Source organism: Neorhizobium sp. DAR64862/K0K3 (assembly GCF_050500185.1).
GTDB lineage: Bacteria > Pseudomonadota > Alphaproteobacteria > Rhizobiales > Rhizobiaceae > Neorhizobium > Neorhizobium soli.
The window spans coordinates 1,085,001-1,140,845 of sequence record NZ_CP191450.1; the positions used below are offsets into that span (position 1 = coordinate 1,085,001).

At 60.1% G+C, this 55,845-nt stretch carries 55 protein-coding genes (2 of these 55 running past the window's edge); 27 read left to right on the plus strand and 28 right to left on the minus strand.

What is annotated here, in order from left to right:
• Positions 1–981, minus strand: partial view of an aldo/keto reductase gene (locus tag ACQY1L_RS21855; RefSeq protein ID WP_062463303.1) — the 5' portion only. It extends 123 nt beyond the left edge of the window; 981 of the gene's 1,104 nt are visible here — the first part of the coding sequence; it begins with the start codon at positions 979–981; its stop codon lies beyond the left edge, outside the window.
• Positions 982–1,079: 98 nt separating this feature from the next.
• Here ACQY1L_RS21855 and ACQY1L_RS21860 point away from each other — a divergent pair, with 98 nt between their 5' ends.
• From ACQY1L_RS21860 to ACQY1L_RS21940, 17 genes are all read left to right on the plus strand, one after another.
• Positions 1,080–1,970 carry a LysR family transcriptional regulator gene (locus ACQY1L_RS21860; RefSeq protein WP_430244470.1) on the plus strand — a complete coding sequence of 297 codons (891 nt, stop codon included), beginning with the start codon at positions 1,080–1,082 and terminating at the stop codon, positions 1,968–1,970.
• Between the two features lie 91 nt (positions 1,971–2,061).
• Complete coding sequence (locus ACQY1L_RS21865; protein ID WP_062463298.1) at positions 2,062–2,850, plus strand: potassium channel family protein; 789 nt, start codon at positions 2,062–2,064, stop codon at positions 2,848–2,850.
• A 161-nt stretch (positions 2,851–3,011) separates the two neighbouring features.
• The gene (locus ACQY1L_RS21870) at positions 3,012–4,157 is read left to right on the plus strand and encodes an ABC transporter ATP-binding protein (RefSeq protein ID WP_430244472.1); all 1,146 of its coding nucleotides are present in this window, start codon (positions 3,012–3,014) and stop codon (positions 4,155–4,157) included.
• A 2-nt stretch (positions 4,158–4,159) separates the two neighbouring features.
• Complete coding sequence (locus tag ACQY1L_RS21875) at positions 4,160–5,080, plus strand: carbohydrate ABC transporter permease (protein WP_192078587.1); 921 nt, start codon at positions 4,160–4,162, stop codon at positions 5,078–5,080.
• A complete protein-coding gene (locus ACQY1L_RS21880; RefSeq protein ID WP_062576395.1) occupies positions 5,080–5,901 on the plus strand; it encodes a carbohydrate ABC transporter permease in 822 nt (273 codons plus the stop codon). The genes ACQY1L_RS21875 and ACQY1L_RS21880 overlap by 1 nt, the downstream gene beginning before the upstream one ends.
• Positions 5,902–5,960: 59 nt before the next feature.
• Positions 5,961–7,253: an ABC transporter substrate-binding protein gene (locus ACQY1L_RS21885; protein WP_430244474.1), complete on the plus strand. Its 1,293-nt coding sequence runs from the start codon at positions 5,961–5,963 to the stop codon at positions 7,251–7,253.
• A gap of 66 nt (positions 7,254–7,319) precedes the next feature.
• Positions 7,320–8,120 (plus strand): phosphodiesterase, encoded by an 801-nt coding sequence (locus ACQY1L_RS21890; protein WP_430244476.1) that lies wholly within the window; start codon positions 7,320–7,322, stop codon positions 8,118–8,120.
• A gap of 239 nt (positions 8,121–8,359) precedes the next feature.
• Positions 8,360–9,364: a TRAP transporter substrate-binding protein gene (locus ACQY1L_RS21895; RefSeq protein WP_244508887.1), complete on the plus strand. Its 1,005-nt coding sequence runs from the start codon at positions 8,360–8,362 to the stop codon at positions 9,362–9,364.
• 90 nt (positions 9,365–9,454) lie between these two features.
• Positions 9,455–9,964, plus strand: coding sequence for a TRAP transporter small permease (locus ACQY1L_RS21900; RefSeq protein WP_430244479.1), 510 nt, complete (start codon positions 9,455–9,457; stop codon positions 9,962–9,964).
• Between the two features lie 2 nt (positions 9,965–9,966).
• Entirely contained in the window at positions 9,967–11,253 is a 1,287-nt protein-coding gene (locus ACQY1L_RS21905) for a TRAP transporter large permease (protein ID WP_430244481.1), read from the plus strand.
• A 151-nt stretch (positions 11,254–11,404) separates the two neighbouring features.
• A complete protein-coding gene (locus tag ACQY1L_RS21910) occupies positions 11,405–12,013 on the plus strand; it encodes a J domain-containing protein (RefSeq protein WP_113110025.1) in 609 nt (202 codons plus the stop codon).
• Positions 12,014–12,250: 237 nt separating this feature from the next.
• Positions 12,251–12,730, plus strand: a complete 480-nt coding sequence (locus ACQY1L_RS21915; RefSeq protein WP_430244483.1) for a formate dehydrogenase subunit gamma — start codon at positions 12,251–12,253, stop codon at positions 12,728–12,730.
• Complete coding sequence (locus ACQY1L_RS21920; protein ID WP_430244485.1) at positions 12,727–14,283, plus strand: formate dehydrogenase beta subunit; 1,557 nt, start codon at positions 12,727–12,729, stop codon at positions 14,281–14,283. Before ACQY1L_RS21915 ends, ACQY1L_RS21920 begins: the two co-directional genes overlap by 4 nt.
• 288 nt (positions 14,284–14,571) lie before the next feature.
• Positions 14,572–17,451, plus strand: a complete 2,880-nt coding sequence (fdhF, locus tag ACQY1L_RS21925; RefSeq protein WP_430244487.1) for a formate dehydrogenase subunit alpha — start codon at positions 14,572–14,574, stop codon at positions 17,449–17,451.
• 103 nt (positions 17,452–17,554) lie between these two features.
• Positions 17,555–17,767 carry a hypothetical protein gene (locus tag ACQY1L_RS21930; RefSeq protein ID WP_156461707.1) on the plus strand — a complete coding sequence of 71 codons (213 nt, stop codon included), beginning with the start codon at positions 17,555–17,557 and terminating at the stop codon, positions 17,765–17,767.
• Positions 17,757–18,074, plus strand: coding sequence for a formate dehydrogenase subunit delta (locus tag ACQY1L_RS21935; RefSeq protein WP_062459053.1), 318 nt, complete (start codon positions 17,757–17,759; stop codon positions 18,072–18,074). The genes ACQY1L_RS21930 and ACQY1L_RS21935 overlap by 11 nt, the downstream gene beginning before the upstream one ends.
• A gap of 127 nt (positions 18,075–18,201) precedes the next feature.
• Positions 18,202–19,857, plus strand: coding sequence for an OFA family MFS transporter (locus ACQY1L_RS21940; RefSeq protein WP_192078598.1), 1,656 nt, complete (start codon positions 18,202–18,204; stop codon positions 19,855–19,857).
• Between the two features lie 65 nt (positions 19,858–19,922).
• Here the strand turns inward: ACQY1L_RS21940 and ACQY1L_RS21945 are convergent, their stop codons facing one another.
• From ACQY1L_RS21945 to ACQY1L_RS21985, 9 genes are all read right to left on the minus strand, one after another.
• Positions 19,923–21,812 carry a bifunctional sugar phosphate isomerase/epimerase/4-hydroxyphenylpyruvate dioxygenase family protein gene (locus tag ACQY1L_RS21945; protein ID WP_430244490.1) on the minus strand — a complete coding sequence of 630 codons (1,890 nt, stop codon included), beginning with the start codon at positions 21,810–21,812 and terminating at the stop codon, positions 19,923–19,925.
• Positions 21,813–21,893: 81 nt separating this feature from the next.
• Entirely contained in the window at positions 21,894–22,613 is a 720-nt protein-coding gene (locus ACQY1L_RS21950) for an amino acid ABC transporter ATP-binding protein (protein ID WP_430246025.1), read from the minus strand.
• Positions 22,614–22,686: 73 nt separating this feature from the next.
• Positions 22,687–23,331, minus strand: a complete 645-nt coding sequence (locus ACQY1L_RS21955; RefSeq protein WP_062459043.1) for an amino acid ABC transporter permease — start codon at positions 23,329–23,331, stop codon at positions 22,687–22,689.
• A 13-nt stretch (positions 23,332–23,344) separates the two neighbouring features.
• Positions 23,345–24,007, minus strand: a complete 663-nt coding sequence (locus tag ACQY1L_RS21960; protein WP_092664176.1) for an amino acid ABC transporter permease — start codon at positions 24,005–24,007, stop codon at positions 23,345–23,347.
• Positions 24,008–24,044: 37 nt separating this feature from the next.
• Positions 24,045–24,872 carry an aldo/keto reductase gene (locus ACQY1L_RS21965; RefSeq protein ID WP_430244493.1) on the minus strand — a complete coding sequence of 276 codons (828 nt, stop codon included), beginning with the start codon at positions 24,870–24,872 and terminating at the stop codon, positions 24,045–24,047.
• Complete coding sequence (locus tag ACQY1L_RS21970; protein ID WP_430244495.1) at positions 24,869–25,693, minus strand: sugar phosphate isomerase/epimerase family protein; 825 nt, start codon at positions 25,691–25,693, stop codon at positions 24,869–24,871. Before ACQY1L_RS21970 ends, ACQY1L_RS21965 begins: the two co-directional genes overlap by 4 nt.
• Positions 25,690–26,751: a Gfo/Idh/MocA family protein gene (locus ACQY1L_RS21975; protein ID WP_430244497.1), complete on the minus strand. Its 1,062-nt coding sequence runs from the start codon at positions 26,749–26,751 to the stop codon at positions 25,690–25,692. Before ACQY1L_RS21975 ends, ACQY1L_RS21970 begins: the two co-directional genes overlap by 4 nt.
• Positions 26,748–27,188 carry a type II 3-dehydroquinate dehydratase gene (gene aroQ, locus ACQY1L_RS21980; protein ID WP_430244499.1) on the minus strand — a complete coding sequence of 147 codons (441 nt, stop codon included), beginning with the start codon at positions 27,186–27,188 and terminating at the stop codon, positions 26,748–26,750. The genes ACQY1L_RS21975 and aroQ overlap by 4 nt, the downstream gene beginning before the upstream one ends.
• 86 nt (positions 27,189–27,274) lie before the next feature.
• Positions 27,275–28,108: a transporter substrate-binding domain-containing protein gene (locus ACQY1L_RS21985; protein WP_430244503.1), complete on the minus strand. Its 834-nt coding sequence runs from the start codon at positions 28,106–28,108 to the stop codon at positions 27,275–27,277.
• Between the two features lie 288 nt (positions 28,109–28,396).
• Between ACQY1L_RS21985 and ACQY1L_RS21990 the strand changes: the two genes are divergently transcribed.
• The gene (locus ACQY1L_RS21990) at positions 28,397–29,008 is read left to right on the plus strand and encodes a TetR family transcriptional regulator (protein WP_162734756.1); all 612 of its coding nucleotides are present in this window, start codon (positions 28,397–28,399) and stop codon (positions 29,006–29,008) included.
• Here ACQY1L_RS21990 and ACQY1L_RS21995 read toward each other — a convergent pair.
• On the minus strand, positions 28,981–29,886 hold the full coding sequence (locus ACQY1L_RS21995; protein ID WP_430244506.1) for an NAD-dependent epimerase/dehydratase family protein: 906 nt from the start codon (positions 29,884–29,886) through the stop codon (positions 28,981–28,983). The two genes, ACQY1L_RS21990 and ACQY1L_RS21995, sit on opposite strands and share 28 nt — an antisense overlap.
• A complete protein-coding gene (locus tag ACQY1L_RS22000; protein WP_430244509.1) occupies positions 29,883–30,581 on the minus strand; it encodes a hypothetical protein in 699 nt (232 codons plus the stop codon). The genes ACQY1L_RS21995 and ACQY1L_RS22000 overlap by 4 nt, the downstream gene beginning before the upstream one ends.
• 198 nt (positions 30,582–30,779) lie before the next feature.
• On the opposite strand from ACQY1L_RS22000, the gene ACQY1L_RS22005 reads away from it, so the two are divergent.
• The 3 genes from ACQY1L_RS22005 (at position 30,780) to ACQY1L_RS22015 (ending at position 33,168) form a co-directional block, all read left to right on the plus strand.
• Positions 30,780–31,520, plus strand: a complete 741-nt coding sequence (locus ACQY1L_RS22005) for an SDR family NAD(P)-dependent oxidoreductase (protein WP_174197515.1) — start codon at positions 30,780–30,782, stop codon at positions 31,518–31,520.
• 9 nt (positions 31,521–31,529) lie between these two features.
• The gene (locus tag ACQY1L_RS22010; RefSeq protein ID WP_430244512.1) at positions 31,530–32,348 is read left to right on the plus strand and encodes a sugar phosphate isomerase/epimerase family protein; all 819 of its coding nucleotides are present in this window, start codon (positions 31,530–31,532) and stop codon (positions 32,346–32,348) included.
• Between the two features lie 106 nt (positions 32,349–32,454).
• Positions 32,455–33,168, plus strand: coding sequence for a GntR family transcriptional regulator (locus ACQY1L_RS22015; protein WP_062576427.1), 714 nt, complete (start codon positions 32,455–32,457; stop codon positions 33,166–33,168).
• 36 nt (positions 33,169–33,204) lie between these two features.
• On the opposite strand, the gene mnhG is transcribed toward ACQY1L_RS22015, so the two are convergent.
• Genes mnhG through ACQY1L_RS22045 form a run of 6 tightly spaced genes read right to left on the minus strand, consistent with a single transcriptional unit; the run spans position 33,205 to position 39,205 of the window.
• Positions 33,205–33,573: a monovalent cation/H(+) antiporter subunit G gene (gene mnhG, locus ACQY1L_RS22020; protein ID WP_192088045.1), complete on the minus strand. Its 369-nt coding sequence runs from the start codon at positions 33,571–33,573 to the stop codon at positions 33,205–33,207.
• A complete protein-coding gene (locus ACQY1L_RS22025) occupies positions 33,570–33,851 on the minus strand; it encodes a K+/H+ antiporter subunit F (protein WP_062459005.1) in 282 nt (93 codons plus the stop codon). The genes mnhG and ACQY1L_RS22025 overlap by 4 nt, the downstream gene beginning before the upstream one ends.
• Positions 33,848–34,324 carry a Na+/H+ antiporter subunit E gene (locus tag ACQY1L_RS22030; protein WP_062459002.1) on the minus strand — a complete coding sequence of 159 codons (477 nt, stop codon included), beginning with the start codon at positions 34,322–34,324 and terminating at the stop codon, positions 33,848–33,850. The genes ACQY1L_RS22025 and ACQY1L_RS22030 overlap by 4 nt, the downstream gene beginning before the upstream one ends.
• A complete protein-coding gene (locus ACQY1L_RS22035) occupies positions 34,324–35,949 on the minus strand; it encodes a monovalent cation/H+ antiporter subunit D (protein WP_430244517.1) in 1,626 nt (541 codons plus the stop codon). The genes ACQY1L_RS22030 and ACQY1L_RS22035 overlap by 1 nt, the downstream gene beginning before the upstream one ends.
• A complete protein-coding gene (locus ACQY1L_RS22040; RefSeq protein ID WP_062458996.1) occupies positions 35,946–36,284 on the minus strand; it encodes a Na+/H+ antiporter subunit C in 339 nt (112 codons plus the stop codon). The genes ACQY1L_RS22035 and ACQY1L_RS22040 overlap by 4 nt, the downstream gene beginning before the upstream one ends.
• Complete coding sequence (locus ACQY1L_RS22045) at positions 36,284–39,205, minus strand: monovalent cation/H+ antiporter subunit A (RefSeq protein ID WP_062576836.1); 2,922 nt, start codon at positions 39,203–39,205, stop codon at positions 36,284–36,286. The genes ACQY1L_RS22040 and ACQY1L_RS22045 overlap by 1 nt, the downstream gene beginning before the upstream one ends.
• A 75-nt stretch (positions 39,206–39,280) precedes the next feature.
• On the opposite strand from ACQY1L_RS22045, the gene ACQY1L_RS22050 reads away from it, so the two are divergent.
• Together ACQY1L_RS22050 and ACQY1L_RS22055 are read left to right on the plus strand one after the other, a co-directional pair.
• On the plus strand, positions 39,281–39,589 hold the full coding sequence (locus ACQY1L_RS22050) for a helix-turn-helix domain-containing protein (RefSeq protein WP_430244520.1): 309 nt from the start codon (positions 39,281–39,283) through the stop codon (positions 39,587–39,589).
• A gap of 91 nt (positions 39,590–39,680) precedes the next feature.
• Positions 39,681–39,806, plus strand: coding sequence for a hypothetical protein (locus ACQY1L_RS22055; protein WP_256413830.1), 126 nt, complete (start codon positions 39,681–39,683; stop codon positions 39,804–39,806).
• A gap of 106 nt (positions 39,807–39,912) precedes the next feature.
• Here ACQY1L_RS22055 and ACQY1L_RS22060 read toward each other — a convergent pair whose 3' ends face one another.
• The 5 genes from ACQY1L_RS22060 to ACQY1L_RS22080 form a co-directional block, all read right to left on the minus strand.
• Positions 39,913–40,950 carry a dipeptidase gene (locus ACQY1L_RS22060; RefSeq protein ID WP_430244523.1) on the minus strand — a complete coding sequence of 346 codons (1,038 nt, stop codon included), beginning with the start codon at positions 40,948–40,950 and terminating at the stop codon, positions 39,913–39,915.
• Between the two features lie 109 nt (positions 40,951–41,059).
• Complete coding sequence (locus ACQY1L_RS22065; RefSeq protein ID WP_430244526.1) at positions 41,060–42,418, minus strand: lipopolysaccharide biosynthesis protein; 1,359 nt, start codon at positions 42,416–42,418, stop codon at positions 41,060–41,062.
• Entirely contained in the window at positions 42,408–43,487 is a 1,080-nt protein-coding gene (locus tag ACQY1L_RS22070; protein WP_430244529.1) for a GNAT family N-acetyltransferase, read from the minus strand. The genes ACQY1L_RS22065 and ACQY1L_RS22070 overlap by 11 nt, the downstream gene beginning before the upstream one ends.
• Before the next feature lie 64 nt (positions 43,488–43,551).
• On the minus strand, positions 43,552–44,487 hold the full coding sequence (locus ACQY1L_RS22075) for a hypothetical protein (RefSeq protein ID WP_430244531.1): 936 nt from the start codon (positions 44,485–44,487) through the stop codon (positions 43,552–43,554).
• 229 nt (positions 44,488–44,716) lie between these two features.
• A complete protein-coding gene (locus tag ACQY1L_RS22080) occupies positions 44,717–46,252 on the minus strand; it encodes a GumC family protein (protein WP_113165122.1) in 1,536 nt (511 codons plus the stop codon).
• Positions 46,253–46,460: 208 nt separating this feature from the next.
• Here ACQY1L_RS22080 and ACQY1L_RS22085 point away from each other — a divergent pair, with 208 nt between their 5' ends.
• From ACQY1L_RS22085 to ACQY1L_RS22100, 4 genes are all read left to right on the plus strand, one after another.
• Positions 46,461–47,756 carry an O-antigen ligase family protein gene (locus ACQY1L_RS22085; RefSeq protein ID WP_209898286.1) on the plus strand — a complete coding sequence of 432 codons (1,296 nt, stop codon included), beginning with the start codon at positions 46,461–46,463 and terminating at the stop codon, positions 47,754–47,756.
• 148 nt (positions 47,757–47,904) lie between these two features.
• Positions 47,905–49,059, plus strand: coding sequence for a glycosyltransferase family 4 protein (locus ACQY1L_RS22090; RefSeq protein ID WP_430244534.1), 1,155 nt, complete (start codon positions 47,905–47,907; stop codon positions 49,057–49,059).
• Between the two features lie 149 nt (positions 49,060–49,208).
• The gene (locus tag ACQY1L_RS22095) at positions 49,209–50,393 is read left to right on the plus strand and encodes a glycosyltransferase family 4 protein (RefSeq protein WP_430244536.1); all 1,185 of its coding nucleotides are present in this window, start codon (positions 49,209–49,211) and stop codon (positions 50,391–50,393) included.
• 6 nt (positions 50,394–50,399) lie between these two features.
• Positions 50,400–51,983, plus strand: a complete 1,584-nt coding sequence (locus ACQY1L_RS22100) for a glucosamine inositolphosphorylceramide transferase family protein (protein WP_430244538.1) — start codon at positions 50,400–50,402, stop codon at positions 51,981–51,983.
• 55 nt (positions 51,984–52,038) lie between these two features.
• Here ACQY1L_RS22100 and ACQY1L_RS22105 read toward each other — a convergent pair whose 3' ends face one another.
• The 5 genes from ACQY1L_RS22105 to rutB form a co-directional block, all read right to left on the minus strand.
• Positions 52,039–52,797, minus strand: coding sequence for a WecB/TagA/CpsF family glycosyltransferase (locus ACQY1L_RS22105; RefSeq protein WP_430244539.1), 759 nt, complete (start codon positions 52,795–52,797; stop codon positions 52,039–52,041).
• A gap of 686 nt (positions 52,798–53,483) precedes the next feature.
• On the minus strand, positions 53,484–54,005 hold the full coding sequence (locus tag ACQY1L_RS22110) for a flavin reductase (protein ID WP_430244541.1): 522 nt from the start codon (positions 54,003–54,005) through the stop codon (positions 53,484–53,486).
• A 39-nt stretch (positions 54,006–54,044) separates the two neighbouring features.
• Entirely contained in the window at positions 54,045–54,824 is a 780-nt protein-coding gene (rutD, locus tag ACQY1L_RS22115; protein WP_430244544.1) for a pyrimidine utilization protein D, read from the minus strand.
• A 4-nt stretch (positions 54,825–54,828) separates the two neighbouring features.
• Positions 54,829–55,215 carry a pyrimidine utilization protein C gene (gene rutC / locus ACQY1L_RS22120; protein WP_062458958.1) on the minus strand — a complete coding sequence of 129 codons (387 nt, stop codon included), beginning with the start codon at positions 55,213–55,215 and terminating at the stop codon, positions 54,829–54,831.
• Between the two features lie 26 nt (positions 55,216–55,241).
• Positions 55,242–55,845: the 3' portion of a pyrimidine utilization protein B gene (gene rutB, locus ACQY1L_RS22125; protein ID WP_184655227.1), read on the minus strand. It continues 131 nt past the right edge of the window; the window shows 604 of its 735 coding nt (coding positions 132–735); its start codon lies beyond the right edge, outside the window — the gene reads right to left on this strand; its stop codon occupies positions 55,242–55,244.

Sequence of the window (55,845 nt, forward strand, 5' to 3'; positions counted from 1 at the left end):
ATCACTCAGTGTGATTGCGAGCGACGCGACGTTCTCCGTGAGTTGGGCGACTCGGCTCGCACCGATCAGAACCGAGGACACGCCGGGTCGGTTGACAACCCAGGCAAGCGCAACTTCCGCCGGGGAACGGCCGATCTCGTCTGCGACCGTCTTCACCACATCGACCACGTCGAAGTTGCGCTCGGTAAACAACATGCCCCCAAACGGATTGTCCCCGTTCAACCGGCCGTCGCTGTCTCCCTCGCTCGTCGGTGCACCGCTATCGGGCATCGCTGTGGCGCGCCCCGCATCGGCAATCTTGTCGCGACCATACTTGCCGGACAGCAAGCCGGCAGCGAGCGGGCTCCAGGGAACGAGCCCCAAGCCGAACTCGGCACCTGCCGGGATAACATCGAGCTCGACGCCTCTGTCGATGAGCGAATAACTGTACTGCAGGCCGATCGGCTTCGGAAGGCCGTGCGCTTCCGCAAGTGTTGCGATCTTGGCGACATACCAGGCCGGCGTGTTGGAAAAGCCGTAATGCAGGATCTTTCCGGCGTGCACCGCGTCCGCCAGGGTCTGCAGCACCTCCTCGGCGGGCGTCGTACGATCCCAGACATGGATCCAGTACATGTCGATATAATCGGTTTTCATCCGCCGCAGCGAACCCTCCATCCCGAGCCGGATGTTTTTCGCGCCATTCCCACCCCAGAGCGGCGTGCCCCGCGCGCGGGAAAAACCGGACTTGGTGGCGATCACCAGACGATCCCGGTTGCCTTTGTCCTTCATGAAAGTGCCGAGCATGGTTTCGCTTTCGCCGCCCGAATAGATGTCGGCGGTATCGACGAAGTTGCCGCCAGCGTCGGTATAGGTATCGAACAAATCACGCGACGTCTTTTCACCGGCGCCCCACCGACCGGCGCCGAACGTCATCGTTCCGAGCGCGAGCGGGCTGACGATCAGTCCGGATTTGCCGAGTGTGCGGTAATGCGTGAGATCCATGCGTCTTCTCCATGCTGGTGATGACGAAGAACCTAGCAACACCTGCTCCTGCCGATTAGAGGTTGCGGGCGGCATGAACTTGTGAGCAGCTTGCAGCAATGGAGCGCAACCACCTCAATGATCTCGTGGCGTTCGCGACGGTCGCACGAGAGTGCAGCTTTACCCGTGCGGCCGCGATCCTCGCCATGTCGCCATCGGCACTCAGCCATGCGATGCGCGGGTTGGAAGAGAGGCTGGGCGTTCGGCTTCTGGCGCGCACGACACGCAGCGTGTCTCCGACGGAAGCGGGCGAGCGGCTGCTTCGATCACTGAACCCGGCGCTGGCGGAGATAGAAGACGGCCTGCAGGCAATGGCTGAATGGCGTGACAACCCGTCTGGCACAGTGCGGATCACCACCTTTGCCTATGCGGCCAGGATCGTGCTTCTCCCGAAACTGCCGGGTTTCCTGCTTGCAAACCCGGATGTGCGCGTGGAGGTCAACATTGACGACGGTTTGACCGACATCGTCGCGGCTGGTTTCGATGCGGGCATCCGGCTGGGAGAAACGGTCGACAAGGACATGATCGCAGTCAAGATCGGCCCGGACCTGAGGACGGTGGTCGTCGGCACGCCCTCCTATTTCGAGAGATACCCGCCTCCCCTGACACCCTATGATCTCGACCGTCATGCCTGCATCGGTTATCGGCTGAAGACATCGGGCGGACTTCTTCCCTGGGAATTCCAGAGGGGTGACAAGGACATCAAGATCCGCACCCGCGGGCCTCTGGTCGCCAACGACGGCGATCTTCCGGCTGCAGCCGTACGAGCGGGCGCCGGACTCGGTTACATTATGGAGCATGACGTGGCGGAGGATATTGCGTCGGGCAAGCTCATCCAGGTCCTCGCCGAGTGGTGCCCAAGATTCCCGGGTTTTCATCTTTATCACCCGAGCCGGCGACAATCCCCGCCGGCGTTGCGGGCGCTGATCGCCGCCTTGAAAACCAGTTGAGCAAGGGCTCCGCAATTTGCTACTGGCGCGGTCAGCAACGTGTTTTTGTGCGTACGCTTGATGACATCTCCTTTCGATCTATCTGGAACTCATGAAAATTGTCGAAAAAAGAAGCGACCGGATCAAGTTCAGGGACTGCGTGCGGTTGCTCGAGCGCCCTACGGGTCGGAACGCCATCGCCATGCAGGCAGCATTTGCGGTCGTCGATCTGGCGATCCTGGCATTCTTCCTGCTCGGCCCGTATCTTCGGTCCAGCCCGTCCTATCTGATCGTCGATTACATCATCGCAGCCTGGATCGGCTTGGAGCTCATGGTCCGCGCCGTCGCAGCGCCGTCACTGCGACACTGGCTCGCAAGGCCGTTGACCTGGATCGATCTCGTCCTCCTGGTGACGCTGCTTTTCCCCGACGCGCTGTTCAACTTTGCCTTTCTTCGCGTCATGCGCCTTTGGGCCATCGGACAAAGCCCCTTGCTGAAGGAGGTTCTGCGGCGTGCAGGCTGCGTGTCCTATCTGGACGTCGTGCGCGCCGTGCTGAACTTCCTGGTGTTCCTGTTTCTGATGACCGGGTTCGTTTACACCACGTTCTTCTACAATCGTGACGGAAGCGAAGGTTTCATCGACGCGCTCTACTTCACGGTGGCAACGGTCACCACGACCGGTTTCGGCGATATCACGCTTCCGGGAACGGTCGGCAAGCTGACATCCGTCTTCACCATGATCATCGGCATCTCGCTGTTTGTCCGGCTGGCGCAGGCGATCGTCAGGCCGCACAAGGTCACGTTTCCCTGCCCGCGCTGCGCTCTGCAACGCCATGACGCAGACGCGGTGCATTGCAAGGCCTGTGGAGAGGTGTTGAACATTCCGGATGAGGGCAGCTGAACGAATGACCGGCGAGGTCTCTAACCGCCGTCGACCCTGAGGGGCAGGCGTAGCACCCAACAGTCCACGTCCCACCCTCCTCCTCCGTTACATAACCTTCTCAAAACTGTCGCAACACCGTCATGTCGCGGCTGCATAGCCCCTTCGAAAAGGAGCTCAGAATGCAGCCTCAATCGCTTAACATTGCCAGCATCGGGAAAGGCTTCGGGGCCGACGACGTCCTGAAGGGCATCGACCTATCCATCCGTCCTGGCGAGTTTCTATCGCTCGTGGGCATGTCCGGCTGCGGCAAATCCACGTTGCTCCGGATCATCGCAGGCCTTGAGACCGCGGATCGCGGAACGGTGTCGATCGGCAGCCGCGATGTCACCGATGTGGATCCGTCCGACCGCAATCTGGCAATGGTGTTCCAGTCCTACGCGCTCTATCCTCATATGACCGTGCGCGACAATATCGCGACGCCGCTGCGCATGCGCCGCCTTTCGGTCTGGTCGAGGTTGCCGCTGATCGGGCGCATGATCGCGAATGCCGAAATGCTCCGCGAGATCGACGCTTCGGTGAAAGAAGCCGCCGACGTGCTGCAGATCGGCCATCTGCTCGATCGAAGGCCGGCACAGCTTTCCGGCGGTCAGCGCCAGCGTGTGGCGCTTGCCCGCGCCCTGGTCCGTTCGCCCTCTGCCTTCCTGATGGATGAGCCGCTGTCCAATCTCGACGCAAAATTGCGCGCTCATATGCGTGGCGAACTGACCAACCTGCACAGCCGCCTCGGCGCCACCTTCATCTATGTCACCCATGACCAGATCGAAGCGATGACCATGTCGGACCGCATTGCCCTGATGTCGGAAGGCCGCATCGAGCAGCTCGGCACGCCGGACGAACTTTATCGGCGGCCGTCGACCCTGACAGTGGCGCGTTTCATCGGAACGCCATCGATCAACCTCCTGCCCGTCGAATTGGACGCATCGGGAGAGATCGTTCTGTTCGGACAAAAGCTCGGTATCACCGCGCGCAACGCATGGCCGGGACCTGCGACACTCGGCATTCGCGCTGAAGATGTCTTTCCCGCAGAAGACGGCATCGAGGCACGCCTAGTACGCACCGAAACTCAGGGCGCAGACCGTTTTGTCACCTTCAATCTCAACTGCGATCCTTCCATTTCCATCGTCATGCGGCAGCGGGTCGGTGACGATCTTGGCGCGGATGCGGATGGAAATGTTCGGCTGGCGTTTTCAAAGGAAGGCGTCCATCTTTTCGGGTCCGACGAGAAGCGCCGCGAGATCACCGTTCACGAACAGGTGCCGGCGTGAGTATGGCGGCTTCAACGGTAGAGGCAATTTCAGAGGCCCGGCCACGCAAATCCTCGACAGCACGCCGCATGGCACGCCGGGGGCTTTTCTTCGTTGCTCCGGCTGTGCTGCTGATGCTCGCCATCTACATCATTCCGATGCTTGTTCTCGCCGTCTTCTCGGTCACGGACTATCAGCTCGGCGCCATGTCCACCAGCTTCGTTGGCCTCGACAACTTTCGCAAGGCGTTCAGCGATCCGGTATTCTTGCGGGCATTGTGGAACACGGTGCTTTACGCGCTCATCGTTATTCCGGCGGGCGTCATCCTGGCGCTCGGGGTGGCCCTTCTCGTCTATAACAGAAAGCGCAGCCGCGGCTTCTGGGAGATCGCCTATTTCCTGCCGGTGACGGCAACGCTCGTTGCGATGGCAACCGTGTTCCAGTTTCTGCTGCACCCCTCGCTCGGACCGGTCAATGCGGCAATCAAGTGGTTCGGCTTCGAGCCGGTCGGCTTTCTGTCCAACCCGTCGCTGCTCATCCCGACCATGGCGATCATCGGCATCTGGCAGGTGCTGGGCTTTAACATGGTGCTCTTTCTGGCCGGCCTGACCGCGATCCCGAAGGATCTGCATGAGGCCGTCCGGCTCGACGGCGCGAAGAATCCGATCGACCGCTTCCTGACGGTCACATTGCCGATGCTGGGGCCGACGATGATGTTCGTCATCGTCACCACGTCGATATCCGCATTCAAGGTTTTCGAAACCGTCGCGGTTCTGACCAAGGGTCGCTCGGGCTCGGAAGTGCTTCTGTTCGCGCTCTACCTTGAAGGCTTCGAATATTCCAACACCGGCTATGCGGCCGCCCTCACCCTGATTTTCCTTGCCATCGTCCTGGTGCTCTCGATCGGCCAGACGGTGCATATGGACCGGAAGGTACATTACTGATGGCCGCGCTCCGCAGATATTTGCCGCATGTCGTTCTGGCCGCCGGGGCCTTCGTGATGCTGCTGCCGTTCTACTGGATGTTTCTGACCTCCATCCGTTCGCCCGCCGAGATCTTCAGCGTCTCGCTTTGGCCGATCCCGGAGAAATTTGCAGCCGTCGACAACTATTCACGCGCGGCCAGTCAGGTACCGATGCTCCGCTTCATGCTGAACGGTGTGATCGTCTGCTTCGGCATCCTGTTCGTGCAGGTGCTGACAGCTGTGCCTGCAGCCTACGCGCTCGCAAAGCTTCGCTTTCCGGGCCGCAAACTGCTGCTGACGCTGGTCATTGCCGCACTCACCGTGCCGATCCAGGCGCTGGCATTGCCCCTCTTCGTGGGGCTCGCAAAAGCGCAGCTGCTGAACACCTATTTCGCGATGATGATGCCGTTTCTTCTCTCGGTCTTTGCGATTTTCCTCTTCAATCAGTCGTTCCGCAGCTATCCCGACGAGATCATCGAAGCCGCACGCATGGACGGTTTTTCGGAACTGGAAATCTGCTTCCGGCTGGTGCTGCGCGGCTCGCTGCCTTCGCTTGCGGCCTTCTCGGTGTTCTCGCTGGTTGCCCACTGGAACGACCTCTACTGGCCGATGATCGTTGTCACCGACACCAATCTGGCGCCGCCGCCGCTCGGCATGCTGTTCTTCGCGGACGTCGAATCCGGAGCGAACTACGGCGCACTCATGGCGGGCGCGACGATCATCACCGCCCCCATGGTTGTCTGCTTTCTTCTTGCCAGAAAACATTTCATCGCCGGCATCACCATGACCGGCGTGAAGTAACTGCTCTAGCCTTACTAGCCTTAGCCTTCCTCCCTCAACCGAACCCTTCGGAGACGACAATGAACATCAAACGACGGACCGCTCTCGGCGGCCTGGCCCTTGGCCTTGCTCTGACGGGATTCTCCGCGCAGAGCTTTGCAGCGGATGTCACCCTCAACATTCTCTACAACCTGCCGGGCTTCACCAAATTTCATCAGCCGCTGGCCGATGAGTTCATGAAGAACAATCCGGACGTCAAGATCAACTTCCTGGCGCCAGCGCCCGGCTATAACGATGGCCAGCAGCAGGTTCTGCGCGCAGCCGTCACCGGCAACCTGCCGGACGTCTATTTCTCGGGCTACAATCTGACGGCAGAACTGGTCCACACACTCGCACCGCGCAAGCAGATCACCGATCTCGCGCCGTTCATCGAAAAGGAGGGCGGCCAGGCCTTCCTCGACAAGAACTATTCGCCGAAGATGTCAGCGCTCGGCATGGTTGACGGCAAGCAGTACGGCCTGCCCGTCAACGCCTCTTCGCCGATCATCTATGTCAACGCCGAACTGGTGCGCAAAGCCGGCGGCGACCCGGACAACATGCCGAAGACATTCGACGGCCTGATCCAGCTTGCGAACAAGATCCATGCGCAGGACGCCAAGGTGTCCGGCATGGGCTACGATATCAACCTGTGGCCGGATGACTGGTTGTGGCAGGCGCTCATCACCAATCAGGGCGGCAAACTGGTTGATGAGACCACCAAGACCGTCGGCTTCGACAACGAGATCGGCCTCAACGCTCTAAAGCTCGCCCGACGTTTCGTCACCGAAGGCGGCCAGAACCTGCTTGACTGGGACCAGTCTCGTCAGCAGTTCGGTGCAGGCCTGACCGGCTTCATCTTCTCGACGCCTGCCCATGTGCAGACGATCGAAGCCTTGGTCGGTGACCGCTTCAAGCTGGTGACCTCGACCTTCCCGCTGGATAACCCTGAAAAGGGCGGCGTGCCGACCGGCGGAAACTCAGCCGTGATGCTGACCCAGGACAAGGAAAAGCAGGACGCAGCCTGGAAGTATATGAAGTGGGTGACGGGCCCGGAAGCGCAGAACGTCATCGTTCGCATCACCGGCTACCTGCCAACCAACAAGCTCGCCACCGGTCCGGAATTCCTGGCGCCTTACTATGCCGAGCATCCGAACGTCAAAACCGCTTCGCTCCAGGCTGAGCGCTCACTGCCATGGGCCGGTTATCCGGGTGGTGATTCCGTGCGCATCTGGCGCACCCAGCGCGACATCATCGGCACCGTCATGCGCGGCGAAGTCACGCCCGAGGCCGGTCTGAAACAGATCGTCGAGCAGACCAACGCGTTGATGAAGTAATCACTGACCAATGCCTACGGCCGCGGGGAGCCTCTCCGCGGCCTCTTCATTCTTGAGAGAACGACGATGAAAATTCTGCAGATCACCGATACGCACCTGATGCTGTCAGGCCAGTCCGTGAACGGTGTCGACCCCGAGAAACAGCTGCGCGCAGCCGTGGCTGATGTCCTCGAGAAGCACGCCGATGCGGACCTGTTGGTGATGACCGGCGACCTCTGCAATCACGGTGATCCCGAAGCCTATGACATCCTCAAGGATATTCTGGCGCCCGTACCGTTCGAAGTGCGCCTGATGCTCGGCAACCATGACGACCGGCCGAATTTCAGGGCGGCCTTCCCTGCCCATCCGATTGATGCAAACGGATATGTCCAGTCCTTCCTCGACACGGAGTTCGGACGGCTTGTCTTTCTCGATAGCCATGAGGGCGGTGTCATTGGTGGCGTCTTCGGCGAAGACCGCATGGCGTTTCTGGACGAGGCGCTCGAAGGTGCCGGCAAGCACCCGGTCACAGTCTTTATCCATCACCCGCCGATCGACTGCGGCATTGCCCATTTCGATCACATCGGCATGCATGACGACGGGCGGATCATGCGCCGGCTTGCCGGCCACAAAGCGGGCATCCGTCATATCGTGTTCGGCCATATCCATGTTCCGATGTCGGGAACGAGCGCCGAGGGCATCGCCTACAGCTCCGGTCAGGCCTGCGCCCATCGATTCGTGACAGACCTTGCCAATCCGATGCCGTTCTGGACGGGCGGCAATCCCTGCTACCGGATCATCAACCTCGATGGACATGGCCTGCGCGCCTACGCCGTGGAAGTGGGTGAGACGATCACCGGCCAGGCGCCGATCTGCGAAGGGCCTTGATTTCGGACGGTCGAGGCGAAGTCGTGCGCCTCGACCAAAGCCTGCGTCTTGCAGAGCCTGAAAGCAGGCGATGCGTCTTTTCCACCACAGACATCAGCCGTCGATCAGACTGCAACCGAAATACCCCCGGCGAGGCTCTTCTATCGGCCTTGGATGAACTTGACGTCTATCAGGTTTTCGCGGATGGAGGTCGTCCACATGCGCGGATGAGGACGACGCGCTCTACGGGAGGAAAACACGTGTTTCATGCGTTGAACAGACGGACTTTTGCTGGCGCCGTTGCGGCTGCCACCCTTGCAGCGACCTGGGCAACCGGTGCCTTGGCACAGGCAACCGAGGTGAAGATCGCCTACGCGCTGGCGCGCGATTCCCATTACGGTGCCGCCGCCGATGGCTGGGACAAATACGTTACCGAAACCAGCCAGGGCAAATTCAAGTTCACGCATTTCCCGTCCTCCGCACAGGGTGGCGAGCGCGAAGTCATCGAAGGCCTGCAGCTTGGAACCGGCGTCCAGGCCGTCGTGGTCTCCTCCGGGGCACTTTCCAACTTCGTACCCGAGATTGGCGTCACTGATATTCCGTTCCTGTTTCGCGACCTGACGCATGCGCGCGCCGTGCTGGACGGACCGATCGGTGAAGGCATCCTTGAAAAGTTCCGCGATCGCGAGCTGATCGCCCTTGCCTGGGGCGAGCAGGGCTTTCGCCACATCACCAACAACCGCCAGCCGATCGAAAAGCCGGAGGATCTGGCCGGGCTGAAGATCCGCACCATGGAAAATCCGGTCCATATCGCGGCCTTCAAGACGGCTGGTGCCGCACCGACGCCAATGTCCTGGCCGGAAGTCATTCCAGCCCTGCAGCAGGGCGCGATCGACGGACAGGAAAACCCGCTTTCGGTCATCGTCTCCGCCAAGCTCTGGGAAGTTCAGAAGTATCTGACGGTGTCCGGACACGTCTATTCGCCGGCAATGCTGATCGTGGCGCCATCGTTCTGGGAAAGCCTTTCCGAGGACGAACAGAAGATCTTCGCGGACGGTGCGCTGAAGGGCAAAGAAGCCATGCGCGCCTTTGTCGACGCCTCCGAAAAGAACGGCGTGGAAAAGGCGAAGGCTTCAGGCATGCAGGTCAACGTGCTCAGTGACGAGCAGAAGGCCGCGTTCCAGAAGTCGATCCAGTCCGCCTATGACGGTTACTACAAGACCTATACCAAGGAACTTGTCGACCAGATCATCGCCACGAAATAAGCGCGTCAACACTTCGACGGGCGCCCTCTTCAGGTGGACGCCCGTCAGCGGATCGATCCGAGGGGCGGCGCTTCGAGCGCCGGGGGTGCAATGCAGAAATTCGAACGTATTTTCGTCGATCTCAATCGCTGGCTGCTGATCGCCATACTGTCGGCGATGGCGATCCTGGTGTTTCTCAACGTCTGCCTTCGGTTTCTCACCAATCAGTCGATCACCTGGTCGGACGAAGTGGCCCGACACCTGATGATCTGGCTGACATTCATCGGCGCCGGCATCACGCTTAGGCACGGTTCGTTGACGGCGATCGACAACGTCCAGATCGCGGTCGGAGATCGCAAAGCCCGCATCCTTCGGATCATCTCGGCGCTCATCATGTTCGCGTTCTTTGCGGTGATGATCTGGGCGGGCAAGACCTACGTTGGCCGCACGATGCTGCAGACGACGCCGTCCACGCAAATCCCTTTCGGCTATATCTATCTCGCAATCCCGATCGGCTTCACCCTTTTGACAATCCATCTTCTCCTGGTTCTGCGCACCTACGTGGTCGGCGGCATGAGTGCGCTGCAGGGCGAAGACGACCTCCCGCCGGTTGCTGCCTGACCATGATGATTTCCATTCTCTTCGTTTCGTTTTTCATCCTGATGGCCGTCGGCGTGCCGATTGCCTTCACTCTGGCGATCTCGACCTGGCTCGCCGTCATCCTGGGAAGCCGCTATCCGCAGATCGTCGTGATCAAGGAAATGTTCTCCGGCGTCGACAGCTTTCCGCTGCTTGCCGTCCCGTTCTTTATCCTGGCGGCAGAACTGATGACGGGCGGCGCCCTGACGCACCACCTTCTGCGCCTGGCGGCGCAATTCGTCGGCCGCGCCCGCGGCGGGCTCGGCTATGCCAGCATCATCTCGACGACGCTGTTTGCCGGCATTTCCGGCTCGGCACTTGCAGCAGCGGCCGGACCGGGCGCGATGACGATCCGGATGATGGAGAAAAGCGGTTACGAGAAGCGCTACGCATCCGCTTTGGCTGCGGCTGTGGCGATCGTCGATCCGATCATCCCGCCGTCGATCACCATGATCATCTATGCCCTGCAGGACAATCGCGTTTCGGTCGGCGGCCTGTTCGTTGCGGGCGTCATTCCTGGTCTCCTGATCTCCGCCGCGATGTGCCTGGTGAACTTCTACATTTCCCGCAAGCGCAACTACCGCTCGATGGATCTGCGGCCGACGCTTGCCGAGATGGTAAGGACGACGGTCTACGCGATGCCGGCAGTTGCCCTGATTGTCATCGTCGTCGGCGGCATCCGCGCCGGGTATTTCACCCCGACCGAGGCATCCGTCATCGCGGTATTCTACTCGCTGTTCTGCGGCATGTTCATCTACCGCTCCCTGCACATGCGGGATCTGCCTGATATCATCTTCCGCTCGGCGATGATCACCGTCGGCATTCTGCTCATCCTCGCTGCCGCACGCGCCTTTGCCTGGGTGCTGATCATTGAAGGCGTGCCGCAATATATGGCGGACCTGATCATATCGTGGAACCTCAGCCCGATCATGTTCCTTCTCGCCGTCAACGTGCTGTTGCTGCTTTTCGGTACATTCATGGATCCGCTTCCCGGCGTCATGATCCTGGTGCCGATCCTTGCGCCCATCGCCTTCAGCCTGGGGATCGATCCGATCCATTTTGCGATGATCGTCATTCTCAACCTGACGATCGGCCTCATAACGCCGCCAGTCGGCCAGCTTCTCTATGTCGTTTCGGCCGCGGTCAGGATCAGGGTCAGCGAGATCTCGAGGGAGATGACACCGTTCCTCGTCGCCTACGTCGTGATCCTGCTGGTGATCACCTTCATTCCGGCGCTGTCGACCTGGCTGCCGCGTCTCACCGGATTTTGATCCGGTACTCCCAAGATAGCCGCGGCGACACTCGGTAACGAAGGCCGGATATCGCCGCCAAAAGCACAGTTGTTTTCCGAAAAACACGGATAAATGTGGAACGCAGGTTCGCCGCTTGCCGAGATCGCAGCTTGCCGCCATATAGACGCCTATGACAGTCGATTCGAAGATATTTGTGGGCCTGAAGTCCATCCGCAAAAAGCCTGCGCCGCAAAGCGACACATCCGGGCCGAGATGCCAGTGGGATGGCTGCGAAAAAAAGGGTTCACACCGCGCGCCAGTCGGCCAGGGCGGCGAAGGCCTGTATCTTCTATTCTGTCTCGAGCACATCAAGGATTATAACAAGGGCTATAACTTTTCGCCCGCCCAGTCGGATCCCGTGGTCGCCCGCTACCAGAAGGAAGCGGTCGCTGGCCAGCGCTCAACGATGGGAACCGGTGTAAAGCAGCCAACCGAAATCCCGATGCCGCTGACGACCCGCTCCGGGTCGGCAAAGGCGCTCAACGCGCGAAAGAGCGCGGAGCAGCGTAAGGCGCAAAAGGCGGAACAGCAGGCAAGAAAGCTCAAGGTTCTCGAAGCAAAGGCGTTCGAGACACTCGGACTTCCGCAAGACGCAACGCCCGCGCAGATCAGGCTCCGCTACAAGGAGCGCCTCAAGATGCACCATCCCGATGCAAACCAGGGCAGCCGAACATCGGAAGACGAGCTTCGCGCATCGATCGAGGCGCACAAGATCCTCAAGCTGAACGGCTTCTGCTGAGACTTCGTGCATCGCTATAGTTGCGGGTCTTACAGTTAAGACTCGGACGCGTCCGAATGGCGGCAGGTTGTGCGATAGCTTTGTTCTATTGCGTAACCGTTCTGCACTATTGACCAAAAATCATGAGATGAGACACTTTCCTGCATCGTGAAGCTGGGTTCGCCCACCTTGCACGTGTTTTGACCCCGTTGGCTGTCGTGGAGGGCGGCTTGCGGGATCAGCGGGGAGGCCGCTCATATGAACATGCATATTTCCGCCGGTGAGTTCACCGCGCGGTCGCTGAGCATTATCGCAAGCCTGAAGCATCTCGAAGGGCCGATGCTGCCCATCCTGCATGCCATTCAGGCGGAGTTCGGTTACGTGCCGGATGAGGTCAAGCAGGTGATCGCGACCGAACTCAACCTGTCTCGCGCCGAGGTGCACGGCGTCGTCACCTTCTATCACGAATTCCGCGATCATCCGGCGGGCCGTCATGTGCTGAAGCTCTGTCGGGCCGAGGCCTGCCAGTCGATGGGCGGCGACCATATCGCGGATCGCGCCCGGCAGGTTCTCGGGATCGACTTCCACCAGACGACGCTCGATGGCGCGGTGACGCTGGAGCCGGTCTACTGCCTCGGCCTCTGCGCCTGCGCACCGGCCGCAATGATGGACGGCGAACTCTATGGTCGGGTCGACGAGCAGTGTCTCGGCGACATGGTGCGGGAGGCAAGGCGATGACGGTTACGATCTTCGTTCCGCGCGATGCCGCAGCTCTGGCGCTTGGCGCAGACAGGGTGGCAAAGGCCATCGCGCAGGAAATCGACAGCCGCGGGCTGGATGCAAGACTGGTGCGCAACGGCTCGCGCGGCATGGTCTGGCTGGAGCCGCTGGTCGAAGTGGAGACGGAACGCGGGCGCATCGCCTACGGGCCCGTCAAGGCCGGCGACGTGGCCGGGTTGTTCGATGCCGGGCTGCTGCATGGCGGAGGTCACGACCTCTGTCTCGGGCTGACGGAGGAAATTCCTTTCCTTCGTCAGCAGACCCGGCTGACCTTTGCCCGCTGCGGCATCACCGATCCCCTGTCGCTCGAGGATTACCAGCGGCACAACGGACTTGTGGGTCTTCGGAACGCCATCGCGATGTCGCAGGCGGAGATCGTCGCAAAGGTTACCGACAGCGGTCTTCGCGGCCGCGGCGGTGCCGGTTTTCCGACCGGCATCAAGTGGAAGACGGTGATGGACGCGCCGGGCGACCAGAAATACATCGTCTGCAATGCCGACGAGGGCGACAGCGGCACGTTTGCCGACCGAATGATCATGGAGGGCGACCCCTTCGTTTTGATCGAGGGGATGGCGATCTCAGGCATCGCGACCGGCGCCACGAAGGGTTACGTCTATACCCGCTCGGAATATCCGCATGCCATTGCCACGATGAGCGAGGCGGTCGAGATCGCCCGCGCGGCTGGCATCCTCGGGCGTTCAGTGATGGGCTCGGCGCATGCCTTCGACATCGAGATCCGCTCCGGCGCCGGCGCCTACGCCTGCGGGGAGGAGACGTCGCTCTTGAACTCGCTGGAAGGCAAGCGCGGTACCGTGCGCGCAAAACCGCCGCTACCGGCTTTGCAGGGATTTCTCGGCCGGCCGACGGTGGTCAACAACGTCATCTCTCTCGCCTCTGTGCCTGTGATCATGGAGCGCGGCGCAGAATTCTACCGGGATTTCGGCATGGGCCGTTCGCGCGGCACGATCCCGATCCAGATCGCCGGCAACGTCAAGCACGGCGGCCTGTTCGAGACGGCTTTCGGGCTCACGCTAGGCCAGGTCATCGATGATATCGGCGGCGGCACGGCAACCGGGCGACCGGTCAAGGCGGTGCAGGTCGGCGGTCCACTCGGCGCTTACTTCCCTAGGCAACTGTTCGATACGCCCTTCGACTACGAGGCATTTGCCGAAAGAGGCGGGCTGATCGGCCATGCCGGCATCTCGGTGTTCGATGATAGCGCCGACATGCTGAAACAGGCCCGTTTCGCGATGGAGTTCTGCGCCATCGAAAGCTGCGGCAAGTGCACCCCCTGCCGGATCGGCTCCACCCGCGGCGTCGAGACGGTCGACAAGATCCGCGCCGGCATCGAGCCTGACAAGAACAAGGTGCTGCTGGAGGATCTTTGCAACACGATGAAGTTCGGCTCGCTCTGCGCGCTCGGCGGCTTCACGCCCTATCCTGTGATGAGCGCGATGAACCATTTTCCTGAGGACTTTGCGCCGGCACCGATGGTGGAGGCCGCGGAATGATGAGGAGTGCTCTGCATAGCAGACGAAAAGCCAACGATTTGGCTTTTCGAATGACGAATGCCCGCAGCTATAGCGAAGGGCGGGCAGCAAGACCCCTCCCGCTCGCTGTGCTCGCCGCCCTCCCCACAGGTGGGAGGGCTCAGATCGCTGCACTCGCTCGTTTCCGATTGGGTGAAGTCGGTGCGGCATCTGTTCGCCCCCCTTTTGGGGGAGATGGCCGGCAGGCCAGAGCGGGTCTTTCTCCGCGCCGCCCAATCCGCACCAACATGTTCAAACAGGAGACGCATCATGTCCCTCGTTCATGAAATCGACCACGGCACACCAGTTTCGAAATCCACCGAGACGGTGACGCTGACCATCGACGGGCGCCAGATCACCGTTCCCGCCGGCACCTCGATCATGCGCGCCTCGATGGAGGCCGGCATTCAGGTGCCCAAGCTCTGTGCCACGGATATGGTCGACGCCTTCGGGTCCTGCCGGCTCTGTCTCATCGAGGTCGAGGGCCGCAACGGCACGCCGGCCTCCTGCACCACGCCGGTGGCGCCCGGGATCGTCGTCCACACGCAGACGGAGCGGCTGAAACAGATCCGCAAGGGCGTGATGGAGCTCTATATCTCCGACCACCCGCTCGATTGCCTCACCTGCGCCGCCAACGGAGACTGCGAGCTGCAGGATATGGCGGGTGCCGTCGGGCTTCGCGACGTTCGCTATGGCTACGAGGGCGACAACCATGTGAGGGCCCGGACCGACGGCGCCATCAATGCCAAGTGGATGCCGAAGGACGAGTCGAACCCTTACTTCACCTACGACCCTTCCAAATGCATCGTCTGTTCGCGCTGCGTGCGCGCCTGCGAGGAAGTGCAGGGAACGTTTGCGCTGACGATCGAGGGCCGCGGTTTTGAAAGCCGTGTCTCGCCCGGTGCGCACGAACATTTCCTCGATTCCGAATGCGTCTCCTGCGGTGCCTGCGTGCAGGCCTGTCCGACGGCGACGCTAACCGAGAAATCGGTAATCGCCATCGGCCAGCCCGAGCATTCGACGGTCACGACCTGCGCCTATTGCGGTGTCGGCTGTTCGTTCAAGGCTGAAATGCGCGGCGAAGAACTGGTACGGATGGTACCGTGGAAGGACGGCCAGGCCAATCGCGGCCATTCCTGCGTCAAGGGACGGTTCGCCTATGGCTATGCGAGCCACAAGGACCGCATCCTCAACCCGATGATCCGCGAGAAGATTTCCGATCCGTGGCGGGAAGTCAGCTGGGAAGAAGCGTTCAGCCATGTCGCCTCCGAGTTCCGGCGCATCCAGTATCAGTATGGCCGCGAATCGATCGGCGGCATCACCTCGTCGCGCTGCACCAACGAAGAGACATTCCTCGTCCAGAAGCTGATCCGGGCCGGTTTCGGCAACAACAATGTCGATACCTGTGCCCGCGTCTGCCATTCGCCGACTGGTTACGGGCTCGGCCAGGCTTTCGGCACGTCGGCCGGAACGCAGAATTTCGACAGCGTCGAGCACACCGACGTGGTCGTGATCATCGGCGCAAACCCGACCGACGGGCATCCGGTGTTCGGGTCGCGGCTGAAGAAGCGGTTGCGGCAGGGTGCGAAACTCATCGTCATCGATCCGCGCCGCACCGATATCGTCCGCTCGCCCCATGTCGAGGCAGCGTTTCACCTCCCCTTAAAGCCAGGCACCAATGTGGCTGTCCTGACCGCGCTGGCGCATGTCATCGTCACCGAGGGACTGTTTGCCGAAGCCTTTATCCGCGAGCGTTGCGACTGGTCGGAATTCGAGGATTGGGCAGCGTTTGTTTCGGAAGACGCGCACAGCCCGGAAGCGACGGAGGCCTATACCGGCGTGCCGGCAGATCTGCTGCGCGGTGCGGCCCGGCTGTTTGCGACCGGCGGCAATGGTTCGATCTATTACGGTCTCGGCGTCACCGAGCACAGCCAGGGCTCGACGACGGTGATGGCGATCGCCAACCTTGCCATGGTCACCGGCAATCTCGGTCGGCCCGGCGTCGGCGTCAATCCGCTGCGGGGACAGAACAATGTCCAGGGCGCCTGCGACATGGGCTCCTTCCCGCACGAACTGCCGGGCTATCGCCACATCTCCGACGATGCCACCCGCGAGACATTCGAGAAACTGTGGGGTGTAACGCTCAACAACGAGCCGGGCCTGCGCATCCCTAACATGCTGGATGCCGCGGTCGAGGGCACGTTCAGGGGCATCTACATCCAGGGCGAGGATATCCTGCAGTCCGACCCGGATACCAAGCATGTCTCCGCCGGTCTCGAAGCGATGGAATGCGTCGTCGTGCACGACCTGTTTCTCAACGAAACCGCAAATTACGCGCATGTCTTCCTGCCCGGCTCGACCTTCCTCGAAAAGGACGGCACGTTCACCAATGCGGAGCGGCGCATCAACCGGGTTCGCCGGGTGATGAGCCCGAAGAACGGCCTTGCCGACTGGGAAGTGACGCAGAAACTGGCGCAGGCCATGGGACTGCCGTGGAACTACACCCATCCGTCGCAGGTGATGGACGAGATCGCCGCAACGACCCCAAGCTTTGCCAAGGTGTCCTACGATTATCTCGAGGAGATGGGCTCGGTGCAGTGGCCCTGCAACGAAGCGCATCCGCTCGGTTCGCCGATCATGCATGTCGATGGCTTCGTGCGCGGCAAGGGCAAGTTCATCCGCACCGAGTATGTCGCGACCGACGAACGCACCGGGCCACGTTTCCCGCTGCTGCTCACCACCGGCCGTATCCTGTCGCAGTATAATGTCGGAGCGCAGACGCGGCGGACAGACAATGTCGTCTGGCATGCGGAGGACCGTCTCGAGATCCACCCGCACGACGCCGAGCAGCGCGGGATCAAGGACGGCGACTGGATCAAGCTCGCGAGCCGAGCCGGCGATACGACGCTGCGGACTCTGATCACCGACCGCGTGGCGCCGGGTGTCGTCTACACCACGTTCCACCATCCCGATACGCAGGCGAACGTGATCACGACCGACTATTCCGACTGGGCCACCAACTGCCCGGAATACAAGGTCACGGCGGTGCAGGTTTCGCCGTCGAATGGCCCGACGGAGTGGCAGCAGGACTACGGCGACCTGTCGCGCAGATCGCGACGCATCGCAGGTCGAATGGAGGCTGCGGAGTAATCGGAATTATCAATTGCAAATAGGCAATCGGTGAGGCCGCAGGGCTCTTGCAAACAGGTCAAGAACCAGATTAAGGGGGAGTGCCAATTTGTCGCAGAGTCCTATGACGCCACTGTTCGTCGCAAGTGCAGTTCTTGAAACTAGCCGTCGTAACGGAAACAGTGCAACTCGCTCAATCTCGGTACAAGCCAATCGTACGATAGGTTTCAGCTATCACGGCAGCCGCGCTTCAACTGCGCGGATCTCCGGACCGTATCCGGCTGCTGCAATGACGGGTCGCCTGATCGCCATCGGAGCTTTTTCCGATGGTGCATGATCAGTTGGACGACACAGTGCCACATGAAACCCACGGCCACGAAAAGCTGGTCCGGATGGCAAACCAGATCGCCACGTTTTTCTTATCCCAGCCGGAGAGCGTGCGAACCAATGGCGTTGCGACGCATATCAACAAATTCTGGGAGCCGCGCATGCGCCGGCACCTATTCGAGCATCTCGATGCCGGCGGCGCAGGATTGCTGCCGCTTGTCGTCGAGGCTTCGACACTGATCCGCCGACCGGCAGAACCGAGCGGGACGGGTATGGGAACCAAAGAGGGAACGACCGGGGGTGTTTCCGGACGTTAGGGAACGGGGCCAGATGAAACCGCTTTCCGGGAGATCACACCGGAAAGCAAAGCGTAAGCTCGCCTTCAGCTGGAGGGCGGTGGTGAGCTCACGTTGAAAGCCATTACTCAGAGAGGGATCTTCTTTTATGGCAATTGCAGGAACAGCAGGAGGCCGCGCCGAAAGCGCCGGTCTCCTGGAGAAGGAACGTATTATCGCAAAACCGGGCTTCAACCGTTGGCTTGTGCCGCCGGCAGCCCTCGCTATCCACCTTTGCATCGGCATGGCCTACGGCTTCAGCGTCTTCTGGCTGCCGCTTTCGCGCGCCATTCCAGGTGCAGCCGACCCGTCATGCACCGGAATGAGCCTGCTGACGGCCCTGGTTACAACAAGCTGCAACTGGCGCGTTGCCGATCTCGGCTGGATCTACACGCTGTTCTTCGTGTTGCTGGGCTGCTCGGCTGCCATTTGGGGCGGCTGGCTTGAAAAGGTCGGTCCACGCAAGGCTGGTTTCGTCTCCGCCTGCTGCTGGTGCGGTGGCATTCTCGTCGCAGCCATGGGCGTCATGACCCATCAGCTGTGGATGATGTGGGTCGGCGCCGGCGTTATCGGCGGCATCGGTCTCGGTCTCGGCTATATCTCGCCGGTGTCAACGCTGATCAAGTGGTTCCCGGACCGTCGCGGCATGGCGACAGGCATGGCGATCATGGGCTTCGGCGGCGGCGCAATGATTGGCGCTCCGCTCGCAAACCTTCTGATGAACTTCTTCAAGACCGACGTGTCTGTCGGTGTGTGGCAGACTTTCATCGCCATGGCTGCGATCTATTTCTGCTTCATGATGGGCGGCGCCTTCGGCTACCGCATCCCGCCGGCAGGATGGCGTCCTGAAGGCTGGACACCGCCTGCTTCCAAGTCGACGATGATCACCACGAAACACGTTCACCTGCGTGACGCCCACAAGACAAAGCAGTTCTGGCTGATCTGGGCCGTGCTTTGCCTGAACGTCTCAGCTGGTATCGGCGTTATCGGCATGGCATCGCCGATGCTGCAGGAAATCTTCGCCGGTTCGCTGATCGGTCTGCCGGACGTCGCGTTCGCGCAGCTCGACGCTGGACAGAAGGCACAGATCGCAGCAATCGCTGCAGGCTTCACCGGCCTTCTGTCGCTCTTCAACATTGGCGGACGCTTTGTCTGGGCCTCGCTCTCCGACAAGCTCGGCCGCAAGAACACCTACTATACGTTCTTCATCCTCGGCATCATCCTCTATGCAACCGCACCGACACTTGCCAACCTCGGCAACAAGGGTCTGTTCGTTCTGGCATTCGGCATCATCCTTTCCATGTATGGCGGCGGCTTCGCAACCATCCCGGCCTATCTTGCCGATATCTTCGGAACCCAGTTCGTCGGCGCGATCCACGGTCGTCTTCTGACCGCCTGGGCGACTGCCGGCATCGTCGGTCCGGTCGTGGTGAACTACATCCGCGAAGCGCAGATTGCTGCCGGCGTTGCGCCGGGACCGGCTCTCTACACCGGCACGATGTATATCCTTGCGGGCATGCTGGTGCTTGGCCTTATCGCCAACTCGCTGGTGCGGCCGCTTGCTGACAAGTGGTTCATGTCGGATGAAGAGGTTGCCTCCCTGCAGGCAAAGACCGCCGCTGCAAATGCCGGCCCGACCGGCTCGTTCGGCATCGGCAAGGGCGGGTTCTCCGCTCAGGCCGCTCTCGCCTGGGCCGTCGTCGGCATCCCGATGATCTGGGGCATCTGGGTCACGCTGAAAAGCAGCCTGGTTCTTTTCGGCTAAGCCAAAAACGCATGAGGGGCCGGCCCACGCGGCCGGCCCCTCATTACCAAAGGCTCCCGCGACGCCTAAAGCCGTGGCACACCTTCCGGCCTGATCTGCTTCTTCAGGGCCGCGATGCGGAAGATCGCATTCGCTGCGCCATAACCGCGATAATCGCGCCGCTCAACGATCTCGAAGAAGAACCCCTCCCCGAACGTGCCGCTATAGAGCTGGAAGTATTCGCCGTTCTCGTCGCGGTCGTAGAGAATGTTCTCCGCCTTCAGCCTCTCCGTCAGGTCCGGATCGAGACCGAAGCGGGTTTCCACGTCGCCATAATAGTTCGGCGAGATCGGCAAGGGACGGAAGCCGTTCGCCTTCAGGGCTGCGGCCGTCGCAAAGATATCCGCAGTTTCGAATGCCAGATGCTGGATGCCGGACCCGAATGTCTCCGCAATGAAATGTCCAGCAAGCGTTCGCCGGTTTTCCGCACCATTGAGCGTAATGCGAAGCGAGCCTTGCGGCGCTTCGACAACCTGGCTGCGCACCACGCCGGATGGGTCGATGATGTCGACCATCGGCGTCTTCTGCATCTCGAAGATCGAGGTGTAGAACAGCACCCAGGTGAGCATCTCCTCATACGCGACGGTCTGGGCGATATGATCAACGCTCAGAAGGTGGGCATCCTGCTTCTTTTCCTCGTCATCGACGGGGACGAAGTCGATATCCCATATGTTCGATAGATCCGTCTTGTCGTCGAGCAGGTAGATCAGACCTCCGCCGACACCGCGGATAGAGGGGATCGTCACCTCGCCCGTCTCGACGGGTTGATTGAACACTTCGGCGCCCAATGCCACCGCACGATCCATCGCATCGCGCGCGTCGTCCACCTTCAAAGCCATCGCATAGGCCGAGGTGCCGTGCACGGCGTAGGATGCACTCGCAAAGCCCATCTCGTCCGTATTCAGAAGCAGTTTGATATTGCCCTGCGAAAACACGCTGACTTTCTTGCTGCGGTGTTGTGCGGTCTTGGAAAAACCGAGCGTGCGCAAGATGCCGGCCAGTTCTCCGGCGTCGGCCTCGCTTGCCGAAAATTCGACGAAGCCGACCCCTTGCACGGCGCTGCGGTCCGGCATGACCGGGAGCGTCAGGCCCGACGCATTCGGATTGCGCCGCACCCGATCTCCAAGCGTGATCAGTGATCGGTGACCATCTGCCGCGATAGCCTTTGCCGAGCCGCCGCGGAACTGGTCATTGAATATCTCCAGCGAGAAATAGCCATCATAGCCGGTTTCGGCGACGGCGCTGGTAAATGCTTCGACCGGCAGATCTCCCTCGCCCGGCATGTTGCGGAAGTGTCGGCTCCAGTAAAGCAGATCCATGTCGATCAATGGCGCATCGGCCAGCTGGACGATGAAGATCTTTTCCTTCGGGATAGAGCGGATCGAATTGATGTCGATCTGTCGCGACAGCGTGTGGAAACTGTCGAGGATGATGCCGATATTCGGGTGGTTGGTGCGCCGGACAACTTCCCAGGCATCGCGATGATCGGAAATGTGTTTGCCCCAGGCGAGCGCCTCGTACCCGACTTTCAGGCCACGCTTGGCAGCGCGTTCCCCGAGTTCGTGAAAATCCGCCACTGCCCGGTCGATACCGCCGAGCGCGAGCGGCGAGACGTTCGAGCACACGAGGACCAGATCGGTGCCCAGCTCCTGCATGATGTCGAACTTGCGCTCCGCCCGGTCGAACAGCCGCGAGCGGTGCGGTTCAGGCATGCCCTCGAAATCGCGGAAGGGCTGGAACAGGGTAATCTCCAGTCCGTGATCCCGCACCATGCGCCCGACATCGGCAGGCGTACCGTCGAAGGCGAGAAAGTCGTTTTCGAAGATCTCGACACCGCTGAACCCCGCCTGCGCAATCGCTGCAAGCTTTTCCGGAAGTTCGCCGCTGATCGATACGGTCGCTATGGACGTCTTCATGACTTTTCCCTCGTTTGCTCAGCCTCGTTTGCGATGTGCCTTAAGCGCTAACGCATGCAGATACGCGCCTCGCACGCGGGTTCAATGCGACAGGATCTCGCCCAGGAAGGCGCGAGTACGGGGATGGGCCGGCGCGCTGAAGAAACTTTCGGGATCGTTTTCCTCAACGATCTCGCCATCGGCCATGAAGATGACGCGGTCGGCGACCTGGCGAGCGAAACCCATTTCATGCGTCACGCAGATCATCGTCATACCATCGCGGGCGAGCGACACCATCGTATCGAGCACTTCCTTGACCATTTCAGGGTCGAGCGCCGAGGTTGGTTCGTCAAACAGCATCGCCTTAGGTTCCATGCAGAGCGCGCGGGCAATCGCGACGCGCTGCTGCTGGCCACCGGAAAGCTGGGCCGGGTATTTGTCCGCCTGATCGCCGATGCGGACCCGCTCCAGATATTTGCGGGCCGTCTTTTCCGCCTCGGAGCGCGACAGTTTTCGCACGCGCATGGGCGCGAGAATGCAGTTTTCGAGCACAGTCTTGTGCGGAAACAGGTTGAACTGCTGAAACACCATGCCGACTTCGCGACGCACCGCATCGATCGCCTTCTGGTCGTCCTTCACGGTATGGCCCGATACGACGATCTCGCCACCCTGGCTGGCTTCCAGCCGGTTGATACAGCGGATCAGCGTCGACTTGCCCGACCCCGACGGACCGCAGAGAACGATCTTTTCGCCCTTTGCGACGGTCAGGTTGACTTTCTTGAGGGCGTAGAATGCGCCGTACCACTTTTCCACGTCGCGCATCATGATCATCGGCTCTTTGCCGGTCGACTGGGCGTTGGTGTTGGTCACAATTGCCATGGTCATTTTCCCTACTCTATCTTGCCAAACCGGCGGACATACGCCGCTCGATGCGTCGTCCCCACAGGGACAGCGGCCAACACATTGCGAAATACATGGCGCCGACGACGCCGAACACGAGAAGCGGTTGGTAGATCTGGTTGGAGACGATCGAACCTGCACGCGTCAGCTCGATGAAGCCGACGATGGCAGCAAGCGACGTGCCTTTCAGAAGCTGGACCAGGAAGCCGACGGTTGCCGGCAGCGATAGCTTGAAGGCCTGCGGCATGATGACGTCGAACATCAGGCTGCGGGTGTGGAGGCCGAGCGCATCGGCAGCTTCGGTCTGGCCCTTCGGCACGGCCTCAATCGCACCGCGCCAGATTTCGCCCAGAAATGCCGAAGCATGCGCAGTCAGCGCGATGCCGACGGCAGCCCATCCGGGCAGATCGAAGCCCAGAAGCGGTAGGCCGAAATAGGCGACGAAGAGCTGCATCAGAAGCGGCGTGCCCTGGAAGAGCCCGATCCAGCCGATTGCGATATAACGGACCAAGGCGATCCTCGACACCCGCATCAGCGCCACGATGACGCCCGAGATGATGCCGCCGACAAAGGCCATGGCGGTCAGGACAAGTGTCCAGCCGAGGCCTTGCAGCAGGTAGGTCAGTTCTTGGTATCCCATATCCTGGTCCTCCTCAGCGCTGCGGATAGTTGAAGGCACGCCGGCCGATGGCGGCAAGCGTCCACATGGTCACCATCGAAATGACGAGGTAGATGCCGGTCAGGGTGAAATAGGTCTCGAAACTACGGAAGGTTTCAGCCTCGATGCGCTGGCCGACCGATGTCAGCTCATAAGCCGAGATCGAAGTGCAGATCGCCGTCGTCAGCGTCAGCAGAATGAACTGGCTCGACAGCGACGGATAGATGGCCCGCAGCGCCGGCTTCAGCACGATCATCCGGAAGACTTCATGATTGTGGAGCCCGAGTGCCAGACCGGCTTCGGTCTGTCCCTTGGGAATGCTTTCCACACCGCCGCGAATGATCTCGATCGCATAGGCGCCGCCGTTCAATCCCAGCGCCAGAACAGCGGTCATGGTCGGATTGAGCCGGACGCCGGCCAGAGGCAGCGCAAAGAAGATGAAGTAGATCTGCACGAGGAAAGGCGTGTTGCGGATCACCTCGACGAAAGCTGTGACGAGAAAGGACGGGATGACCATGTTCGTTCTGAGGATCGCCACGCCCAGCACGCCGATAACAGTCGCAATCATCATGCCGGCTACGGCCAGGAACAGGGTTCCCAACGTGCCATAGACCAGCGATTGCCAAGCATCGGTGACGACGCTGAAATCAAGTGTCATGTTCTACCTCCCTCATTGCCTTCACCATCGCCGCGTCTCAGTCCCAATCGGGTTCCCACTCGAAACGGGAATAGCGCTCGCCACGCGCCAGCGCATGAATGGCAGCCATGTCTTCCGACGACAGTTCAAAATCGAAAATGTCCATGTTGGACCGGATGTTTTCGGCCTTCGCGGAGCGCGGAATGGCACCGACATGGTCTTGCTGGACATGCCAGCGCAACGCTATCTGACCCGCCGATTTGCCGTACTTCGCTCCGAGCTCGGTCAGCAGCTTGGAGCTGAACACCTTGCCGCGGGCAATCGGCTGATAGGCATTGAGCAGGATGTCGGCCCGGCGCATGCGCTCGAGCAGTTTTTCCTGCGACAGGAATGGATGATATTCGACCTGATTGCAAAACAGCTCGGCCTTGTGGACGTCGAGCGCCTCGTCGAGCAGTGCCACGGTGAAATTGCTGACACCGATCAGCCTTGTCTTGCCCTTGGCTTTTGCCTGCGCAAATGCACCAAGCGTTTCGCCAAGGGGCACGTCTTTGGTCGGCCAGTGAACGAGGAGCAGATCGACATAGTCGAAACCCAGCCGTTCCAAGCTCTCATCAACGCGGGCGGCGACCGTTTCCGGGTCAAGATCGTTGAACCAGATCTTGGTGGTGACGAAGAGCTCTCCCCGTGCCACGCCGCTTTCGCGAATGGCGTTGCCGACTTCGACCTCGTTTCCATAGCGTATCGCGGTATCGATCTGGCGGTAACCGAGTTCGATGGCGGTACGGATCGCCGCCTCGCCTTCCGGTCCCTTCAGTTCGAATGTACCGAAGCCGAGGCTCGGGATATCCACGCCCTGGATGGTCTTTATTTGCAAGCCGGTCATTGGGCCTCTTCGGATTCGGGTTCGAGAATTCTGCGCGACGCGATCAGCGTTCGCTTCGCCCATTCGGCGGCGGACAGGCCCGCCGATTGCTCGTCGTTGGGAATTTCCACGGCAACCGGCAGATCCGCCGGCATAGCGGCAAACATGCCGGCAAGGTCCAACTCCCCCTCGCCCGGCAGAAGCCGCGCGTGGCGGGCCGTATAGTTCAGTTCTTCCCGCGTCTCCGGGATCTTGGCCGGAGCATCGCAGATCTGCGCATAATTCAGCCACTTGCGCGGCACAGCAGTGATCTCTTCGATTGTTGTGCGGGCCCGCGAGACATGCAGCGTATCGATGATGACGCCCTGGTTCGGCTGGTCGGCAGCAGTCAGGACGCGGGTGGCAGCGCTTAGATCCCCCAGCTCCGATTGCGGCATGAACTCCAGGTCCATCGACAGGCCGAACGGACGTGCAGCCTCGCAGAGTTTGACAAAGGAGGCCGTCAGACGCCCTTCGTCGGCATCGTCACCGGCGACAAGAATGGCGCGGGCGCCGAGCTGGCCGGCACATTCGAGAAACGGCAGTAGCGGTTCCGGATCGAAATCCGGCGAAATCCGGATCATCTCGACATCGAAGACCGCGACGCCGCTGTCGTCCATGAGACTGATCAGGGATTTCACCCGCGCTGGGTCATCCATCAGCGGATAGGCGAGGCCGCCGGGAAATGCCGGCATCAGGCGCAGGCCGAGATAGTCGTATCCGGCCTCAGCTGCCGCACGCACGGCCTCTTCGGGTGCGACGCCGAGTCCGGTCAGGAAAGAGAGGGACCACTTACGTTTCATGCGGCCACCTTTGCCGGTGCAAGCATTTCGGTGAGCGTCACCGTGCGATCCTCGCGTCCGGCGAGATCGACCGCCAGCGTCGCGGCAAGCGTCGACATGCCGTCGCGCGCGCTGATCAGCGGCTGTGCATCGCCGCGGATCACATCGACGAAGTGGTCAAGCTGGTTGACATAGGTGAGCGAGCCATCGCCGGGGCGGTATTCACGAACCAGCGGATGCTGCCAGTGATCGTTTTCTTCCGCGTGCCGCCACAGGTACATGTCGGAGACAGACAGTGCTGCCTTTCGTCCGGCGAGGAAAAGGCAGGGACCAGGCTGTGCCGGATGATAGAGCGCCTGGCCGGACGTATACTCCCAGGCCCAGGGGCTGACGGCTGCGTCCGAGATCAGGAACGTGCCGAGCACGCCTTTGACGAAGCGGATCGAAATGCTTGCCGTGTCTTCCACTTCGAAGCCGCGGCGGGCCGAGGATGTGAAGGCGCGGATGCTTTCGATCTCGCCGACTAGATAGCGTAGGACGTCGATATCGTGGATGAGGTTGATCAACAACACGCCGCCGCCGCGATTGCGGCGCCATTCGGTGTTGAAATAGTCGTCCGGCTTGTCGAACAGGGTCATGCCGTTGACGGCGACCAGCGGTCCGAGCTCTCCGGCGTCGATGGCGCGTTTGGCGGACCGGATGTCGGGGCTGTGGCGGCGCTGATGGCCGACAAGGACGCGCACGCCGCTTCGCTCCGACGCCTCGACGATGCGGGCAGCCGAGGCGATGCTTTCGGCGATCGGCTTCTCGATCATGCAGGGGACGCCGCGCTCGATGCAGGCGAGAGCGGCCGGTGTATGAAGATTGTTCGGCAGCGCGATGATGGCGCCGTCGGGTTTTGCCTCGTCGAGCATGGTGTCGTAGTCGGCAAAGTACGGGACGGAGAGGCGCGCGGCGAGTTCGGCTGCAGCGGGAGAAGGATCGCAGATCGCGGCAATTTCGGCGCGGCGGTTGGACACCAGGAGGTCGGCATGTTCGCGGCCGATCAGACCAGCACCCATCAGACCGATGCGGGTCATTGCGTCATCTCCGCCATGGCCCGCAGAGCGAGGCGATAGCCGTAGGCACCGAAGCCTGCCATGACTGCCGTCGCCGTCTTAGAGACGAGCGACTTGTGATAGATTTCCTCACGCTGATGAACGTTGGAAATGTGCAGCTCGATCTTCGGCTTGTCGAAGGTCTTCAACGCATCAAGGATGGCAATCGAGGTGAACGTGTAGGCGGCCGGATTGATGATGATACCGGCGGCATCCTGGCGCGCCGCGTGAACGGACTCGATGATCTCGCCTTCGAAATTCGACTGGCGGAAGTCAATCGCGACGCCGAGTTCGGCAGCGTCCGTTTCCAGCCAGCCACGGATTTCCTCAAGTGTCGTGCGGCCGTAGATATCCGGCTCGCGCTGACCGAGAAGATTAAGATTGGGTCCGTTCAGGATAAAGATCGTGCGCATGTCCATGCCTTTTGCTGCAGATCGGGGCGCGCTTTTCCACTCGCGGCTGCGCGCCCCGTTTCGTCATGCGGTCGTGGAATTGACGCTAACTTTTACTGTACGGTGAAGGGGATGCCTTCGAGCTTTTCCGGGAAGTTCGGAAGAGCGTCTGCTGCCAGCCACTTCTTGTTGATCGCTTCGAGACGGCCATCGGCCTTGATCTTGTCGATGAACTTGTTCAGCCAGTCGTTGATTTCCTTGTCGCCAAGCTTGGTGGTCACGCCCATCCACTGTTCGTTGAAGACCAGCTTCTGCTCGTAGTCGTTGCCTGGCGATGCCCGGTCGAGGTTGATCTTGTAGGTCGTGTTGCCACCGATCGCATCGACCTGGCCGGAGACGAGAGCCTGGATGTTGGAGCTGTCGTCGTCGAAGCGGCGGATGTTGGGAACGTCACCCAAAAGGGTGGTGATCGCCTTGTCCTGCGCCGCGCCGCGTGGCACGCCGATGCGAAGGCTCTTTGCGTCCTCGATTGCGGTGATCTTGTTCTTGGCGCTTGACAGAAGAATGATCTTCAGGCCTGCATAAGGCTTGCTGAACTGCACGGCCTTGGCGCGATCCGGATACATGCCCATGACGGCCATCTGCAGATCGACCTTACCGGTCAGAAGGTTGGGGATGCGGGCCGAGACGGCGTTCGGGACGAACTCGACCTTGACGCCCATTTCCTCGCCGATCAGCTTGGCTACATCGATGTCATAACCGATGTTCTGGCCGCTGGCGTCGATCGAGCCCCATGGCGCCTGTTCGCCCATGACGCCGACCCGGATGACGCCTGCGCTCTTGATCTTCTCGAGAGCCTGCGCATGCGCAGCCGACGCGCCGAGCGCCATGCTGACGCCTGCAACGAGCGTCAATGCGAGTGTGCGGAATGAAAATTTGCCTGGCATGAAATGTCCTCCTCAGGGTTGATGCCTTTTAATGCCTGGGCGGCGACTCCTCTTCGCAACCCAGACGGAAATACCCGTATTTCAATTAACCAACCAGTTGGTTGATGTCAATCGACGTGCTATTCCTGCTCGCGGATTGATTGCTTACACTTAAGCCGCTGCTCCCTGTTGCCTGCTGTGGTAACGGGGCCGAGAGGCCGAGGAATTGAGATGACGACCACCGAAAACATGTCCACTGATACGAGTCTTGACCCGGGCCAAAGGTCGCCGGAAAGGCGCAGACGCTTTTTGCTGGAATCGGCAATCACGGAATTTTCGACCTACGGTATCGGTGGCGCACGGGTCGATCGCATCGCTCAGCGCGCGAATTCCAACAAGGCAATGGTCTACCACTACTTCGGCAGCAAGGAGGATCTCTACCTTGCCGCGATGGAGCATCTTTACACCGGCATCCGCAGTGCCGAAGACGCCCTCGTGCTCGACCCGGAAGATCCCGTCGGTGCGATGAAGGCGCTGATCGCCTTTACCTTCCGGTATTATATCGACAACCCCGCCTTCGTCCGAATGATCAACACCGAAAACCTGCACGGCGCAGCGCATCTGCAGTCGGCCGGCGACATGAAGGGGCTTAACAGCTCGGTCGTGACGAAGGTCTCGACGATCCTCGATATCGGTGCCGCAAAGGGCCTTTTCCGACGCGTGGACCCTCTCGATCTCTACATCTCGATTTCCGCCCTCGGCTTTACCTATGTTTCCAATCGCCACACGCTGAAGGTCCTGTTCGGACGCGACCTCATGGCTGCAGACGCGGTCGAGGCACGCCTGGAAACCATGACCGACATGATCCTGCGATATGTCGCTGCGGACGGTCATCAGCCCCTCCCCGCGATCGATCGGTAATGGGCGATGGTCTGTGATATTCCCTGCCGGAGGGGCGTAACCGGGATCGGGCCCAGCAGAGCCTGATTGTCGGTGGCTTTGATATCCGGCGCCATTGGCACGGCTGGGCCGCCAAAATCAATGTTTGCGCCGGGGATCTCGGCCCTGATCGCTGCGATCACGTCCGGGACGTCCTCGCAGGCACCGCCAACCGAAAACGCATGCGAGCCCTCGAACGGTCTTGTTGCCGCCGCCGCGAAGGCCGCTGCAACATCGGCGACGAAAACGAGATCCTGCGGGCCGGAATAGCCGATCGTGTAGGCATTGCCGAGAACCACTTCGCGGCATGCAAGCGTCGGGCCTGCCGTCAGCCCGCTTTCGCGCCCCGGCCCGTAGACCACCGTCGGGCGAAGGCCAATGCTGGAGATGCCCGCATCCGCCCAGTACGCGCAAGCGCTTCCTTCGCATGCAAGCTTGAAGGCGCCGTAATGCGTGACCGGATGTGGCGTCGAGCCGTCATCGGGGCCAAAGACGGCAGCGCTGCTGGCATAGGCAATCCGCGCGATCCCGTTTGCCTTGGCCGCTTCGAACACATTCAGCGTGCCGATCAGGTTCACCGTAGCACCTAGGACCGGGTCGTTCTTGCAGGCTGGCGTCAACAGAGCGGCGAGATGAATAATGGATGCGCAGTCTTTGGCGGCGGATTTGACCGCGGCGCCATCGATAATATCGCCCTCAAACCACTCGACGTGATCCGCTTCGTCGCCAGCGATTTCCCGCAATATGCGGCGGTCGGGCGAGCGATCGAAAATCCGCACGTCATGGCCTTCGGCCTTCAACGCCTTGAGGATCCAGCCGCCCAGAAAGCCGGCGCCTCCCGTCACAAGTATCCGGGTCATGTGGCGCCCCGCATATCTTCCGAGGTGAGGGAGAAGGCGGTCTCATAGATATCAGTGACCGGCGCTTGAAGGATGCCGCTTTCAACTGCCAGCCGCTCCACCTCGGGCAAGGCCGCCCGCAGTCCTGCGCTCGACGACCCCTCGACCAGAACGACGACGTCGAAGACAGTCTCGTTCATTACAGCCCGCAGCTCGGTTTCCTTGGTGCGGACGCTCGAAACCTCGTTGCGGGAAACACCGACGTGGACGCAGGAGACACCACGCACCGCGAGCATCGTGTCCGCGAGTGCCTGAGCATTTGCCCGCAGCCGGGTCTCGCCATCGTCGCCCGAAAGATCGAAGCGGATCGTCGCCATGCTGCCACCGTCACCATGGCCTGCCTCAGCAATGCGTTCGCAGGCGACGCGCAGAAAATTACGGAAACTCGGCGCAACAGCCGTCGTCCAGGGTGTCGGGTTGTTCAAACGTTCGAGGTAGTCGGGAGAACGGAAGGTCTCCAGGGTCTCGCCGGAATAGACGGTGCCGAAAACATAGCGGGAGGCAGAAGGAGCATGCAGCCGCTTGCCGGTTCTGAAGCCCGGGATCGAAAGGCGCTCGGGCATATGCTCGCGGGTATGCCATTCGATATATTCGGCATGCCCGCCCTCTTCGATGTCGTGCCAGATCGCCAGAAAGGCGTTGCCATTCATTCCCATCGTCTTCTCCTCCCATTCACTCGCCCTGCATCCTCAGCGCTTGACAAGCCGGTCATTTGCGACCCATGTAGGCCACTAGAATGTTAGTATGCTACAAATGTCAAGCGCAAGGTTTCAACCATACGAACGCGTGAAGACGACAAACGAAAAGAAAGCGGCTCTTGGGAAACGGGTCGTAATGCCAGGGAGGAGATACACATGGCGAACCAGGAAACACCTCGCGTTGCGATCGTCACAGGGGGGGCCGGCGGGCTCGGATTTCCGATCGCAGCAAGACTTGCGGCCAAGGGCCACAAGGTCGCGCTATGGGACATCAACAAGGAACGGGTCGAAGAGGCTGCTGCCAAGCTTCCGGGCGCCAAGGGTTATGTGGTCAACGTCATGGACCCCGCCGCGGTCGAGGCAGCCACGGAGCAAGCGGTCGCGGATCTCGGGCCGCTCGGCATTCTCGTGACCTGCGCCGGTCACAATGGCCCGCTCGAAAAATTCGTTGATTACCCGCATGACGGCTGGCGCTTCGTCATGTCGCTCAATCTCGATGCAGTATTCTACTGCTGCCAATCGGCGGTTCGGCAAATGCTGAAGACCGGCTATGGCCGCATCGTCAATATCGCCTCGATCGCCGGCAAGGAAGGCAATCCCAACGCGGTCGCCTACTCCGCTTCGAAGGCGGGCGTTATCGGCCTGACGAAATCGATCGGCAAGGAACTGGCAACGACGCAGATCCGCGTCAACTGCGTGACGCCGGCTGCGATCGAGACGGAAATGATGAACCAGCTGACACCGGAATTCAAAGCCTATGTAACAGCGAAGATCCCTGTCGGTCGCCTCGGCGAAGCGGAGGAAGTCGCATCGCTCGTCAACTGGCTGGCGTCTGAGGAATGCTCGTTCTCGACCGGCGCCGTGTTCGACGTCTCCGGCGGCCGCGCGACGTATTGAGGTCGCACAATGTATAAGCAACATCCCCTTTCGCTCGCCTATCTGACCGTGTTCGGTTGTCCTCCGGTCGAGAACGTCAGGATCGCAGCCGCCTGCGGTTACGATCTCGTCAGCCTGCGGCTGATTGCTCCACACGGGCTGGAGCTTGCCCATCCAATCGTTGGGAACCAGAAGCTGATCCGCGAAATCAACGCCGCGGCGTCGGACACGGGCATGTCGTTCTACGACGGCGAGGTGTTCACCCTCCTGCCGGAGACGGACATCAAAACCTGGCTTCCGGTGATCGAGACTGCCGGTGAATTCGCAATGCCGATCATGCAGATCACCTGCGAGGACCCGGATCTTTCCCGAGCAGCAGACAATCTCGGCCGCATTGCCGACGCGGCGGCGCAATACGGCATCAAAATGTCGATCGAGTTCATGCGTTGGCGTTCCACTGCCAACATCCATGATGCAAGCCGCCTGGCGAGTGCGACGGGCCGGAACAATGTCGGCCTTCTGATCGACGCGCTGCACCTGTCACGCTCCGGCGGCAGCCCCGCCGATGTCGCAAGCCTGCCGAAGGGCCAGGCGCTGTATCTCCAGCTTTGCGATGCGCCGGCCGAGCAACCGGCAGACAACGCCGGTTGCATTGCCGAGGCACGCACTGCCCGGATGTTTCCAGGCGACGGCGGCCTGTGGTTGAAGGATCTGATGGCCGCCCTGCCCGCAGATGTCGTAATCAGCGTCGAGACCCCGCATAAAGGAGACGCGGCGCTCAGCTTCATGCAGCGGGCCGAAGGGGGAGTGGCTGCCACGCGGCGCTTCCTCGACGAGATCTCCACCTGACAAGCACCCTCAGGGAATGTTGCCTCACTCCCTGAGGGCGCGTACAGAATTCGGTTATGCCGCGTCGGAGCGTATGATCCGCTCCGGGAAGGAAGGGACCGTAGGAATGGATGCAAAACCACGATCCTCGTTGGGCGCAAGGGTGACCGAGAGGCTGAGACGAGCCATCATCGATGGCGAGCTCGAGTTGGGTGACGCACTTTCGGAAGACAAGCTGGCGACCACGCTTGGCGTCAGTCGGAGCCCGGTGAAAGAAGCCTTCGCAACGCTCGAACAGCAGGGCCTCATCGATGTGCGTCCGCAAAGGGGAAGTTTCGTCTTCCTGCCGACCCGCGAAGACACGGAAAACCTGTGCGAATTCCGCAAGACGATCGAGATCGAGGCAGTTCGCCTCGCCATGTCGCGTCGTCGCGATGAAACGTTAAAGGCGATGCGGGCAGCTGCCGAAGACATGATGGCGGCGTGCGAGGCGGGCGACAACCATCGATCCGCCCGCGCTGATGATCATTTCCACGATGCATCGCTGGAGAATTGCGGCAATCCGTATCTGTTCAACGCCTACCAGCTCGTGTCGAGCAAGGTCGCGGCACTTCGATCGCACCGTTCCACGCTGCCCACGCGCAAAAACGCGAGTGCTGAACATATCGCCATCGTCGAGCTTCTGGAAAGCAATCGGATCACCGAAGGACTGGACATGCTTGGGACCCATGTCCTGATGATGGCGGTTCGGTACGGTATTGAGGAAGAGCCGCTACGACTTCCCGGTGGACGAGCCGCACGCAGCGCGAAACTCGACCATATCGGCCTTCTGCCGGACTAGTCCCGCAACCGGAACGGACCGCAGGACAGATCCGTCTCAATCGTTGTTTACGATATCGGCGCGGTGTTTCTCCGGCACGCCTTTCGTCTTCTCAACTCTGTCTCGATGCAGCGCGGCGCGTGCGAGGAGAAGGAAGGTGGCCGGCGTCGTAACCGTGACGAAGATCCCGATGAGGATCTCGTGCATCATTGGTCGACCTGATGTCACGGAGAAAAAGATCATCGACGCGACCATGACGCCGCCCACACCCCAGCTGGTGCCGAGGGTTGGCGCATGGATGCGCTCGTAAAACGTCGGCAGCCGGAGAAAGCCGATCGCGCCGATCAGCGCCAGCGACGCACCGACAAGCAGGAAGACCGCGACCGCGATGGCGGCCCAGAGCGGCAGATCAGTGGCTTCACTCATTCGATCACCTCACCCCGCATCAGAAATTTGGCGAGCGCCACGGTTGCCACGAAACCCAGCATGCCGATCACCAGCGCCGCTTCGAAATAGATGACCCGACCCGTGCCGATCCCGAACGTGACGAGCATCAGCATCGCGTTGATGTAGAGCGTGTCCAAGGCAATGATCCTGTCCTGCGCCCTCGGGCCGCCGAACATGCGCACAGAGGCGATAGCCATGGCCGCAGCCAGCATCAATTGTGCGACAGCCACAGCTGTGAAGACGATGATGGCACTCATACGAAGATCTCCATCAAGAGCTTTTCATAGCGGTTCTTGACCATATCGCGCCACTTCGCCTCGTCGTCGAGATCGAGGACATGCAACAGCACGGTATTGTCATTGGAATCGTATTCCAGCCAGGCTGAGCCGGGCGTGCTCGTCAGAACGATCGCGAGCACCGCCAGCGAGAAATGGTTGTGCGTCTGCAGCTGGATCGTCAGGAAGGCCGGATTATGCCGCCGCGAACCGCTCCTCAGGATGACTGCGGCAACCTGCGCGTTCGACTTTGCAACGTCGTAGAGCACCATCCCCAAAAGCTTCGGCAGAAGGTACCATTTGCCGAGTCTCGGCTTTTCCGGTCTCAGCGAAGCCATAGCCCAGCATGCAAAGACTGCGACCATCGTGCCGATAATCAGGTGGCCGAGCGTGAACCCGTTCAGCAGCAGCCACATGAGGACCAGGAAGACGGCAAGGATCGGGAAGGGAAACATCAATCGCCTCCCTGTCCGTTGCTGTCGGCGACGCCCTTCAGGACTGTCGCGTTTCTGACGGCGTTGATGTAATTTTCCGGGCTGGCGAGGGTCCGTATCGTCGTGTCCATGTACTGCATCGCGGGTCCAGCCTGAACCGTCAGCACAAGGGTAAGGCTCAGAAGGAACATGACTGGTACGATCTCGATGACCAGCACCCGCGGCACGGTGCCCTCGATCGAGCTCCAGAACGTCCTGATGCCAACACGCGTCATCGCGATAAGCGCTGCGACGCCTGACAGGATGACGAGAACGATGAGCGTCCAGACCGCAGCAGTCGGCGGCACGCCAATGGCGCCGGTACCCATCATCGCGGACAACATTGCGAATTTGGCGATAAAGCCAGACAGCGGCGGCAGACCGGACAGAAGGATTGCACAGGCTGCAAAGCATATGCCGAGTATCGCCATCGTCCCGGGCATCGTGACCCCGTCGCCCTCTTGCGGCTCATCGTCGTCGGCGTCGCCGTAAGCTTCCATCGTCACGGTGAGGACGCTAGCGCCCGCATCCTGACCACGCTCGACAAGTTCGATCAGCATGAAGAAGGCGCTGATCGTCAGGGTCGAGCTCACGAGATAGAGGAGTGCGCCGGACGAGACCGCACCATCGTTGATGCCGAGCACCATCAGAAGCGTGCCGGACGACACCAGAACCGAATATCCGGCCAACCGGCCCAAGGCCTGCGACGCGAGCACGCCGATCGTTCCAAACACCGCTGTCGCGATACCGCCGATGAGCAGGAATGTCGATCCGAACCCGGCCGATGGCCCGGTTTCAAACAGCAGCATGATCAGCCGCAAGATGACATAGATGCCGAGCTTGCTGAGGATCGCGAAAACGCCCGCGACGGGTGCCGAAGCGGCGCTATAGGCGGTCGGAAGCCAGAAGCAGAGCGGCCACATGCCGGCCTTGATGAGAAATGCGATCCCGAGGACGCCGGCGCCGGCTTCCATCAGCATGCGTCGGTCCGGCTCGATCTGCGGAATGCGCGCGGCAAGGTCGGCCATATTCAGCGTGCCGGCTGTTCCGTAAATCAGGCTGACACCGATCAGGAAGAGAAGTGCGGCCGCAAGATTGACGGCGATGTAATGGAGGCCGGCCTTCACCCGCAGCGGACCCGAGCCGTGGAGAAGCAGACCATAGGATGCAGCCAGCATCACCTCGAAGAAAACAAAGAGGTTGAAGAGATCGCCGGTGAGGAATGCACCATCCACCCCCATCAGCAGCAGCTGGAACATGGTGTGGAAATGGGCGCCGACCGTATGCCAGCGGGCCATCGAATAGACGAGTGACGCAAGCGCCACCAGCGCCGTCAGAAGCAGCATCATCGCCGACAGTCCGTCGAGCACCAGCACGATCCCGAACGGGGCTGCCCAGTTGCCGAGCAGGTAGACGCCTTCGAAATCACTCGGACCGCTCTCGATGCGAAACAGCACGAACGAAACGCAGACGAGGATCACTACCGAAGTAAGGCTGACCATCGCCTTGGCAACGCGCTGTCGTTCGTCGATGAACAACAGCACTGCCGCCGCAAGCAGCGGGACCAGGATCGGTGCTATGATGAGGTGATGCGCCCAGCCGTTCATGACGGGTCGCTCCTGCCGTCGACATGGTCGGATCCGGTCAGGCCGCGGGAGGCGAGCAGCACGACCAGAAACAGTGCCGTCGTGGCAAAGCCGATGACGATTGCCGTCAGCACCAGTGCTTGGGGCACCGGATCCGCGAGGCTTGCGGTAGCCGTGCCGTCCACGAGAACCGGCGGCACATTGGTCTTCACCCCGCCGACGCTGAAGATGAACAGGTTGACGGCATAGGCCAGAAGGGAAAGCCCGACGATGACCTGATAGGTCCGTGGGCGCAGGATGAGCCACACGCCGCAAAAGGTCATGACGCCGATGGCGATGGAGAGAATGATTTCCATCAGGTTTCCTTCGTCTTTGCTGCATCGATTGCCCGCAGGCGATTGATGCGGATCGACTGGTGCGCCAACGCCACCATGATCAGAACCGTCGAGCCAACGACGAGCGAGAAGACGCCGAGATCAAACAGCAATGCCGTTGCCGCCGGCATTTTCCCGACAAGCGGAAGCTCGACATACTGGAAGTGCGAGGTGAGGAACGGGTAGCCGAAAGCCCAGGCTCCGATACCCGTCAAGGCGGCAGTCAGAAGGCCAGCACCCATCCAGCGCAGCGGCAGAATTCGGATCCGATCTTCTGCCCAGCGTGTTCCGCCGGCCAGATACTGCAGCAGGAAGGCGAGCGACAGCGTCAGGCCTGCCGAGAACCCGCCGCCCGGCATGTCGTGACCACGCAGGAACAGATAGACAGCGAACATGATGATGACAGGGAAGAGCCACTGCATGATGACCGACGGGATCAGCATGTAGTCCCGAGCCGTATCGCCCGCAGACCGATCCGGCCGTTCTTCGTCGAAGCGGTTCTGTGCCCGCTGCTGCTCCGGCATTGCCATCGTGTCGTCGGCCGGCCTGAAACGGCGCAGCAGCGCATAGACGGTGAGCGCCACGACGCCGAGAACTGCGATTTCGCCAAACGTATCGAAGCCGCGGAAGTCCACGAGGATCACGTTGACGACGTTGCGGCCTCCGCCCTGCGAATAAGCGTTTTCCAGGAAGTAAGTAGCGATAGCGTCCGGCACCGGCATCGTCATCACCGCATAGGATATGAAGGTCATGCCGACACCGCAGAAAACGGCGAGCGCAAGATCCCGGAAGCGTCTCAGCCGGGCGCGGACGGTAATCGGTGCATCATTGATTTCGTTCCGCTTCGGCAACCAGCGTAGGCCGAGAAGGATCAGTACCGTCGTGATGATCTCGACCAGAAGCTGCGTGATCGCGAGATCAGGCGCCGACAGCCAAACGAACGTGACGCAGACGATCAGCCCGACGCCGCCAAGCATGACTAGCGCCGCGAGACGATGATATTTCGCGAGGAACGCGGTGCCGAGCGCCAGACAAATCCCGATCAGCCAGATGGCCGCAAAGGCCTTGTCGACCCCGGAGAAGACGAAGGGCCGTGGTTCGAACCCGGAGAGCCAGAGCGGCAAGAGACCTGCGACAAAGCCGGTGAACACGACCCAGCGCAACTGCGGCTGCAGCTTGCGGGTACCGATCCGCCGCTCCGCGAGCCTTGCCCAGCGCCATGAGACTTCGACGAGGATACGCTCGAAGATGCGCTGTCCGCGGAAGCGTCTGAACACGGGCGCACCGTCTTTGCACTGCGCAAGATAATTTCGAAGGAGGATGTAGATCAGCGCGCCGGCGACAAGAGCAACGATGCTCATAACGAGCGGAAGGTTGAAGCCGTGCCAGATCGAAAGGCTGTATTCAGGCGTATCCGGCCCGAGTACGCCCATCGCGGCCGCCTGAAGGATCGGTCCAACGGCGATCGCCGGAATGACGCCGACGACCAGACACGCGACGACCAGAAGTTCGATCGGGAACAGCATCCAGTGCGGCGGCTCGTGCGGCTTTTCCTTGGGAAGACCAACTGGCTTCGGCCCGAAAAAGACCGTGTGGATGAACCGAAGCGAATAGGCGACGCTGAACGCACCGGCGAGAGTGGCGACGTAAGGAAGGATGCGGTCCAGGAACGAGTCCGCGTGGGTCTCGACCGCTTCTGCGAAGAACATCTCCTTCGACAGGAAGCCGTTCAGCAGCGGGACGCCCGCCATCGCCGCACTGGCGACCATGGCAAGTGTGCCGGTAATCGGCATGAACCGGAACAGTCCGCTCAATTTTCGCATATCACGCGTACCGGTCTCGTGGTCGATGATACCGGCTGCCATGAACAGCGACGCCTTGAAGGTCGCGTGGTTCAGCATGTGAAAGATCGCAGCGACCGTTGCCAGCGGGCTCCCGAGGCTGAGCAGCGTGGTGATCAGGCCGAGATGGCTGATCGTGGAATAGGCGAGCAGACCCTTCAGATCCTGCTGGAACATCGCGAAGTATGCGCCCAGCAGAAGCGTGATCATGCCGGCTGCACCGACGAGAATGAACCATTCGTAACTGCCGGACAGCGCCGGAGACATGCGCGCCAGGAGAAAGACCCCGGCCTTTACCATGGTCGCAGAATGGAGATAGGCCGATACCGGCGTCGGCGCCGCCATCGCGTTCGGCAGCCAGAAATGGAACGGAAACTGCGCGCTCTTTGTCAGAGCGCCGAGCAGGACGAAGACGAGTGCCGGGACATAGAGGGAATGCGCACGAATGACGTCGCCTGCCTCCAGGATCTTGTCGAGGTCGTAGCTTCCGACGATATTGCCGAGAAGCAGGAGGCCGACGAGAAGGCAGAACCCACCGATGCCGGTCACCGTCAGGGCCATACGCGCACCATCGCGGGCAGCGGAACTGTTGTGCCAGTAACTGATCAACAGGAACGAGAAGATGCTCGTCAGTTCCCAGAAGATCGAGAGGAGGATGACGTTGCCGGAAAGCACGATCCCCATCATGGCCCCCATGAAGGCCAGAAGGAACGAGAAAAAGCGCGGAACCGAGTCCTCTTCGGACATGTAGTATCGCGCATAGATGACGACCAGCAGTCCGATGCCGGCGATCAGAAGCGCGAACATCCACGCAAAGCCATCAAGCCGTAACTTGAACTCAAGCCCAAGCTGGGGGATCCACTCGAACGTCAAGCGGACAACCTGGCCCTCGGTGATCGAAGGGTAAGAGGCGATGACGATCAGAAGGCACGCAAGCGAAACCCCACCGGCGGTCCAAGATGGCAGCACACGCGACGATGTCTTCAGAAAAAATGCCGAAGCAAGGCTGCCGACAAACGGCAGAACCAGAAGAACAAGCAGGAAATATGGCCCCAGCGTTATCCCAATGTGTCTGTTCCTCGTGTGTTTCGATGGCCTGAGAGCGCACAATACGCGCCACTAGCAATCTCTCGAAAATTGACCTATATGATTTGTATTGACCAATATGGGCAGAATAGAGCGATGGGTCAAGCCGCGCAAACTTGTATATTGTCTCCAGCGCTTTGCCGGGCGGCCCGAGGGTTCCTCGACTGGACCCAGTCGGACCTTGCCGATCGCTCAGGCGTGTCGCGCAGCACCATACGCGACTACGAGGGCCAGCGACACGATATTCACAGATCGACCGAGGCTCAGTTGCGCCAGGCGTTCGAAGGCGCGGGCCTTGCATTCGTCGTGACCGAGAATGGAATTGGGATCTGTCCCGGCGAACAGAAGCAAGAGTGCTGAGGCCGCCGATCGGCACCGCAAACCATTTCTGACCCCGGGAACCAATTCGCGCCAAGAGCTTTCTCCCTACATGTGAGGGAGGGATTATCACATGAAAATTGCTCTGCTTTCCGCATCGTTCGCCGTCGTGAGCCTAGCCGTCGCGGCTTCCTACGTCCTGCCGTCGGGCAGCACCCTGGAACGCGGCCAACCCTACAAATACGCGATGGCACGCTAATGCATCTCTCAGGCGTTTGAGAAACTCGCAACTCGCGCTGGCGTCTGACGCCGGGTCAGTTCACTTTCAACGTTTCGCACATCTGCCGGCGGCTGCTTTATGCCGCTCACGCAGCCCAGCTTCGGTCCAGCACGTCGATCCAGTTTTCGAATGAGATCTTCGCGATATCCTCGTCCGAGAAGCCATGGTTACGCAGGGCTTCGATCAGGCGCGGAAGGCCGCTTGCATCTTTCAAGTCCGAAGGCACGGTCGTACCGTCGAAATCCGAGCCTAGCGCGACGTGATTGATTCCGATCCGCTCGGCGATATAGTCAATGTGCCGCACAAGCACATCGAGGCTCGTGCTTTCGTCTCTGCGCCCGTCGTCGCGCAAGAACAGGACACCGAAATTGATGCCGACGAGCCCGCCTGTATCGCGGATCGAGTCGAGCTGGCGGTCCGTGAGGTTTCGGCTGTGCGCAGAGAGCGCGTGCGCATTGGAATGGGATGCGACAAGCGGCGCCTTCGAGATTTTTGCGACGTCCCAGAAACCGGCCTCGTTCAAATGCGACAGATCGACCATAATCCTGAGGTCGTTGCACGCACGAATCAGGTCTCGTCCGGCGTCACTCAGGCCCGGGCCGATATCCGGCGTTGACGGGAACTTGAACGGAACGCCATAGGCAAAGATGTTCGGACGGCTCCAGACGGGACCAAGAGTTCGCAAGCCCGCTTGGTGAAGCACGTAAAGCGCATCGAGATCCCCGGCAATTGCTTCGGCGCCCTCGATATGCATCACAGCGGCAAAGCTGCCCGTTGCAATCGAGCGGCGGAGATCGTCCGCAGTCCGACAGACCGTGACCCCGCCGTTGGAACGGCGCTCGATATCCAACAGGATCCGAGCCATGGCGATGGTCTGGTTCAGCGCCTCGGGTTGAGCCGGGGTCGGAAAATCGCCGTTCTGGTCCTTTGCCATGGACGGCGACGGCACATAGATGGCGCAGAGACCCCCGGCCAATCCACCCTCGCGGGCTCGCGGCAGATCGATATGACCATCCTTCCGCCCGTCCAGAAAGTCACCGACAGGATCCTTCGCGTCGCTGAGGCGCAGACGCAAGAGCACGTCGTTATGACCGTCGAAAACCGGAACGGGAGAGTTCGTCATCTGTGGAAAAGCCCTGGGGAATCATGATGCGGAAGACTTCTAGATAGGATCTCCGGCTCCGAAATACACCCGCGAGACACAGCGGAAAGAATTCGTTGCAGCCCTTTTATCATGCCCGCCTCAAGAGAAGCCGGAACATCGACGAGTCGAACCCGGTCAGGGCTTTGTCCGCAATGCGCAAGACGATCGACTGAAGTGCGAAAGCGGCAGCGGTCGTCGCAACAGCGCCCATCACCCCGAAATGCGGGACGAACAGGAAGAAGCCGGCAATCCGCACCACGACGCACACGGCCATGATCTGTAGATAGCGGCCTTCGTGGCCTGCCAGAAGCAGCATGATCACAGAGGGCCTCGTCGTTCCGAGCGCCGCAGTGCCGAGGCAGAGGACCAGCAGTTCCGGGAAATACGCAGCATAGGGCTCGTTTATCAGCAGAAGGGCGAAATAGCCGCCTACCAGAATGCCGATCAGGCCGATCGCGCTGAAGGCAAGGGTTATCCAGGCAAGGCTATCGAGCATCTTGTTGAGGGCCCGCTGTTCTCCGCGATAGTAGAGCCCCGGGAGATGGCGCGTTCCGAACAGATTGACCGAGTCCGCAGCGGCGGCGAACAAATTGGCGAGGCGAACCGTCACGAAATAGGCCCCTGCGATTACCGGGTCCATCAGATAGCCGATGATGATCACGTCTATGTACTGATTAGTAGCTTCGAGAGACGTCGCGAGCCAGAAGCGGACCGATCGCGGAAGCCATAGCCGGTAGTCCGCAACCGCACGGATACGGTTAAAGTCCGGAAAACGATGCAGGATTCGTCCGCGGATGAGATAGAGCTGCAGGAGGAGAGCAAGACCTGCTCCAACTGCCAAGGCCAGGAAAAGATGGGCCGTATCCGGTCGTGTCCCGCTGAAGAAACAGGCGAGCAGATAGAGGACGGGCACGCTTCCGACAATGGCGTTGCCCGCGCCGTCTCCCGAGGCAACGCCGATCTCGGTTCGCACAAGATGCATGCAGATCTGCAGCACGGAGACGATCATCATATAGATGACGCAGGTTATCGCTGTCTGGCCATCGACCAATGCGGAAGCCCAGAAATACAGACCGATCGCGACGATAACGGTGCCGCTGAGCGACAGAAGCAGCGTGAAGTAGAGCGCGCCTTTCAGCTTGGCCGCATTGCCTGCCGCCGTCATCTCGTTCCACATCCGCAGCACGAACGGCTCCTGTCCGGCGGCTGCCACGATGCAGAGCAGCCCCGCTGCGGAGTAGAGGATCGAGTAATGTCCGAACGCTTCGGGATCGAGAAGCCGAGCAGCAAGCGTGATCAGCGTGAAGTTGAGCAACACCATGCCGATCTTGACGCCGACGACGACAGCCATCCCGCCGATATCCGGCCGGCGGATAAGCTCGCCGATCCGAACGGCAAAGGTGCGGTGGGCAGCGGGCGCCACGTGGTCGGATGCATCACCGGACATTGGCGACCCCTTTTCTCAGGAAGTTCTTGAGCGGCTTCGCATGGTGATAAATGGCGGCGACCGCAGCACCCTTGAGTGACAGGGCTACGGTTATATTGCGCATCGTCGTTTCCGTCGGGCGAAAATGCGTTTTGTACCCGGGATCGCCGAGGCAGAGATCCATTACTCTGTGGCCGTCCTGGTGGCGCAGCTGTGCGACGCGGTAAAGGATCTGCATTCCGGCCGAGATTTTCTGATGCTTCTTGATGTCGGATGCAAGCAGCGTTGCGTGAAACTCGCCGTCGCCTGCCAGCCCGAACAGGGCAGCGACAGGTTCTCCAGCGAGATAGCTGACGTAGAGCACAGCTTCTCCTGAAGCCGCCGCTGCGACGGCATAATCACGATAGAGATCGAAATATTCATGGCGATCCAGCAGGTTCTCCGAATAACGGTCCTGTCGCGCCTCCCGAAGGAAGTCGAAGACCGCGCGGATTTCCTGCTCGTCCGTAATGGCTTTGTGCAGGTAGGGGCCGTAGGCTGCTTCCGTCTGTCGGTGCAACCTGCCAAGGTTCTTGGTGAAGTTGCGGTTCATCACCTTTAGGCGCCAATGGTCGAAATCGTCGCCGATATCGAACGCGTAGGCAGAGTTCTCTCCCCGGCTTTCGCGAGCCCCCTTGAACAGACGCTGGATGTCGAAGCCATCGGCACGAACCTTGCGGAACATCAGCAGGTCGGCACCGCGAAGCGTTTCGCGCAACGCCTTTAGAACGGCCGGTGATGCGGCGATCTGCTCGAAACGCTCCGCGTCGCAGACGATCGTGTTGTAGTCGCTGATACCGAAATCCGCAGGCTGGATTATCATCACCCCGGATGAGCGCTGCATCACGAGGGGAAGCACGGCAAGGAGACTGTCGTCGGCTTCGTTGCGGAACGTCACCGTCCGCTGCTTCGCGCCCAGGGAAGGACCGAGGCGCCGGTGAAGCATGTCGAGCCACATCGGCGCCTGAAAGGCAGTGCCCTTCCCTTCCGAATAGAGGCGGCGATATTCCGGCCCTGAAAAATCGAACGTCTCTTCTACGGTGACTTTCATGGATTCAGGGCTTTTCTCGATCGTATTCTGTCGGGGAGTTGGTCTTCGGTAGTTTGTCCTGCTCTCAGCTCAATGCGACCCGACCGCCTTCGGCCGATGCATCAAGCTTGAAATCGCGCTTGACGACGACATCACCCTTTTTCTGCTTCCCAGCCTTCTTCCAGGCAAAAGCAGCCACCGCCTTCGGATAGACATGCAGGCCCGAATTTTCGGTCGACAGGCCCTTCACGCCGAGCGTGCGGCGAAACACGCCGTTGCCATAATGGACCGCGTAGGAATTCCAGATCTGCTTCGTCCAATGCTCCATCGTCACGGAGATGTTCATGCAATCATGGTTCTGTACGCGATGCGGTGCATAAAGCGGCCATGTCACCATTTCTCCCGGATGCAGATCGACAGCCGTTGCGTATTCGTCGAACCACGTCTCGTAGGGCATTTTTTCATCGGTCTCGCGCAGCAGGATCTTCTCCACCTGCATCGGGCGCAGAAACACCTCCGAGCGCGGGTAAAGATAGACCCGCTTGCTGCCCTCGATCTGCCAAAGCGACTGGCCCTGGATATCGGCGTGGTAGAAGACGTTGGCGTTGGGAGACGAGACGAGCACTCCGAGATTGCGTTTGAAGGTCTCGAACCCGGGCATGCGGCCGGCGAATTCGGAAAAGATCGTGTCGAGCAAACGGCCATATTCCGGCGCCCAGTCCATCACGCGACGAATGTTCATCCACATGCGGCCCTTTTCGACTGCAGCGAGTGCCTCAGCGCCCGAAATGCCGTTGCGGACGCCATAGAGTCGCGATGGGTTGGTGATGTCGTCGGACATGGATTCCAGCCCGAACTCGCTATCCGGGCAGCGTTCGATCAACTTGCCGACAGCCTCCCTCGAGAACAGACCTGTCTCGAGGAGACGATGATTGAGCTTGACGATCTCATTGCCGAACAAACGCGCGTGGCGGTCTTCCCAGTTGGCAATGATGTCATTGTTCATGAGCATAGAATTCATTGAAATCCACTCCCTAACATCCGTTCGCCACCAAGGGTCGAAAACCGGTCTTGATACTTTCAGGATATCTTCGCTGGAACAGATAAAGCGAAGGTCTGACCTGGTTCTCAGATACAGCACTCCGGCCAGCGATGAGTAAACGCGGGCTTTGTTCTTTTCAAATCGGTTAACATGGAGTGAGGCCGACCATTAAAATCCGCCCTATTCTCTCGGGCAGAACTGCGACCCATCAGGCGTCCGGGTTCCACCGATACGAGCGCGGCGCAGGCGATGGCTCGTCCGGGAGCATCGACAACAACGATCCGGTGCGCGGTGCAGGCTTGCGCTCGATCTCTTTCGGATAGTCTTCGTCCAGCGTCTCGGTGCGGGCGTGTTCCGGCGCCCGTTGCGGATGATTGACATCCATCGCGATGCCGAAAGCGAGCACGCCGAGTGCACCCAGGGTCAGTCCGACTGCGGCGCCGAAAACGGCCGCCTGTGCTATGCTCGGCGGCCAGCTGCGCTCTCTCGGAGCGATGGGCGCAGAGATCACACGAAGATTGGTCGTATCCAGCTGCTGCCGCTCGGCCGCCATGCGGGCGCGCCCGAGGAACGCCTCGTAGACTGCGGCTCTCGCTGATGCCTCACGAGACAATTCCCTCAGACGCACCTGCGCATCGTTATCCGAGAACACACTGGTAGAAACGGTCTTCGATTCACCTTCCAGCTTTCCGACCACGGCCTTGGCCTGATCGTATTCGTTGCGGGCGGCTAGCGTCAGCCGGGACATTTCCCGGGCGATTTCCTGGTCGAGCGACTGCAGCCGCGACTGAACAGCGGCCCTTCTCGGATGCCTTGTACCGAACGTTAGCAACTGCTCGTCGGCTTCCTGCTTGAGGGTCGAATACTGGGCCCGCAGTGCGGCAAGCGTTGCGGACTGCATCGCCAAGGAATCGTTGCCACCGGCAAGCATTTGCTTGTAGCGCGAGTCAGCGGCGATCAGGCGTTCGCGAGCCTCGCGCAACTGGGTGTCGACCTGGACCATGGAACGGCTGCTGGAAAGCTCGCCTTGCGAAGAGCGAAGGCCGCTTTCGCGCCGAAATGTTTCGACGGCCTCTTCGGCCTCGATGACACCCTTCTTCAGCTCGGTGAGCCGTGCAAGAAGCGAATCTGTCGTTCTCTTGGCGCCGTCAACATCGCCGGCATTGAGTTCGGCCTTGAATTCCTCGATCAGCGCTTGCGAGATCCGGATGGATTTTTCGGCATCCCATGTCCAGACCGACATGAACAGCACGAAGGATTTCTCATCCCGCTGGGCTGCAAGTCTCTTGTTGAGAGATTCCAGCGCGATGATTCTCGGGTCGACCGGCGTCGCGGGTCCACCGAAGCTGAACAGGCTAAAACCGCCGGCTGGAACGAATTCGATATCGTTGGTGAGATCGAGCTTTTCGATCACCCGGAGAAGCACGTTGCGCGACAGCAGGGTTTGAAGCTTGCTGTCGGCATTGAGGAGCAGCGTTTCGCGCATGTCGTTGCGCGAACCCGTCTCTTCGCCCACGATCTGCAGACCGGCGGGATCGATGACGAGTTCACTCGTCACCGTATAACGCGGCTTGGAAATGACCGTGTAGGAAACTGCAAGCACCAATCCGATGAGGGCAGCTGCGACGATCCAGCGGAATTTTTGGCGCAGCCAATAGGCCAGCCGCCCCAGATCGATCTGAAGGTAGTTTGTCAGCCCTTCAGGTGCGGAGCTGTTCGACCGAGCTGGATATGGAGGCTGCATTCGGTTCACGTCTCACGGCTAATGGCAGAGCACCGGCTCTCTCATTCCACCGCATTTATCACAGCCTGTGCTTAAGATTGTTTTAAGCCAAGCCTGACCGATCGAACGGATAACCTTGCCGACGACCCGCCGCTTAATGCCGGTTTAAGGGTTTCAGGAGTAGGGACTTTGAGGCATTTGGATTAACGGATACGAGGCGGATTTTGAAATGGCGCATCGCTATATCGCACCGGCCATGTTCCTGCTTCTGCTTCTTTCCATGTGGGTGCCGGCCGAAGAGCTGAAGCTGCCCGCTTGGACGGAGCAGGCCCGTTATCTCGTCTTCCTGATGCTCTCCGGCTGGATCGTCGTGGTGGCGTTTATCAAGGTGGGGCTCAGGATCCCCTCCGGCATAGAATGCACCCTGCTTGCAGCGTTCCTTCTCTATGTCAGTTTTTCCGCGGTGTGGGGCGTGCAGAGTGCCGACAGCTACATCAAGGCAATCCTGATCTTCAACGCGCTGGTGACGTCGCTTGCGATCGCCAACACGCTTACGCTCGAACAGTCGCTGCGGGTCATGTTCGCGGCGCTCTCCACCTTCGTCGTGGTCTGCGTTCTGGTCGCGCTGCTGGTCCCCTCGATCGGTGTCGACAGCAGCTGGGAGCATGCGGGAAAGTGGCGCGGCATTGCCGGGCAAAAGAACGGGCTCGCAGCATATGCGGCCTACGCGCTGATCGCGGGCGTTGGTCTTCCACTGCGCCAACGCGTCACGCCGCTCGCGCAATGGGGCGCGCTCGTCGGTCGTATCGCAATGGTCGGGATCGCCTTGCTCGCGGTCTATATGGCAGGGTCCCGCGGCGGCCAGCTTATTTCAGTTCTGGGCGTCGCATCGATTGTGATTTCCAGACTGCCAAAGCTCCTCCAAAGACTAGCACTGCTCACCGGTCTCCTGTTCGCGATACCGATCATCAATCTCGTCTCGACGACGTTCGTGGTCGATGCCGACAAGATCGGCGTTGCAGGCATCACTGTCGATACCAACAGCCGCATGAAGATCTGGAGCTACGGCTTTCGTGAATTGCAGGGACGCGAGATCTTCGGCTTCGGCCTTGACAGCTTCTGGACTCCGGAACGCCTGACGAGCTTCAAAAGCGTCTATGGCTGGGTGCTCGACAACTTCCACAACGGCTATATCACGCTCATCATCGAAGGCGGCATTGCCGGCTTCCTGCTGTTTCTCGCAGCACTGTCAGCGACCTATCTTCTGCTCGTCGTATCGGTCGGAAATGTCAGAGACAAGTTCATCGGCCTGTCGTTTGCCTACGTCAACATGTACACCGTCAACAACCTCGTCGAGAACGAAATCGGTCGGTCGACGTCTCTCCTGATCTTCATCTTTCTCATCCTTGTCTTCTCGATCAGGCGACAAGTGTACCAGCACTATCCAGGACTTCAAAAAGCAGACGCAGCCTATCTGCATGGCGGCGTCCGAGTTCATCGCGGTCGTTTGCCGGCATCAACGTGAGAAGTGAAATAGTACGTTTACGATACCCGCACAAATCATCGTTACTGTTGGAAACGATGCTGTTAGCCTATTGTTTAGACGAACAATCTACTATTGCCCCACCAATTAGGAGTTGAAATTGTCCAACCGAGCCAGGCAGCCGAGGCGTGTGCTTTTTCTGCAAACTCAGGCGGAATTGGCGGGCGCGCAGGAGATCTCGCGGCTTCTCGGCCAGGAGCTTTCGCGTGGGCAACTGACGGGTGTGCCGGAATACGAAACGCACCATCTTTTCCTGTACCGGAAGACCGATGGCTGCGATCACTTCCCCAATGTCCATTTTGCAGCACCCCGCAGGCCTCAAAGCCTCGGCGAATGTCTCACCTTCGCGCGGAATTTTTTCTCCATCGTGCGCAAGATCAAGCCGGATACGATGTTGACCTTTCAGCACTACGGCAATGTGCTCGGTGCACTTGTCGGGCGGGCAATGGGCATTCCCTATATCGTCGCAAATCAGGTGTCCTCGCCCGCAACCGTGAACCGCTTTGTTGGCCTGGCCGATCGCATCCTCGGCACGCTTGGTTTCTATGACGTGATAACCGTCAACTCCCATGCGACCTGGAATTACTTCCAGTCCTATGCACGAAGCTACCGCAAACGGCTGGTCCATATTCCGCATGGCTTTGCGCAGAAAACCACGTCGTTATCGAAAGAGAAGGCAAGGGACTGTTTCGATCTGCCCAAGGATGTGACGATCATGGGAACGGTCGCCCGGTTGCATCCTCTGAAGCGCATTGATCTGGCAATCTCAACGCTGCCGCATGTGCCAAATCTGCACCTGGCCATTGCCGGCCAAGGCCCGCACAGAGAATGCCTCGAGGCTCTCGCCCATACGCTTGGCGTTGCAGACCGTGTCCATTTCGCAGGAGAGGTCAACCCGGAGCAGATCGGGACTTTCCTTGCGTGTCTCGACGTCTTCGCGTTTCCGACGGCCGCAGAGACATTCGGGCTTGCAGCCGTTGAGGCCGCGCAGGCAGGCGTGCCTGTCATTGCGAACGACCTGCCGGTGCTGCGCGAAGTCCTGCAGGTGGAAAGATCCGCCTGTGCCCTCTTCGTCGATGCCGAAAACACTGATAAATTCGTCAGCTGCATCGAGTTGCTGCTTGCAGACAAGGCGCTGTATGACCGGCTCTCCGCATCGGGACGCGAACTCGCCGAACGTTACTCTCTCAATCTGATGGTCAGCGAGTACACAAAGATCATCATCAAGAGCAACGCTGAAAAAGGGGCTCCCCGCCGCTCTTCTGCGTTCAAGACGTCGAGTTGAGGTCATGCGCCGCGCAAAACGTCCGCGCCTCACGACTTCCAAGAAAATCCCAGTAATACGCAGTATCGTTCGAAAGCTAAGTATCGTGTTTAGCCTCTCTTGAGCTTTCGCTGTCTTTATCGTCACTATACGAGTGAACCGGAAAACCTATGGCCGAGAGCGCGCAGCGACGTCCGACACGTCTTCTCTTTATCCAGACGCAAGCTGAAGCAGCGGGCGCTCAGGAGATCACGCGCCTTCTCGCCGAACAGCTGTCGAAACCAGCGATTTCCGGACAGCCCGAATTCGAGGCGCATCACCTGTTCCTCTATCGCAAGACCAGCGGCTGCGACCACTTCGAAAATGCGCATTTTGCGGCCGATCCGAGACCGCAGGGGATTTCGCAGAACCTTGCCATGCTTCGTCGTCTGTCGCAGCTCGTGCGCACGATAAAGCCCGACGTGATGCTGACCTTTCAGCATTTCGGCAATGTTGTCGCAGCTCCGGTCGGTCGCTTGCTCGGCGTACCACTGATCATTGCCAACCACGTCTCACCGCAGGCGACGATTTCCCGGCCGGTCGCCCTTGTCGATAAGGTGCTTGGCATTGCCGGCTGCTACGACGAGATCACTGTAAATTCGAAGGCCACCTGGCTGGACTACCAAGGACACCCGGCATCCTACAAGCGTCGACTGACCTATGTTCCGCACGGCTTTGCCGACAGAACCGTTTCGATGACGCAGCAGGAAGCGCGGGCAAAATTCGGCCTTCCAGCCGACGTCCCGATCATCGGAAGCGTCGCCCGTCTCAACGCCATCAAACGAATTGATCTCGCCATCAGATTGTTGCCGGTCATGCCAGATGTCCATCTGGCACTGGCAGGTCAGGGACCGGAAGCGCCACGACTGCGAGCTCTCGGCGCAGAACTCGGCGTTTCGGATCGGCTTCATTTCGCAGGCGAGATGCCGTCCAGCGAAATCGGCGCCTTCCTGAAAAGCCTCGACGTCTTCGTTTTCCCGACGTCTGGAGAGACGTTCGGCCTCGCGCCGGTGGAAGCCGCTCAGGCCGGCATTCCGGTTGTGAGTTCCGACCTGTCCGTCATGCGAGAAGTCTTGCAGGTCAGGGGAGAGCCCTGTGCCCTTTTCGTCGATACGACCGATACGGCGTCATTTGCAAAAGTAGTTCGCGCTGTACTTTCCGATCCCCTTCTGCGGCAAAGGCTATCGGAGTGCGGGCAGCGGCTGCGCGAACAACACTCGCTCGATGCAATGGTCGACGGCTACCGTCGCCTGATCCGCCGACAGCCGAAAACATCGGAAGACAGGTTGCAGGCGTCCGGACAGCTTCAGAAATAAATGACGATGGACAGCGTTTCAAACTCCGTCCCTCCGCTGACCATCGAGATTGTGGCGGAGCGCTCCTCCACATCGGCGTGGATACAGTGGCTCTGCCGTCGGCTTGAGCAGCGCGCCGCCGGTACCACGGTGCGCCTTCAATTGGTCCAAGGGGCTGATCAGGCAGCGCAGCCTGCCCTCGAAAGTCTTTTGCAGCTTGAGAAGATGGTGCTTCGACGCCATCAGCCGTGCCTCTGCGACCGTATTGAGCCGGATGCGCTGGCGGACTGGCGAACCCGGTCAGACAACACAGCTCCGGATATTGTCATCGACCTCACATCGAACCGAAGCGCATCCCCCCGATCGACACGGATCTATCGGCCGTTGTTCAACGGCCACGCCGGTGAATTCAGTCTCGCTTCGGCGCTGTTTTTCGAGGGAACACCGCATATCGAGATTGAGTGCACCCTGCCTTCCGGCGAGCGCTGGATTGTTGCCGATGGCTTTGCGTCCCTCGAAGCTGCGGCTGGTATCGGTGGCGCGATGGAAGCCGTTTGGTCACGGACAGCCATCCTTCTCATCAAGGCTTTGCCGGAAGAACCGCGCGCGCCGCGTATTGCAGACAACACGGCCCAGCCGCACGCACGCGCTATCAGCCGCAAAGCGGTGACTGTTCGTAGCGCCAAGATGCTGGCATCTGCCGCGGCCCGCGCTGCCTATCGGCTATGCTGCCACGCTCCCCACTGGCGGATCGGCTGGCGTCGGGTCACCTCTGACAATGACGTTTGGCAACGACGCGACCTCGGCGGGACACCCTGGCAGGTTCTCGCGGACCCAATCGACCATTTTTACGCAGACCCCTTTTCGTTTCGTTGGCAGGGCAAGGACTATCTCTTCTTCGAGGATCTTGATCAGAAGACCCAGAAGGGCATCATCAGCGTCGTCGAGTTTGACGAACAAGGACGGCCGGGCCCAGCCATCCCTGTTCTGGAAGAGTCCTGGCATCTGTCTTATCCGTTCCTCATCGAAGCGGATGGTGAGATCTGGATGGTTCCGGAGGCGTCTCTCAGCGGCGAGATTTCCATCTACAGGGCAACGCGCTTTCCGTTCGGCTGGGAAAAACACGCGACACTTGTTTCCGGCATCGAGGCCGCCGATGCGACGATCATCCAGCACGCGGGAAAGTTCTGGATGTTCGCTGTGACAAGGGATGGTATCGGCGGCTATTCCGATACGCTCTGCTTATGGTCGGCGGAAACGCTTCTCGGCCCCTGGCGACCGCACGCCGCGAACCCGCTTGTCATCAACGACCGATCCGCGAGACCCGCGGGCAACATGATATGGCGCGACGGCAAACTGCTGCGTCCCGTGCAGGATTGCCGCAACGGCTATGGGGCAGCTTTGAGCCTTGCCGAAGTGACGCGCCTGGATGACGAACGGTTCGATCAGGTGATCGTAAAGCACTTGAGCCCCGGCAAGCACTGGCCCGGCCGAAAGCTGCATACGCTGAATGGCAATGGTTACATGGAAGCGATCGACGGAAGCATTATCCGCCCGAAATGGTCGTTCGCGGCCGGCATCGTCGACAATTTCTACAAACCTGGCGCGTGACTCGGCTCGTAATGAGCGCATCAATGGCCTGCCTTTATCGGAAGGCAGCACCCGATCAATTCGAGTGGGTGAACAGCGCGCGAATGGCAGCCGGGTTCGACAGCAGATACCGCATCGTCAGGCGGCGCGGCTCATTATACATCCGGTAGGCCCATTCCAACCCGTACCGCTGCATCCACAACGGCGCGCGGGCGTTTTTCCCCGAGACGAAGTCGAACAGACCGCCTGAGGTCTTGATCACACCGACGGATCGCAACCGGTCGATGTTCCGGCTGACAAAGGCCTGCTCAAGTGGGAAGCCCAACCCGATCCATAGAATATCGGGCTTGCTTGCCTGGATGTCGGCGATCACCGCATCCTCTTCGCCACGCTTGAAGTAGCCGTTTCTGCGCCCAGCGAATTCGAGGTTTGGATACCTGGTCCGCATTGCGGCGACTGCCTTGGCGTTGACCTCTTCGGTTCCGCCGAGAAAATAGAAACTGACACCTGCCCGCTCTGCCTTGACTGCCACGGAATGCACGAGATCGGTCGTCGCGATCCGTTCAGTCACAGGATGCGACGAAAACATTCTGGAATACATGATCATGGGCATGCCATCGGCGTGGATCTGGTCGGCTTCCAGCATCAACTCCTGGAAGTCGGCCTTCTTCGCGCACATCGCGATCACCTGTCCGTTTGCCGAGGTGGAATAGAACGGCTTGGCACTGCTGCCCCGGTGAAGGAGCGCTTCATCGATGAAACCCTGCGCCGCCTCATCCATGCTGCAGCGGACAACGGGAAGACCGCCAAGCACCGTCGTGGGCCACTGGCCCATCGTGCTTTCCTGTGCGTAAACGTCGCCAGGGTGTAGTGATGGCTTACCCATATCTGCCTCGTTTGGAAGGTCAGACCACGGCTTGCGGGGACCTTTCTACGATGAGATATAGCCCTCGCCGTCCATCACTCAATTGATATGTAGTGCGATAGTTAATTCTGAAACAATGTCAGAACTCGTTGAAAAACAACGCGAATGAGGTGGTTGATATTCACTCAGATGCTTACCAAAAAGGACCATGCACGAGAGTGTGTGTTCCAATTCGGGACAACCGGTCCGTTCACCTGCAAAGCGTCGATCCATGAGAATCAGAGTGCTTGAACGCTGACCGTACGGGGCCCCGAGACATATTCGCGCGGCATTCTCGGCAACCCGGTCGGTCGCAGACGATCTTGATGACGGGATCGGTTTAAAGTCTGCCGGTGAACATCGATTTTCTACCGCAGAAGAAACGTCTTAACGGTTGCCGTTTCTGTACGCGTTCCGGCGGCTTTTCCGCTGCTGCTTCCGGCGGTCACGCGCGGTATAGACGACGGCCGCGACGACAATCGCGATTTCCGCGACCGCTGCCAGGCACCACATTGTGCTTCCCATGAACTCCTGCCCTTACGTTCAGACCATGCGCTTTGACCTTGGGCGATCATCCGAGCATTGCTCGTCTGAACAAACCCCAATGTCACTCCCCACTAAAGCGCGTGATACTTTCGATCGAGATAGATAAGCGACTGACCAGCCTTTGGCTGCACCGTGGTGAGCACTTCGCAGATCAGGATGTCATGCGTGTGACCGTCGGCAACGGACACAACGCGGCAATCGAAACAGACGAGAGCGTCGTCGAGTGCCGGGCTGCCCGTTGTTAGCGGCGCCCAGGTTGCTCCGGCAAACCGTTCATCGACGGGCGTCTTGCCCCCGAAAAGCTGGCTGAGGTCTGCATGGTCGGCCGAGAGGACGTTGACGCAGAGGACGCCGTTTTCCTTAAGCGGCAAATAGGCGCTCGAGGTTCGGTTGAGGCAAACGAGAAGCGTCGGGGGACTGTCGGAAACGCTGCAGACTGCGGTGGCGGCAAATCCGGCACGGCCACCCGGTCCATCCGTGGTGACGATATGAACGGCGGCGCCGAGGCGCGACATCGCGTTTCGAAAGTTCATCCGTCCGTCAACGACTTCTGGATTAACGTCGAGCGCAGGGGCAGATGCATTCACGGACATGGCTATCTCAAAACTTTCAGCTCGAGCGTACAGATGAAATCAAACCCGGCTTAGAAAATCTACCACGAGTTTGTTGAATTTCGGTGCATCAACGATATTCACCGCATGTGCGCCGAAATCCAGCAAAGCGAGTTCGGCATTGGGCATCATGTTCGAAAGCCGTACCGAGCGGGTGTAGGGCACAAGGAGATCATCCTTAGTGGCGACCAGCAAGGTCTGATGAGTGATTTCGGCAAGCCGGTCGCCGATGTCGAAGCTTCTCAGAGCTGCAATGCGCCTCATGATATTCTGCTCGCCCTGAAAATGGGCCGCTGCATGCGCCTCCTCGGCATTCATGCGTTCGGCGTTTTCAGACATCCAGACGGCCGGATAGAGAAACAGCGGTTGCGCCTTCACGAAGGCCGGGACGCCGGAGTTTTTGAGAAGCGCAATCCGCACGTCGAAACAGCGGCCGGAATGCGGATCGGCCTTGTCCCATGCATTGATCAGCACAAGCCTGTCGATCACCTCCGGCTGGCGTGCGGCGATCTCGAGCCCGATTAGACCACCAAGCGCATGGCCCATGAAGCTGAATGTCTTGAGGCCGAGCTCTTCCGCGAGCTTCATGACGTCATCCGCCATGGCCGCGATGCCGCCTTGCTCGGGCACCTCGCCAGGGGAACGGCCAGTTCCCAAGTGATCGTAGGTGATCACCCGGAAATGCTCGGAAAGCGCCTCGATCTGCGGCGTCCAGTAGGTGCCGCTGCCGCCGAGGCCGGAGGACAGAATGATGGTCAACGCGTCCTCTCCCGACGCGCCAAAAATATCGTAATGAACCATGCCGTTACTTGCCGATGTGGGCGACTGTGGCGATCTCAACGAGAGCGTCCGGCTTCACCAGGCCGCACTGAACGCAATACCTGGCCGGCTTGTCGCCCGGGAAATACTCCGCGTAGACCTTGTTCACGGCCTGATAATTCGCCCAGTCGGTGATGAAGATATGGTTCATCGTGACGTCCTCCATCGTGCCGCCGGCGGTCTCGATGACGGATTTGATGACCTCCAGGACGTGACGGGTCTGTGCTCCGGCATCACCCACATGGACGACGTCGTTGTTCTTGTCGAAGGGCAAGGTCCCCGAGACGTAGACAATGCCGTCTGCCAGCGTTCCCGGCGAATAGGGCGCGATCGGCTTCTGGGTTCCTTCCGGAACGATGATCGACTTTGGCATTCCGTTCTCCTCTTTGTTTTTCAAATTCACATATCGGTCGGAGCGGCCTGGCTGATGGCGCCACAGAAATCATTGACGGTCGCGACCCAGCCGAAGAATTTCTCGACATTGTAGACGGTCGCCTGCTGGATGAAGTCCGGCCCCAGGTGATGGGTCGCATCCTCCAGCATCACGCCGAAATATTCGAGGTGAAACGCGTCTCTCAGCGAGCTTTCGACGCAGACATTGGTGGCAATGCCGACGAAGACGAGATTGCGGATGCCGCGTGCGCGCAGCACGCTGTCCATGTTGGTGTTGAAGAAGCCCGAGTAGCGGGTCTTCGGCACAAGGATATCGCCAGGCTTCGGCTGCAGCTCGTCTACGATCGCGTAATCCCAGGTGCCCTTGGCAAGCAGTTGGCCCTGCAGTTCCGGCCGCGCCCGCATAGTCTTCAGTGCATTCGACTTGTGCCAGTTGGGAGAACCGGGGCCGCCGGCTTCCACATAGTCCTTGTCCCAGCCATTCTGGAAATAGATCACCTGCACGCCGTTCTCGCGCGCTGCATCCAGCGTCTTCTTGATGTTGGCGATCGTGCCCTTGGCGCCGGCGATGTCGAAGCCGGCGAGATCGACATAGCCGCCTTCTGTTGAA

Excerpts from the sequence above, each read along its gene's own strand:
- ACQY1L_RS21920 (WP_430244485.1), top strand. The coding sequence starts at position 12,727 with ATGACGGTTACGATCTTCGTTCCGCGCGATGCCGCAGCTCTGGCGCTT.
- ACQY1L_RS21995 (WP_430244506.1), bottom strand. The coding sequence starts at position 29,886 with ATGACCCGGATACTTGTGACGGGAGGCGCCGGCTTTCTGGGCGGCTGG.
- ACQY1L_RS22085 (WP_209898286.1), top strand. The coding sequence starts at position 46,461 with ATGGCGCATCGCTATATCGCACCGGCCATGTTCCTGCTTCTGCTTCTT.
- ACQY1L_RS22100 (WP_430244538.1), top strand. The coding sequence starts at position 50,400 with ATGGACAGCGTTTCAAACTCCGTCCCTCCGCTGACCATCGAGATTGTG.
- ACQY1L_RS22110 (WP_430244541.1), bottom strand. The coding sequence starts at position 54,005 with ATGTCCGTGAATGCATCTGCCCCTGCGCTCGACGTTAATCCAGAAGTC.
- aroQ (WP_430244499.1), bottom strand. The coding sequence starts at position 27,188 with ATGGACATGCGCACGATCTTTATCCTGAACGGACCCAATCTTAATCTT.
- ACQY1L_RS22075 (WP_430244531.1), bottom strand. The coding sequence starts at position 44,487 with ATGAATTCTATGCTCATGAACAATGACATCATTGCCAACTGGGAAGAC.
- ACQY1L_RS21870 (WP_430244472.1), top strand. The coding sequence starts at position 3,012 with ATGCAGCCTCAATCGCTTAACATTGCCAGCATCGGGAAAGGCTTCGGG.
- ACQY1L_RS21950 (WP_430246025.1), bottom strand. The coding sequence starts at position 22,613 with ATGCGCGACGTGGAAAAGTGGTACGGCGCATTCTACGCCCTCAAGAAA.
- rutD (WP_430244544.1), bottom strand. The coding sequence starts at position 54,824 with ATGGTTCATTACGATATTTTTGGCGCGTCGGGAGAGGACGCGTTGACC.
- ACQY1L_RS22010 (WP_430244512.1), top strand. The coding sequence starts at position 31,530 with ATGTATAAGCAACATCCCCTTTCGCTCGCCTATCTGACCGTGTTCGGT.
- ACQY1L_RS22060 (WP_430244523.1), bottom strand. The coding sequence starts at position 40,950 with ATGACGAACTCTCCCGTTCCGGTTTTCGACGGTCATAACGACGTGCTC.
- ACQY1L_RS22005 (WP_174197515.1), top strand. The coding sequence starts at position 30,780 with ATGGCGAACCAGGAAACACCTCGCGTTGCGATCGTCACAGGGGGGGCC.
- ACQY1L_RS21860 (WP_430244470.1), top strand. The coding sequence starts at position 1,080 with ATGGAGCGCAACCACCTCAATGATCTCGTGGCGTTCGCGACGGTCGCA.
- ACQY1L_RS21955 (WP_062459043.1), bottom strand. The coding sequence starts at position 23,331 with ATGGGATACCAAGAACTGACCTACCTGCTGCAAGGCCTCGGCTGGACA.
- ACQY1L_RS21875 (WP_192078587.1), top strand. The coding sequence starts at position 4,160 with ATGGCGGCTTCAACGGTAGAGGCAATTTCAGAGGCCCGGCCACGCAAA.
- ACQY1L_RS22095 (WP_430244536.1), top strand. The coding sequence starts at position 49,209 with ATGGCCGAGAGCGCGCAGCGACGTCCGACACGTCTTCTCTTTATCCAG.
- ACQY1L_RS21960 (WP_092664176.1), bottom strand. The coding sequence starts at position 24,007 with ATGACACTTGATTTCAGCGTCGTCACCGATGCTTGGCAATCGCTGGTC.
- ACQY1L_RS22040 (WP_062458996.1), bottom strand. The coding sequence starts at position 36,284 with ATGGAAATCATTCTCTCCATCGCCATCGGCGTCATGACCTTTTGCGGC.
- ACQY1L_RS21940 (WP_192078598.1), top strand. The coding sequence starts at position 18,202 with ATGGCAATTGCAGGAACAGCAGGAGGCCGCGCCGAAAGCGCCGGTCTC.
- ACQY1L_RS21900 (WP_430244479.1), top strand. The coding sequence starts at position 9,455 with ATGCAGAAATTCGAACGTATTTTCGTCGATCTCAATCGCTGGCTGCTG.
- ACQY1L_RS21880 (WP_062576395.1), top strand. The coding sequence starts at position 5,080 with ATGGCCGCGCTCCGCAGATATTTGCCGCATGTCGTTCTGGCCGCCGGG.
- ACQY1L_RS21945 (WP_430244490.1), bottom strand. The coding sequence starts at position 21,812 with ATGAAGACGTCCATAGCGACCGTATCGATCAGCGGCGAACTTCCGGAA.
- ACQY1L_RS22015 (WP_062576427.1), top strand. The coding sequence starts at position 32,455 with ATGGATGCAAAACCACGATCCTCGTTGGGCGCAAGGGTGACCGAGAGG.
- ACQY1L_RS21985 (WP_430244503.1), bottom strand. The coding sequence starts at position 28,108 with ATGCCAGGCAAATTTTCATTCCGCACACTCGCATTGACGCTCGTTGCA.
- ACQY1L_RS22030 (WP_062459002.1), bottom strand. The coding sequence starts at position 34,324 with ATGTTTCCCTTCCCGATCCTTGCCGTCTTCCTGGTCCTCATGTGGCTG.
- rutC (WP_062458958.1), bottom strand. The coding sequence starts at position 55,215 with ATGCCAAAGTCGATCATCGTTCCGGAAGGAACCCAGAAGCCGATCGCG.
- ACQY1L_RS21910 (WP_113110025.1), top strand. The coding sequence starts at position 11,405 with ATGACAGTCGATTCGAAGATATTTGTGGGCCTGAAGTCCATCCGCAAA.
- ACQY1L_RS22070 (WP_430244529.1), bottom strand. The coding sequence starts at position 43,487 with ATGAAAGTCACCGTAGAAGAGACGTTCGATTTTTCAGGGCCGGAATAT.
- ACQY1L_RS22065 (WP_430244526.1), bottom strand. The coding sequence starts at position 42,418 with ATGTCCGGTGATGCATCCGACCACGTGGCGCCCGCTGCCCACCGCACC.
- ACQY1L_RS22105 (WP_430244539.1), bottom strand. The coding sequence starts at position 52,797 with ATGGGCCAGTGGCCCACGACGGTGCTTGGCGGTCTTCCCGTTGTCCGC.
- ACQY1L_RS21970 (WP_430244495.1), bottom strand. The coding sequence starts at position 25,693 with ATGAAACGTAAGTGGTCCCTCTCTTTCCTGACCGGACTCGGCGTCGCA.
- ACQY1L_RS21965 (WP_430244493.1), bottom strand. The coding sequence starts at position 24,872 with ATGACCGGCTTGCAAATAAAGACCATCCAGGGCGTGGATATCCCGAGC.
- mnhG (WP_192088045.1), bottom strand. The coding sequence starts at position 33,573 with ATGAGTGAAGCCACTGATCTGCCGCTCTGGGCCGCCATCGCGGTCGCG.
- ACQY1L_RS22025 (WP_062459005.1), bottom strand. The coding sequence starts at position 33,851 with ATGAGTGCCATCATCGTCTTCACAGCTGTGGCTGTCGCACAATTGATG.
- ACQY1L_RS21915 (WP_430244483.1), top strand. The coding sequence starts at position 12,251 with ATGAACATGCATATTTCCGCCGGTGAGTTCACCGCGCGGTCGCTGAGC.
- ACQY1L_RS21890 (WP_430244476.1), top strand. The coding sequence starts at position 7,320 with ATGAAAATTCTGCAGATCACCGATACGCACCTGATGCTGTCAGGCCAG.
- ACQY1L_RS21885 (WP_430244474.1), top strand. The coding sequence starts at position 5,961 with ATGAACATCAAACGACGGACCGCTCTCGGCGGCCTGGCCCTTGGCCTT.
- ACQY1L_RS22055 (WP_256413830.1), top strand. The coding sequence starts at position 39,681 with ATGAAAATTGCTCTGCTTTCCGCATCGTTCGCCGTCGTGAGCCTAGCC.
- ACQY1L_RS21975 (WP_430244497.1), bottom strand. The coding sequence starts at position 26,751 with ATGACCCGCATCGGTCTGATGGGTGCTGGTCTGATCGGCCGCGAACAT.
- fdhF (WP_430244487.1), top strand. The coding sequence starts at position 14,572 with ATGTCCCTCGTTCATGAAATCGACCACGGCACACCAGTTTCGAAATCC.
- ACQY1L_RS21865 (WP_062463298.1), top strand. The coding sequence starts at position 2,062 with ATGAAAATTGTCGAAAAAAGAAGCGACCGGATCAAGTTCAGGGACTGC.
- ACQY1L_RS21930 (WP_156461707.1), top strand. The coding sequence starts at position 17,555 with ATGACGCCACTGTTCGTCGCAAGTGCAGTTCTTGAAACTAGCCGTCGT.
- ACQY1L_RS22080 (WP_113165122.1), bottom strand. The coding sequence starts at position 46,252 with ATGCAGCCTCCATATCCAGCTCGGTCGAACAGCTCCGCACCTGAAGGG.
- ACQY1L_RS22000 (WP_430244509.1), bottom strand. The coding sequence starts at position 30,581 with ATGGGAATGAATGGCAACGCCTTTCTGGCGATCTGGCACGACATCGAA.
- ACQY1L_RS21935 (WP_062459053.1), top strand. The coding sequence starts at position 17,757 with ATGGTGCATGATCAGTTGGACGACACAGTGCCACATGAAACCCACGGC.
- ACQY1L_RS21905 (WP_430244481.1), top strand. The coding sequence starts at position 9,967 with ATGATGATTTCCATTCTCTTCGTTTCGTTTTTCATCCTGATGGCCGTC.
- ACQY1L_RS22035 (WP_430244517.1), bottom strand. The coding sequence starts at position 35,949 with ATGAACGGCTGGGCGCATCACCTCATCATAGCACCGATCCTGGTCCCG.